Origin of the sequence: Micromonospora sp. M61, assembly GCF_018070245.1 — a bacterium.
Classification (GTDB): Bacteria; Actinomycetota; Actinomycetes; order Mycobacteriales; family Micromonosporaceae; genus Micromonospora; species Micromonospora zamorensis.
Genome location: NZ_JAGPYA010000019.1, coordinates 57,672 through 113,254, shown reverse-complemented (window position 1 = coordinate 113,254; position 55,583 = coordinate 57,672). Strand labels below are relative to the sequence as shown.

55 protein-coding genes, 1 tRNA gene and 4 pseudogenes (1 of these 60 only partly in view) are annotated in these 55,583 nt (G+C 70.7%); 32 read left to right on the top strand and 28 right to left on the bottom strand.

Annotated features, from left to right (window positions below; translation table 11 throughout):
- Positions 1 to 101: pseudogene (locus tag KBX34_RS34260) on the bottom strand (DNA ligase); the annotation flags it as partial.
- An 85-nt stretch (positions 102 to 186) separates the two neighbouring features.
- Between KBX34_RS34260 and KBX34_RS13765 the strand changes: the two are divergent.
- The 6 genes from KBX34_RS13765 to KBX34_RS13740 all read left to right on the top strand — a co-directional run bounded on the left by KBX34_RS13765 (position 187) and on the right by KBX34_RS13740 (position 5,539).
- Positions 187 to 1,215, top strand: coding sequence for a Ku protein (locus KBX34_RS13765; protein WP_210925256.1), 1,029 nt, complete (start codon positions 187 to 189; stop codon positions 1,213 to 1,215).
- A gap of 73 nt (positions 1,216 to 1,288) precedes the next feature.
- Entirely contained in the window at positions 1,289 to 1,927 is a 639-nt protein-coding gene (locus tag KBX34_RS13760; RefSeq protein WP_141907664.1) for a DUF4241 domain-containing protein, read from the top strand.
- A gap of 111 nt (positions 1,928 to 2,038) precedes the next feature.
- Entirely contained in the window at positions 2,039 to 2,755 is a 717-nt protein-coding gene (locus KBX34_RS13755) for an FKBP-type peptidyl-prolyl cis-trans isomerase (protein ID WP_088951209.1), read from the top strand.
- Positions 2,756 to 2,944: 189 nt separating this feature from the next.
- On the top strand, positions 2,945 to 3,772 hold the full coding sequence (locus KBX34_RS13750) for a hypothetical protein (protein WP_210925265.1): 828 nt from the start codon (positions 2,945 to 2,947) through the stop codon (positions 3,770 to 3,772).
- A gap of 32 nt (positions 3,773 to 3,804) precedes the next feature.
- Positions 3,805 to 4,458, top strand: coding sequence for an HAD family phosphatase (locus KBX34_RS13745; RefSeq protein WP_210925253.1), 654 nt, complete (start codon positions 3,805 to 3,807; stop codon positions 4,456 to 4,458).
- A gap of 70 nt (positions 4,459 to 4,528) precedes the next feature.
- Entirely contained in the window at positions 4,529 to 5,539 is a 1,011-nt protein-coding gene (locus KBX34_RS13740; protein ID WP_210925251.1) for an NADPH:quinone reductase, read from the top strand.
- 191 nt (positions 5,540 to 5,730) lie between these two features.
- Here KBX34_RS13740 and KBX34_RS13735 read toward each other — a convergent pair whose 3' ends face one another.
- Positions 5,731 to 7,380: a fatty acid--CoA ligase gene (locus KBX34_RS13735; RefSeq protein WP_247671781.1), complete on the bottom strand. Its 1,650-nt coding sequence runs from the start codon at positions 7,378 to 7,380 to the stop codon at positions 5,731 to 5,733.
- Between the two features lie 56 nt (positions 7,381 to 7,436).
- On the opposite strand from KBX34_RS13735, the gene KBX34_RS13730 reads away from it, so the two are divergent.
- A complete protein-coding gene (locus KBX34_RS13730; protein ID WP_099850027.1) occupies positions 7,437 to 7,928 on the top strand; it encodes an NUDIX domain-containing protein in 492 nt (163 codons plus the stop codon).
- Positions 7,929 to 7,964: 36 nt separating this feature from the next.
- Here the strand turns inward: KBX34_RS13730 and KBX34_RS13725 are convergent, their stop codons facing one another.
- The gene (locus KBX34_RS13725) at positions 7,965 to 8,999 is read right to left on the bottom strand and encodes an aldo/keto reductase (RefSeq protein ID WP_210925249.1); all 1,035 of its coding nucleotides are present in this window, start codon (positions 8,997 to 8,999) and stop codon (positions 7,965 to 7,967) included.
- A gap of 127 nt (positions 9,000 to 9,126) precedes the next feature.
- On the opposite strand from KBX34_RS13725, the gene KBX34_RS13720 reads away from it, so the two are divergent.
- Positions 9,127 to 9,759, top strand: a complete 633-nt coding sequence (locus KBX34_RS13720) for a TetR/AcrR family transcriptional regulator (RefSeq protein WP_210925247.1) — start codon at positions 9,127 to 9,129, stop codon at positions 9,757 to 9,759.
- Positions 9,760 to 9,785: 26 nt separating this feature from the next.
- Here KBX34_RS13720 and KBX34_RS13715 read toward each other — a convergent pair whose 3' ends face one another.
- Positions 9,786 to 11,462 (bottom strand): MDR family MFS transporter, encoded by a 1,677-nt coding sequence (locus KBX34_RS13715; RefSeq protein WP_210925245.1) that lies wholly within the window; start codon positions 11,460 to 11,462, stop codon positions 9,786 to 9,788.
- Positions 11,463 to 11,645: 183 nt separating this feature from the next.
- Positions 11,646 to 12,185: a type 1 glutamine amidotransferase domain-containing protein gene (locus KBX34_RS13710; RefSeq protein ID WP_210925243.1), complete on the bottom strand. Its 540-nt coding sequence runs from the start codon at positions 12,183 to 12,185 to the stop codon at positions 11,646 to 11,648.
- A 155-nt stretch (positions 12,186 to 12,340) separates the two neighbouring features.
- Here KBX34_RS13710 and rfaE2 point away from each other — a divergent pair, with 155 nt between their 5' ends.
- Complete coding sequence (gene rfaE2 / locus KBX34_RS13705; RefSeq protein WP_210925241.1) at positions 12,341 to 14,188, top strand: D-glycero-beta-D-manno-heptose 1-phosphate adenylyltransferase; 1,848 nt, start codon at positions 12,341 to 12,343, stop codon at positions 14,186 to 14,188.
- Positions 14,185 to 15,063: a glycosyltransferase family 2 protein gene (locus KBX34_RS13700; protein WP_099850018.1), complete on the top strand. Its 879-nt coding sequence runs from the start codon at positions 14,185 to 14,187 to the stop codon at positions 15,061 to 15,063. The genes rfaE2 and KBX34_RS13700 overlap by 4 nt, the downstream gene beginning before the upstream one ends.
- Before the next feature lies 1 nt (position 15,064).
- Here KBX34_RS13700 and KBX34_RS13695 read toward each other — a convergent pair whose 3' ends face one another.
- From KBX34_RS13695 to KBX34_RS13685, 3 genes are read right to left on the bottom strand one after another with little or no spacing between them, the layout of a single operon-like run.
- Positions 15,065 to 16,171 carry a glycosyltransferase family 9 protein gene (locus KBX34_RS13695; protein WP_210925239.1) on the bottom strand — a complete coding sequence of 369 codons (1,107 nt, stop codon included), beginning with the start codon at positions 16,169 to 16,171 and terminating at the stop codon, positions 15,065 to 15,067.
- 8 nt (positions 16,172 to 16,179) lie between these two features.
- Positions 16,180 to 16,725 carry an Hsp20/alpha crystallin family protein gene (locus KBX34_RS13690; RefSeq protein WP_210792528.1) on the bottom strand — a complete coding sequence of 182 codons (546 nt, stop codon included), beginning with the start codon at positions 16,723 to 16,725 and terminating at the stop codon, positions 16,180 to 16,182.
- Positions 16,725 to 17,228 (bottom strand): DUF2231 domain-containing protein, encoded by a 504-nt coding sequence (locus KBX34_RS13685; protein WP_088951196.1) that lies wholly within the window; start codon positions 17,226 to 17,228, stop codon positions 16,725 to 16,727. The genes KBX34_RS13690 and KBX34_RS13685 overlap by 1 nt, the downstream gene beginning before the upstream one ends.
- 166 nt (positions 17,229 to 17,394) lie before the next feature.
- On the opposite strand from KBX34_RS13685, the gene KBX34_RS13680 reads away from it, so the two are divergent.
- On the top strand, positions 17,395 to 18,012 hold the full coding sequence (locus KBX34_RS13680) for a pyridoxamine 5'-phosphate oxidase family protein (protein ID WP_210925237.1): 618 nt from the start codon (positions 17,395 to 17,397) through the stop codon (positions 18,010 to 18,012).
- Between the two features lie 17 nt (positions 18,013 to 18,029).
- On the opposite strand, the gene KBX34_RS13675 is transcribed toward KBX34_RS13680, so the two are convergent.
- The 7 genes from KBX34_RS13675 to KBX34_RS13645 form a co-directional block, all read right to left on the bottom strand.
- The gene (locus KBX34_RS13675) at positions 18,030 to 18,386 is read right to left on the bottom strand and encodes a VOC family protein (RefSeq protein ID WP_088951194.1); all 357 of its coding nucleotides are present in this window, start codon (positions 18,384 to 18,386) and stop codon (positions 18,030 to 18,032) included.
- Between the two features lie 50 nt (positions 18,387 to 18,436).
- The gene (locus KBX34_RS13670) at positions 18,437 to 19,081 is read right to left on the bottom strand and encodes a response regulator transcription factor (protein ID WP_210925235.1); all 645 of its coding nucleotides are present in this window, start codon (positions 19,079 to 19,081) and stop codon (positions 18,437 to 18,439) included.
- A complete protein-coding gene (locus KBX34_RS13665; protein WP_210925233.1) occupies positions 19,081 to 20,298 on the bottom strand; it encodes a sensor histidine kinase in 1,218 nt (405 codons plus the stop codon). The genes KBX34_RS13670 and KBX34_RS13665 overlap by 1 nt, the downstream gene beginning before the upstream one ends.
- Positions 20,299 to 20,419: 121 nt before the next feature.
- On the bottom strand, positions 20,420 to 22,966 hold the full coding sequence (locus KBX34_RS13660) for an ABC transporter permease (RefSeq protein WP_210925231.1): 2,547 nt from the start codon (positions 22,964 to 22,966) through the stop codon (positions 20,420 to 20,422).
- Entirely contained in the window at positions 22,963 to 23,715 is a 753-nt protein-coding gene (locus KBX34_RS13655) for an ABC transporter ATP-binding protein (RefSeq protein WP_210925229.1), read from the bottom strand. The genes KBX34_RS13660 and KBX34_RS13655 overlap by 4 nt, the downstream gene beginning before the upstream one ends.
- Before the next feature lie 132 nt (positions 23,716 to 23,847).
- Positions 23,848 to 24,195 (bottom strand): DUF4240 domain-containing protein, encoded by a 348-nt coding sequence (locus KBX34_RS33570; protein ID WP_282102633.1) that lies wholly within the window; start codon positions 24,193 to 24,195, stop codon positions 23,848 to 23,850.
- Between the two features lie 252 nt (positions 24,196 to 24,447).
- The gene (locus KBX34_RS13645) at positions 24,448 to 24,852 is read right to left on the bottom strand and encodes a VOC family protein (protein ID WP_210925227.1); all 405 of its coding nucleotides are present in this window, start codon (positions 24,850 to 24,852) and stop codon (positions 24,448 to 24,450) included.
- A 160-nt stretch (positions 24,853 to 25,012) separates the two neighbouring features.
- On the opposite strand from KBX34_RS13645, the gene KBX34_RS33565 reads away from it, so the two are divergent.
- The 15 genes and pseudogenes from KBX34_RS33565 to KBX34_RS13570 all read left to right on the top strand — a co-directional run bounded on the left by KBX34_RS33565 (position 25,013) and on the right by KBX34_RS13570 (position 37,140).
- A complete protein-coding gene (locus KBX34_RS33565) occupies positions 25,013 to 25,363 on the top strand; it encodes a hypothetical protein (protein ID WP_247671779.1) in 351 nt (116 codons plus the stop codon).
- 3 nt (positions 25,364 to 25,366) lie between these two features.
- Positions 25,367 to 25,591 (top strand): DUF5565 family protein, encoded by a 225-nt coding sequence (locus KBX34_RS33560; protein WP_247671794.1) that lies wholly within the window; start codon positions 25,367 to 25,369, stop codon positions 25,589 to 25,591.
- A 15-nt stretch (positions 25,592 to 25,606) separates the two neighbouring features.
- Positions 25,607 to 26,251: a class I SAM-dependent methyltransferase gene (locus tag KBX34_RS13635; protein WP_210792532.1), complete on the top strand. Its 645-nt coding sequence runs from the start codon at positions 25,607 to 25,609 to the stop codon at positions 26,249 to 26,251.
- 84 nt (positions 26,252 to 26,335) lie between these two features.
- Positions 26,336 to 27,193: a patatin-like phospholipase family protein gene (locus KBX34_RS13630; protein WP_210925225.1), complete on the top strand. Its 858-nt coding sequence runs from the start codon at positions 26,336 to 26,338 to the stop codon at positions 27,191 to 27,193.
- A 67-nt stretch (positions 27,194 to 27,260) separates the two neighbouring features.
- Complete coding sequence (locus KBX34_RS13625) at positions 27,261 to 28,166, top strand: aminopeptidase (protein ID WP_210925224.1); 906 nt, start codon at positions 27,261 to 27,263, stop codon at positions 28,164 to 28,166.
- A 45-nt stretch (positions 28,167 to 28,211) separates the two neighbouring features.
- Positions 28,212 to 28,355, top strand: a pseudogene (locus KBX34_RS13620) (LPXTG cell wall anchor domain-containing protein); the annotation flags it as partial.
- A 205-nt stretch (positions 28,356 to 28,560) separates the two neighbouring features.
- The gene (locus KBX34_RS13615) at positions 28,561 to 29,265 is read left to right on the top strand and encodes a hypothetical protein (RefSeq protein ID WP_210792535.1); all 705 of its coding nucleotides are present in this window, start codon (positions 28,561 to 28,563) and stop codon (positions 29,263 to 29,265) included.
- Between the two features lie 132 nt (positions 29,266 to 29,397).
- Positions 29,398 to 29,931 carry an AAA family ATPase gene (locus KBX34_RS13610; protein ID WP_210925222.1) on the top strand — a complete coding sequence of 178 codons (534 nt, stop codon included), beginning with the start codon at positions 29,398 to 29,400 and terminating at the stop codon, positions 29,929 to 29,931.
- A gap of 160 nt (positions 29,932 to 30,091) precedes the next feature.
- A complete protein-coding gene (locus KBX34_RS13605) occupies positions 30,092 to 30,448 on the top strand; it encodes a hypothetical protein (RefSeq protein WP_210792537.1) in 357 nt (118 codons plus the stop codon).
- Between the two features lie 137 nt (positions 30,449 to 30,585).
- Positions 30,586 to 30,786 (top strand): annotated as a pseudogene (locus KBX34_RS13600) (tyrosine-type recombinase/integrase); the annotation flags it as partial.
- A gap of 839 nt (positions 30,787 to 31,625) precedes the next feature.
- On the top strand, positions 31,626 to 32,354 hold the full coding sequence (locus tag KBX34_RS13595) for an LPXTG cell wall anchor domain-containing protein (RefSeq protein ID WP_210792538.1): 729 nt from the start codon (positions 31,626 to 31,628) through the stop codon (positions 32,352 to 32,354).
- A 216-nt stretch (positions 32,355 to 32,570) separates the two neighbouring features.
- Entirely contained in the window at positions 32,571 to 33,095 is a 525-nt protein-coding gene (locus KBX34_RS13590; RefSeq protein WP_210792539.1) for a nucleotidyltransferase domain-containing protein, read from the top strand.
- A 394-nt stretch (positions 33,096 to 33,489) separates the two neighbouring features.
- The gene (locus tag KBX34_RS13585) at positions 33,490 to 34,014 is read left to right on the top strand and encodes a hypothetical protein (RefSeq protein WP_210792540.1); all 525 of its coding nucleotides are present in this window, start codon (positions 33,490 to 33,492) and stop codon (positions 34,012 to 34,014) included.
- 968 nt (positions 34,015 to 34,982) lie between these two features.
- Positions 34,983 to 35,894 (top strand): annotated as a pseudogene (locus KBX34_RS13580) (IS481 family transposase); the annotation flags it as partial.
- A 904-nt stretch (positions 35,895 to 36,798) separates the two neighbouring features.
- Positions 36,799 to 37,140, top strand: coding sequence for a hypothetical protein (locus tag KBX34_RS13570; protein ID WP_210925216.1), 342 nt, complete (start codon positions 36,799 to 36,801; stop codon positions 37,138 to 37,140).
- A gap of 61 nt (positions 37,141 to 37,201) precedes the next feature.
- Here KBX34_RS13570 and KBX34_RS13565 read toward each other — a convergent pair whose 3' ends face one another.
- Complete coding sequence (locus KBX34_RS13565; protein WP_210925214.1) at positions 37,202 to 38,050, bottom strand: protein phosphatase 2C domain-containing protein; 849 nt, start codon at positions 38,048 to 38,050, stop codon at positions 37,202 to 37,204.
- 145 nt (positions 38,051 to 38,195) lie between these two features.
- Here KBX34_RS13565 and KBX34_RS13560 point away from each other — a divergent pair, with 145 nt between their 5' ends.
- From KBX34_RS13560 to KBX34_RS33555, 3 genes are read left to right on the top strand one after another with little or no spacing between them, the layout of a single operon-like run.
- Complete coding sequence (locus KBX34_RS13560; protein ID WP_210925212.1) at positions 38,196 to 38,759, top strand: hypothetical protein; 564 nt, start codon at positions 38,196 to 38,198, stop codon at positions 38,757 to 38,759.
- A gap of 6 nt (positions 38,760 to 38,765) precedes the next feature.
- Entirely contained in the window at positions 38,766 to 39,185 is a 420-nt protein-coding gene (locus KBX34_RS34255; protein WP_307871393.1) for a hypothetical protein, read from the top strand.
- Positions 39,122 to 39,343, top strand: a complete 222-nt coding sequence (locus KBX34_RS33555; protein WP_307871392.1) for a hypothetical protein — start codon at positions 39,122 to 39,124, stop codon at positions 39,341 to 39,343. Before KBX34_RS34255 ends, KBX34_RS33555 begins: the two co-directional genes overlap by 64 nt.
- A 17-nt stretch (positions 39,344 to 39,360) precedes the next feature.
- Here KBX34_RS33555 and KBX34_RS13550 read toward each other — a convergent pair.
- A tRNA-Thr gene (locus KBX34_RS13550) sits at positions 39,361 to 39,434 on the bottom strand.
- A 144-nt stretch (positions 39,435 to 39,578) separates the two neighbouring features.
- Here KBX34_RS13550 and KBX34_RS13545 point away from each other — a divergent pair.
- Entirely contained in the window at positions 39,579 to 41,321 is a 1,743-nt protein-coding gene (locus KBX34_RS13545; RefSeq protein ID WP_210925210.1) for a metallophosphoesterase, read from the top strand.
- 117 nt (positions 41,322 to 41,438) lie between these two features.
- Here the strand turns inward: KBX34_RS13545 and KBX34_RS13540 are convergent, their stop codons facing one another.
- From KBX34_RS13540 to tmk, 6 genes are all read right to left on the bottom strand, one after another.
- Positions 41,439 to 42,278, bottom strand: coding sequence for a regulatory iron-sulfur-containing complex subunit RicT (locus KBX34_RS13540; protein ID WP_088951182.1), 840 nt, complete (start codon positions 42,276 to 42,278; stop codon positions 41,439 to 41,441).
- A 313-nt stretch (positions 42,279 to 42,591) separates the two neighbouring features.
- Positions 42,592 to 43,272, bottom strand: coding sequence for a hypothetical protein (locus KBX34_RS13535; RefSeq protein ID WP_210925208.1), 681 nt, complete (start codon positions 43,270 to 43,272; stop codon positions 42,592 to 42,594).
- Entirely contained in the window at positions 43,272 to 43,577 is a 306-nt protein-coding gene (locus tag KBX34_RS13530) for a type VII secretion target (protein WP_088951180.1), read from the bottom strand. Before KBX34_RS13530 ends, KBX34_RS13535 begins: the two co-directional genes overlap by 1 nt.
- 1 nt (position 43,578) lies before the next feature.
- Complete coding sequence (locus tag KBX34_RS13525; RefSeq protein WP_007454690.1) at positions 43,579 to 43,908, bottom strand: YbaB/EbfC family nucleoid-associated protein; 330 nt, start codon at positions 43,906 to 43,908, stop codon at positions 43,579 to 43,581.
- Positions 43,909 to 44,053: 145 nt separating this feature from the next.
- Positions 44,054 to 45,319 carry a DNA polymerase III subunit delta' gene (locus KBX34_RS13520; RefSeq protein WP_099849981.1) on the bottom strand — a complete coding sequence of 422 codons (1,266 nt, stop codon included), beginning with the start codon at positions 45,317 to 45,319 and terminating at the stop codon, positions 44,054 to 44,056.
- Positions 45,319 to 47,418: a dTMP kinase gene (gene tmk / locus KBX34_RS13515; protein WP_088952150.1), complete on the bottom strand. Its 2,100-nt coding sequence runs from the start codon at positions 47,416 to 47,418 to the stop codon at positions 45,319 to 45,321. The genes KBX34_RS13520 and tmk overlap by 1 nt, the downstream gene beginning before the upstream one ends.
- A 308-nt stretch (positions 47,419 to 47,726) precedes the next feature.
- On the opposite strand from tmk, the gene KBX34_RS13510 reads away from it, so the two are divergent.
- Positions 47,727 to 48,935, top strand: a complete 1,209-nt coding sequence (locus KBX34_RS13510; protein ID WP_210925206.1) for an amino acid deaminase/aldolase — start codon at positions 47,727 to 47,729, stop codon at positions 48,933 to 48,935.
- A gap of 32 nt (positions 48,936 to 48,967) precedes the next feature.
- On the opposite strand, the gene KBX34_RS13505 is transcribed toward KBX34_RS13510, so the two are convergent.
- Positions 48,968 to 49,573 carry a TetR/AcrR family transcriptional regulator gene (locus tag KBX34_RS13505; protein WP_088951177.1) on the bottom strand — a complete coding sequence of 202 codons (606 nt, stop codon included), beginning with the start codon at positions 49,571 to 49,573 and terminating at the stop codon, positions 48,968 to 48,970.
- A gap of 226 nt (positions 49,574 to 49,799) precedes the next feature.
- Here KBX34_RS13505 and KBX34_RS13500 point away from each other — a divergent pair, with 226 nt between their 5' ends.
- Entirely contained in the window at positions 49,800 to 51,116 is a 1,317-nt protein-coding gene (locus KBX34_RS13500; RefSeq protein WP_210925204.1) for a D-arabinono-1,4-lactone oxidase, read from the top strand.
- A 15-nt stretch (positions 51,117 to 51,131) separates the two neighbouring features.
- Here KBX34_RS13500 and KBX34_RS13495 read toward each other — a convergent pair whose 3' ends face one another.
- The 4 genes from KBX34_RS13495 to topA all read right to left on the bottom strand — a co-directional run.
- A complete protein-coding gene (locus tag KBX34_RS13495; RefSeq protein WP_210925202.1) occupies positions 51,132 to 52,232 on the bottom strand; it encodes an SGNH/GDSL hydrolase family protein in 1,101 nt (366 codons plus the stop codon).
- Positions 52,233 to 52,263: 31 nt separating this feature from the next.
- A complete protein-coding gene (locus tag KBX34_RS13490; protein WP_210925199.1) occupies positions 52,264 to 52,563 on the bottom strand; it encodes an antibiotic biosynthesis monooxygenase in 300 nt (99 codons plus the stop codon).
- 6 nt (positions 52,564 to 52,569) lie between these two features.
- The gene (locus tag KBX34_RS13485; RefSeq protein ID WP_210925197.1) at positions 52,570 to 53,199 is read right to left on the bottom strand and encodes a TetR/AcrR family transcriptional regulator; all 630 of its coding nucleotides are present in this window, start codon (positions 53,197 to 53,199) and stop codon (positions 52,570 to 52,572) included.
- Positions 53,200 to 53,455: 256 nt separating this feature from the next.
- Positions 53,456 to 55,583: the 3' portion of a type I DNA topoisomerase gene (topA, locus tag KBX34_RS13480; RefSeq protein WP_210925195.1), read on the bottom strand. 716 nt of this gene lie beyond the right edge of the window; the window shows 2,128 of its 2,844 coding nt (coding positions 717–2,844); its start codon lies beyond the right edge, outside the window; the stop codon is at positions 53,456 to 53,458.

The following is a 55,583-nucleotide window of genomic DNA, read 5'->3' as shown; positions in this document are numbered from 1 at the left end:
AGCGCGCGGACCCCGTCCCACTTGAACTCGTACGCCCAGCCGTCACCGGCCGGGAGCGGCCCGGTCATCGCGAGCATCGGCTTGAGCGGCGCGCCAGGCACGACCCGACTGTAGTAGCAGGCCGAACAGCTCGCGTCCGGTTCTTTCGGATGCGAGCATGGTCGATACCGGGGAAGGGAGCGCAGGATGCGTGCCATCTGGAAGGGAGCCGTGTCGTTCGGGCTCGTCTCGATCGGGGTGAGGCTCTACTCCGCGACCGAGGAGAAGGACATTCGGTTCCACCAGGTGCACCGCGAGGATGGCGGTCGGATCCGCTACAAGCGCACCTGCTCGGTCTGCGGCGAGGAAGTCACCTACGACGACATCGCCAAGGGCTACGACATCGGCGGTGGCGAGATGGTGATCCTCACCGACGAGGACTTCGCCGACCTGCCGCTGACCAGCTCACGGGCCATCGACGTGTTGGAGTTCGTGCCGGCGGAGCAGGTCGACCCGATCCTCTACAACAAGGCGTACTTTCTGGAGCCGGAAGGCGCGGCGACCAAGCCGTACGTGCTGCTGCGCGACGCGCTGATCGACTCGGAGCGGGTGGCCATCGTCAAGGTGGCGCTGCGTCAGCGGGAGCAGCTCGCCACGCTGCGGGTCCGTGAGGGCGTGCTGCTGCTCAACACCATGCTCTGGCCGGACGAGATCCGTACCCCCGATTTCGGTTTCCTCGACGAGGACCTCAAGGTGCGCCCGCCGGAGCTGGCGATGGCCAGTTCCCTGATCGACTCGATGACCGGTGAGTTCGAGCCGGACGTCTTCACCGACGACTACCGCGCGGCGTTGCAGGAGGTCATCGACGCCAAGGTGGAGGGTCGGGAGGTCGTGCAGCCGGAGGAGGTCGAGGAGGCGCCGGCCGCCGCTGTGGACCTGATGGCCGCACTGAAGGCGTCCGTGGAACGGGCCAAGGCCGCTCGCGGCGAGCAACCCGCGCGTGGCGGTGGCGGCGGCGGCGAGCCGACGCCCATCTCGTCGGCCCGGTCGGCGCAGAAGGCGGCCGAGAAGAAGGCGGCCAAGGCACCGGCGAAGAAGACCACCGCGAAGAAGACCGGCGAGAAGAAGGCGGCCGAGCCGGCGAAGAAGGCCGCCGCCAAGAAGACCGCCGCGAAGAAGGCGGAGCCGGCGAAGAAGACCGCCGCGAAGAAGGCCGCACCCCGCAAGAGCGCCTGACCGTACGGCAGCGACGGCGGTGTCCGCCGGGCCGGGTACGCTCCGCCGGCCGCTGGCCACCGGAGGAGCCCCCATGCCGTACACCCCTGATCTGGACCGGTTGCTGACGCCCGGTGCCCGCTTCACCGACCAGCACGGCGGATACCTGATCGAGGTCCACCCGGTGGGCGACGTCGTGTTGCCGACGGGTCAGGTGGTCGGGTGTGACCCGCTGGTCTGCCCGGAGGCCGAACCGTTCACGGTGACCGTGCCGCCCGGTCGGCATCCCGCCCGCGCCTGGGTGGCGGTGGTGCTGCGGGAGGACGCCGAGGTGGACCGGCGGGTGGCCGCCCTGGAGCTGGTCGTCTCGGACGAGCCGACCACCCGTTGGGAACTGGCCGTCGCGGGCGACCAGGACGTCGCGACGCTCGGCGCGGACGACTACTTCGGGTACGGGGTCGACGCCGGCGCGGGCACCCTCGCCGACCCGACGGCGCTGGCCGTTCTGGAGGAGTGGGACGAGGACCGGGTCGAGGAGGTCTTCATCCCGACCGAGCTGCCCGCGTCGCCGGTCCCGGGGCTGATCACCGCCGTTCTGGACGAGGCCACCGGCGCCAACGTCGTCACCGTGGCCACCGGTTGGGGAGACGGTTGCTACGGCACCTGGATCGGTCGCGCCGCCGATGGTCGCGTGACATCGTTCGTGACCGACTTCATGGTCGTCCCGGAATAACCGCCCGCGAAGGCCCCGCAACTGCCTCGCTGGGCGATCCGAGGCGTCCGCGGCGGGCACGGTGGGCCGCGATGCGGGTACCGTGTGCGTCGGCTTTCCCCCCGGCACTGGGTGCCGGCCACACCTTCGCAGCAGGGAGTCGACGACGTGAGCGAGCGGACGCAGCAGAACCGGTCGGCGGGCGACCAGAGCCCGGCGACCAAGTCGGGCCGCCGGCTGGCGGCCCAGCTGGCGGCGAAGAAGGCTGCCGACGCGAAGCGCCGCCGCCAGGCGTGGGCGGGCGGGCTCGCCGGCGTCGCGGTGATGGCGCTGCTGATCGGCGGTTTCGTGTGGATCGACCGGAACCGGAGCGACGACAAGCCCGCCAACCAGGCCGGCGCGACCCCGTCCGCCTCGGCCCCGGCCCCCGACGCCGCAGCACCTCCCGCCCCGCAGCTGCCCGAGGGCTCCGACCCGGCGCTGGGCAGCAAGCCGACGGTGGCAAAGGGCACCGGCGACCTCAAGAAGCTCGCCGTCACCCCGCTGATCAAGGGCAAGGGCGCTGCCGTGCAGAAGGGTCAGACGATCACCACCAACTACGTGGGGGTGTTCTTCAAGGACGGCAAGGAGTTCGACTCCTCCTGGAAGGCCGGGCAGCCGGCCACCTTCCCGATCGGCGTCGGCCAGGTCATCCCCGGCTGGGACCAGGGCCTGGTCGGCGTGACCGTGGGCAGCCGGGTGCAGCTCGACATTCCGGGCGAGCTGGCGTACGGCAACGACGAGGCTGCCGCAGGTGGACGCCCGACCGGCCCGCTGCGCTTCGTGGTGGACGTGCTCGCCGCCCAGTGACCTGCCCGAATCGCCCCGGTTGTCCCCCGGTCGCGATGCAGTTGTTCACATGGGGCTTCCGACCCGTTACCCAACGGCAGTAGGTTCGGCGTCACCCCGGGCGGTCCGCCGCCCGGGGTGAGCATCGGGGACCGGGACGCGGAGGTGCACGTGACAGCGCTGGACGATCCTGGACGGACCGCTCGGTTGATGTGGACGCACTTCGAGCCGGTGCACGCGGTCACCTACTTCCACCCCCGGGCTCGTGCCGCGTACGAGGCGGTCGGGCTACGCGGCTACTGGCGGGGTTACTTCGCCAGCCGGGCCGCGCCGCTGGGCGCCACCGAGGCGGCCCCGGTGATCGCCGCGTTCTTCAGCTTCGCACCACCGATGGTTGCCCGGGCGCTGCCGGCGGTATGGCGGTTGGCCACCCCGCAGGAGGCGCTGCGTGCCCGCCTCACCGGTGCGGTGCAGGCCCTCGCCGAGCTGACGTACGAGCTGCCGGAGACACACCTGGCGGAGGCCGCCGACCTGCTGGAGCGGGCCGCCTCGGCGACGCAGACCGCCGGCCGGGTGCTCGGCGCGGTCAACGCCGCGCTGCCGGTCGGGGAGTACCCGCTGGCCCGGCTCTGGCAGGCCGCCACCACGCTGCGGGAGCACCGCGGCGACGGGCACGTGGCGGCGCTGGTGGCCGCCGGGCTGGACCCGGTGGAGACGCTGGCGTGGCGGATCGCGATGGACGGCTCGTCGCCACTGAATCTCCTGGGCCGGGGCTGGTCCGAGGAGCAGTGGCACGCCGCCCGCGAGCGGTTGGCGCAGCGGGGCTGGCTGACCGGGGACGGCACGGCCACCGACCACGGCCGGGCCGAGTTCCAGGCGGTCGAGGACGCCACCGACCGGGCCGCCGCGCACCCGTGGCAGGCACTGGGCCGAGACGACACGGATCGGCTCCGGGAGCTGCTGGAGCCGACGGCCCGGTCCTGCCATGCGTTGATCCCGGCCGGCAGCCCGATCGGCCTGCCCGCACTGCCCGGCTGACCGGGCGCCCGCCCGTCGGGCAGGATGGGGCCGTGGCTGATGCGGTGGTCTTCGACCTGGACGGCGTGATCGTGGATTCCGAGCCGGTGTGGGAGGAGGTCCGCCGGGCGTACGTGGCGGCGCACGGCGGGACGTGGCAACCGGACACGCAACGTCGCCTGATGGGCATGAGCACCGGCGAGTGGGCCCACTACCTCAGCGGCGAGTTGGGCGTCGACCGCACGGCCGAGCAGGTCGCCAGCGAGGTCGTCGAGGAGATGACCCGGCGCTACCGGGACCACGTACCCCTCATCGACGGCGCCGATCAGGTCGTGCGCCGGCTCGCCTCGCGCTGGCCGCTGGGGCTGGCCAGCTCGTCGCCGACCCGGCTGATCGAGGCGGCGCTGGCCGCCACCGGTCTGACCGACGCGTTCGGCGCGACCCTCTCCACCGAGCAGACCGAGCGGGGCAAGCCCGCACCGGACGTGTATCTGAGCGTCGCGCAGCGCCTCGGCGTCGACCCGGCCCATTGCGTCGCGGTGGAGGACTCGTCCAACGGGGTGCGCTCAGCGGCCGCGGCGGGTATGCGGGTGGTGGCGGTGCCGCACGGTTCGTACCCGCTGGACCCGGACGCCGCCCGGCTGGCCGTGGTGACGCTGGGAGCGATCGGTGAGCTGACCCCGGCGCTGGTGGACGACCTGGGTTGATCGAGGCTGAGCGGGGTACCGCAGCCGGCGGTGCTCGGCGCGGATGCCGCGCATGGTGAGGAGATCACGGATGAAAGCCATCGTGTACGAGCGCACCGGCGACCCTTCGGTGCTGGAGCTGGTCGACCGGCCGGTGCCGGAGCCGACTGCGGGCGAGGTTCTGGTGCGGATGGCGGTCGCGGGGGTGAACCCGACGGACTGGAAGTCCCGCCGCAGCTCCCCGCCGAACGGGTGGCAGATTCCCGGGCAGGACGGCGCGGGAGTGGTGGAGGCGGTCGGCGAGGGGGTCGACCCGGACCTGATCGGTGAGCGCGTCTGGATCTGGGAGGCCGCCTGGCAGCGGCCGTGGGGCACGTCGGCGGAGTACACGCTGGTGCCGGTCCGGCAGGCGGTACGCCTCGGTGACGCCCCGTTCGAGCTGGGAGCTGCCCTGGGCATTCCGTTCCTCACCGCGCACCGCTGTCTGACGGCCGGCGAGTTCATGCCGGACACGCTGCGCGCCGGTGCGCTGGCGGACCACACCGTGCTGGTGCAGGGCGGGGCCGGCGCGGTGGGCAACGCCGCGATCCAGCTTGCCCGTTGGGCCGACGCCACGGTGATCGCCACGGTGAGCAGTGCGGAGAAGGCGCAGCTCGCGGCGGCGGCCGGCGCCTCCTACGTCATCAACTACCGGGAACAGGACGTGGTCGAGGAGGTCCACAAGATCGCCCCCGACGGGGTCCACACGATCGTGGAGGTCTCCCCCACCCGCAACGCCTCGGTCGACGTGCAGGTGCTGCGGCACGGCGGCGCGGTCTGTATGTACGCCGACAACGGCGGCGACGAGGTGAGCATCCCGATCCGGGCGATGATGGTGCCGAACGCCCGGTGGCAGTTCGTGCTGGTCTACACGGAGCCGAAGGCGGCCAAGGCGCAGGGCGTGAAGGACGTGGCGGCGGCGGCCAGCCAGGGTGGAATCCGGGTCGGTGCGGACGCCGGCCTGCCTCTGCACTCCTACGCCCTGGCCGAGACGGCTGCGGCGCACCAGGCGGTGGAGGACTCGGCGGTGGGCAAGGTGCTCATCACCACCAGCGACGCCTGATCGGGTCGCTGACCACCCGATTTCCCCGTCATCAGGACAGAGGCGAACAAGTTTCGCAACAATGACGGTGCGGGGGTAACCCCGCGTGGAACGGGCGGCCCCGGCGCGGTGCGAACGCCGGGGCCGCCCCCTGGGGAGGGATCTTCCAGGAGTTACCCCTGCCCCAACAGGCGACAGTGCCTGGGAAAACGTTACGGGGCTGTCAGCTCCCGGACAGTCAGCTCACCCCCGGCGTACTGCGAACGGACGACCTTCTTGTCGAACTTGCCCACGCTGGTCTTCGGCACTGCGTCGATGAACGCCCAGCGCTCGGGCAGTTGCCAGCGCGCCACCGAGCCGGCCAGGAAGTCCCGCAGTTCCTCGGCGGTCACCGAGGCGCCCTCCCGGACCACCACGGTGGCCAGCGGTCGTTCGTCCCACCGCTCGTCCGGCACACCCACCACGCATGCCTCCAGCACCGCCGGGTGGCCCATCAGCGCGTTTTCCAGCTCGACCGAGGAAATCCACTCACCGCCGGACTTGATCACATCCTTGGCGCGGTCGGTCAGCGTGATGTAGCCGTCCGGCGAGAGGGTGCCCACGTCGCCGGTGCGTAGCCAGCCGTCGCGGAACTTCTCCTCGTCCGGGGCGTCGTCACCGACGTACCGAGCGGTCACCCACGGCCCACGGACCTCCAGCTCGCCCACGGCCCTGCCGTCGGCGGGCAACGGCTCGGCCGACGGGCCGACGATCCGCGCCTGCACACCCGCCGGCACCCGCCCCTGGGTGTAGCGGTAACGCCACGCCTGCTCCCCGGTCGCACCGGCGGGCGGGCGTGAGACCGACCCCAGCGGGGACATCTCGGTCATCCCCCAGGCGTGGATCACGTCGATTCCGAAGCGCTCGTCGAACGCGTGCATCAGCGCCGGCGGGCAGGCCGATCCACCGACGATCACCTCGGTGAGCGAGGACGTGTCGACGTCGTGGCTGTCCAGGTAGGCGAGCAGATCGGTCCATATGGTCGGCACCGCCCCGGCCAGGGTGGGCCGCTCGGCCGCGATCATCTCGGCGATCGGCGCGGCCTGGAGGAACCGGTCCGGCATGATCAGCGACGCGCCGGAGAGGAAGGCCGCGTACGGCAGACCCCAGGACATCGCGTGGAACATCGGCACGATGGCCAGCTCCCGGTCGGTCGGCGCGAGACCGAAGCCCTCCGGCATGCAGACCTGCAACGAGTGCAGGTAGATGGACCGGTGCGAGTAGGCCACGCCCTTCGGGTTGCCGGTGGTGCCCGAGGTGTAGCAGAGGGCCGCGGCGTCACGCTCGTCCACCTCGGGCCAGTCGTACACCTCGGGCCGGTCGGCGAGCAGCGCGTCCCAGTGGTGCACGGTGATCCGGTCGCCGGCCGCCGCCACCAGGGGCGCCGGGTCGCCACCGCCGACCACCACCACGTGCCGCACAGTGCTCAGCTCGCCGATCACCCGGGCCAGCAGCGGGATGAGCGTGCTGTCGACCAGCACCACCCGGTCCTCGGCGTGGTTGGCGATGTAGACGACCTGGTCGGGAAAGAGCCGGATGTTGAGCGTGTGCAGCACCGCACCCATGCTCGGCACCGCGAAGTACGCGACCAGATGCTCGTTGTTGTTCCACATGAAGGTGGCGACCCGCTCGTCACCGGTCACCCCGCACTCGTCGCGCAGCGCGTGTGCCAGCCGGGCGGCGGTGCGACCCACCTCGGCGTACGTCATTCGGCGGGGCTCGGCGCCGGTCCAGGTCACCACCTCGGCCGTGCCGTGTACGCCTGCGCCGTGGTCGAGGATCCGGGAGACCTGAAGGGGGGCGTCCATCATCGTGCTACGCATGGGTAACAAGCTAGTGTCGGCGGTCACACGTTGGGAACCCCCGTATGTTGTCGCAGGTGAGCATCTCCTGGGCCGACTCATACGTAGGGCAGTTACGCGCGATCGCCGGGGACCGGACGCTGATGTTCGTCGGCGCTCGTGCCGTGGTCAGCGACAACGCCGGGCGGATCCTGCTGATCCAGCGCTCGGACAACGGGCAGTGGGCCATGCCGGCCGGTGCGATGGAATTGGGCGAGTCGATCGCCGACTGCGCGGTCCGCGAGGTCCGCGAGGAGACCGGGTTACGCGCGCTGCGGGTCTGCGCGTTCGCCCTCTACACCGGCCCGGACCGGACGAGCACCAACATGTACGGGCACACGTACCAGGTCTTCACGACGGCGTTCAAGGTGGAGGAGTGGGACGGGCAGCTCGCCCGGGTCACCGACGAGACCACCGACGCCGGCTTCTTCCCCCGGGACCGGTTCCCCGCCCCGCTCTCCGCCTCGGTCACCGAGACGCTGGCAGATCTGGACGTCTTCGAGCAGACCAACCGGCTCATCCTGAAGTAGGGCGGCCCCGGAGCCACCGACTCCGGGGCCGTGGCCTCACCGCGGGTGGCGGAGCCCCGCGAAGAACCCCTCCTGGATCCAGTTCGGGTACGCGACCGGCAGCTTGGTGGCCTCGTCCAGCTCGGTGAGGTCCTGCTCGGTCAGGGCGAGATCCGAGGCGGCGATGTTGTCCACCAACTGCTCCTGCTTGCGCGCACCGACGATCACGCTGGTCACGGCCGGTCGGGACAACAGCCAGGCGACCGCCACCCGGGCCGGGCTCACCTCGTGCCGCTCGGCGACACCCTTGAGCACGTCGACCACGGCGAAGGCGTGCTCCGGGTCGAACGGGGTGAAGCTGGCGTAACCGGGCTGGGCGCTGCGCGCGCCGCTGTCGGCGACGGCGCCGTCCCGGCTGACCTTGCCGGAGAGGAAACCACCGGCGAGCGGGCTCCACACGGTCAGCCCGACGCCCGCGTCGAGCGCCATCGGCACCACGTCGCGCTCCACGTCGCGGCCCAGCAGGGAGTAGTACTCCTGCACCGAGACGAACCCGGCCAGCTTCTCGCGGGCGGAGATGCCCAGCGCCTTGGACATCTGCCAGGCGGCGAAGTTGGCGGCGCCGATGTAGCGGACCTTGCCCTGCCGGACCGCGTCGTCCAGCGCCCGCAGCATCTCCTCCATCGGGGTGACCTGGTCGAAGTTGTGGATCTGGTACAGGTCGATGTGATCGGTGCCCAGCCGGCGCAGGCTGTCCTCCAGGTTCTGCATGATGTGCAGTCGGGAGGTGCCGACGTCGTTCGGGCCGGGGCCGGTCCGGGAGTGCACCTTGGTGGCCAGCACCACGTCGCGGCGCCGCTTGCCGAGCGCCTGGCCGAGCAGCTCCTCGCTCTCGCCGTCGCTGTAGCCGTCTGCGGTGTCGATGAAGTTGACCCCGGCGTCCAGCGCGGTGTCCACCATCCGCTGGACGTCGGGCAGCGCCAGCCCGCCGAGGGTGCCCCAGAGGGGGTGTCCGCTGCCACCGAAGGTCATCGCGCCGAGCGAGATCTCCGAGACGTACACCCCGGTGGTGCCCAACAGTCGGTACTTCACGTGTCGCTCCTCGCGGTGCGGGGGTCGGAGGCCACGGTCGGGCGCTCCTTGGTCAGAGTGTCGGACAGTGTGTCCGGCAACGAGCGTACGTCGCCCACCCCGCACCCGCCCACCTAGGATTCCGGCTATGCCTTCGATCACCCGCCGTCGCCCACGCAACCCCGATGGGCGGGCCGCCGTCGAAGCGCGGGTGCTGGCGGCCACCGAGCGACTCCTCCAGGAGGGGATCCGCTTCACCGACCTCGGCGTGCAGCGCATCGCCGCCGAGGCCGGGGTGGCGCGGTCGACCTTCTACACCCACTTCCGGGACAAGAGCGAACTGCTCATGCGTCTCGCCGGCACCATGCGGGAGAGCTCCTTCGGCCGCACCGGCGAGTGGAACCCCGCCGGGCCGGGCGATCCGCTGGCGGCGCTGACCGAGATCTTCGCCGACGTGATCCGGATATACCGGACGTACGCCCCGGTGCTGGCGGCGGTCAGCGAGGTCGCCGCGTACGACGAGGTGGTCCGGGAGTACTGGGCGGCAGGCCTGGAACAGTTCGTGGCGCGCACCGTGCAGGTGCTCCGCGCCGAACAGGAGGCCGGGCGCACCCCCGCGGGCATCGACCCGGTGACCGCGAGCCGGCTGATCGTGATTGGCGGCGACCGCTTCCTCGCCGATCACGTCAGCGCCACCTCGGCCGACCCCGACACCGACGCGTCGGCTGCGAGAGAGTTGGCCGCGACCTGGTGGTACGGCGTCTACCGCCGCCCCGCCTGACCGACCCGGACCGACACCGACCTCGCTCAGATCATCGTCTGGGACTTGGCCTCCATGTCGGCGGCGGCCTCTTCCTTGGACTCGCGGGTCAGCGGCTTGCCGCCCGGTGCCGGGGCCTCACCGCCGAGCGGGTCCGCGCCGCCGGTCGCGCCCTGCGGGCCGGCGCCCCGCAGTTGCGTGTTGGGCAGCGTCAGGGTGACCACCACCGCCACGATGGCGATCAGACCGGCGGTCAGGAAGACCATGTCCAGCGCGTCGACGAAGGCGCCCTGGATGGCCGCGCGGACCGGCCCCGGCAGGGCCAGGATGGTCGCCGGGTCGTTGATCGAGATGTTGGTGCCACCACTCGCCGCCACTGCGGCCTGCTCCTGCGGCGGGAGCTGCGCGATGGCACCGGGCAGCCGGTCGGAGAGCCCGCTGGCCAGCCGGGACGACAGCACCGTGCCGAGGATCGCCACCCCGAACGAACCGCCCAGAGACCGGAAGAAGGTCGCCGAGGAGGTGCCGGCCCCCAGGTCGCGTACGGAGACCGCGTTCTGCACCGCCAGGATCAGCGACTGCATACACAGACCCAGCCCGACGCCGATCACCACCATGAACCCGAACGCCACCCAGAGGGAGGTGGCCACCTCCAGCTGGGTGAACAGGAACATGCCGACCAGCAGGGTCACCGAGCCGGCCACCGGGAACCACTTGTACCGGCCGATCCGGGTCATCGCCCGGCCGGTCAGGATCGAGGTGATGATGATGCCGGCCATCATCGGCAGCATCAGCAGACCGCTGCGGGTCGGCGAGGCGCCCTTGACGATCTGCAGGTACAGCGGGATGAAGATGATCGAACCGAACATCACCAGACCGATGATGAGCAGTGCCGAGTTGGCCAGCGCGAAGGTGGCGCTCCGGAACAGCCGCAGCGGCAGGATCGGCTCGGCGACCCGGGCCTCCTGGATGACGAAGAGCACCCCCAGCACCGCACCGACGACGAAGAGCCCGATGATCACGCCGGAGCCCCAGGCGTACTCGTTGCCGCCCCAACTCAGCGCGAGCAGCAGCGAACTCACCCCGGCGACCAGCAGACCGGCGCCGAGCCAGTCGATCGAGTGGTCCCGGCGCTCGAAGGGGATCAACCGCATCACGTGGTAACAGACCACGATGGCCAGGATCGCCAGCGGCACGTTGATGTAGAAGATCCACCGCCAGTCGGTCTCCGCGAAGTAACCACCGACCAGCGGCCCCGCCACCGACGAGATCCCGAAGACGGCGCCGAACAGACCCTGGTAGCGACCACGCTCCCGGGGTGACACCACGTCCGAGATGATGGTGAACGCGAGGGTCAGCAGACCACCGGCTCCGAGGCCCTGGATGCCCCGGGTGACGATCAGCTGGGTCATGTTCTGGGACAGCCCGGCCAGCAGCGACCCGACCAGGAACGTGCCGATCGAGAAGAGGAAGACCGGTCTGCGCCCGTACAGGTCGGCCATCTTGCCGTACAGCGGCGTGGACGCGGTCGAGGCGAGCAGGTACGCGGTGACCACCCACGAGTAGTGGTTGATCCCGCCCAGCTCGCCGACGATGGTCGGCAGGGCCGTACCCACGATGGTCTGGTCGAGCGCGGCCAACAGCATGCCGGTCATCAGACCGAACATGAGCAGCCGAATCTGCTGACGATTCAGCACCGGCGCGCCGGAGGCTTCGGTGGTCATGTGGCCTTCTATCCCGGACAGCGCGGAACATGCGCCCAACCACAAAAAACCCACCCCACCCGGACCCCATCCGGACCGTTGATCATGAAGTTAGCGCCACGACACGCCGAGTCGGAGGACGCTAACTTCATGATCAACGCGGACGAGACGGGGTTGGGGGGTGGGGTGGGTGGGGTGGGTTCGTCAGGCGGCGAAGACTTCGGTGATCTTCTGGCAGAAGGCCGGGAGGTCGTCGGGCTTTCGGCTGCTGGTCAGGTTGCCGTCGGTTACGCACTCCTCGTCGACCCAGCTCGCGCCGGCGTTGGTCAGGTCGGTACGCAGGGTGGGCCAGGAGGTGATCCGCCTGCCCCGCACCACGTCCGCCTCGATCAGCGTCCACGGGCCGTGGCAGATCACCCCGACGGGCTTGCCCGCGTCGAAGAACGCCTTCACGAACCGCACCGCGTCCGGGTCGCCACGCAGGAAGTCCGGGTTCGCCACCCCACCGGGCAGCACCAGAGCGTCGTAGCCGGCGGCGTCCGCCTTGTCCGCGGTCACGTCCACGTCGTACGTCTTCGACTGGTCCAGATGGTTGAAGGACTGGATGGAGCCGGGCTTGAGCGAGACCAGCTCGACCGTCGCGCCGGCGTTCTCGACCGCCTCGCGCGGCTGGACGTACTCGACCTCCTCGACGCCGTCGGCGGCCAGGAAGGCGATCCGCTTGCCCTGCAGTTGCGCTGCCATCTCGGTACATCTCCTTTCCGGGGTTACCTCAATTCCCTTCCCGCCTCCGGACGTCCGAAACGGCCCAGCCGGGCGGTAAGGGCACGGTGGTGACATGACCGCAGGTCAGGCGCGGGTCAGGTTTGGCCCGGAGGGCGGTGGGGACCCGGGGAGGCATGGCAGGAGCAGCAGCGGAACAGCGCCGGCTCGCCACCGTCGTGGAGAGCTGGCTCGGGCGCCCAGTCCTGATCGTCGGTGACGCCATGTTGGACGAGTGGCGCTTCGCCGACTCCGACCGGCTCTGCCGAGAGGCACCAGCTCCGGTCCTCACCCTGCGCAGGCGGATCTCCGCCGCAGGTGGCGCCGCGAACACCGCGGTCAACGTCGCCGCCCTGGGTGGCCGGGCGGTGCTGGTGGCACCGGTCGGCGCCGACGTGGCCGGCGACGAACTGCACGACTGCCTGGACCGCGCGGGCGTCTGGGACCGGACGGTCAACCAGCCGGGACGGCCCACCCCGGTGAAGCGGCGGATGCTCGCCGGCAACCAGATCCTGCTGCGCGAGGACTCCGGCGACCCGGACGACGCACTCGACCCGGAGGGCGTGACCCGGCTGCTCACCGCCCTGAGCTGCGCCACCGAGGAGTTGCGCGCCGCCGCCGGTGGGGAGGCGCCGACCCTGGTGGTCTGCGACTACGGCCTGGGTGCGCTGCCCGCGCAGGTCCGCGCGTGGCTGGTCGAGCAACGCGAGCGGTACGCCACTGTCGCGCTGGACGCCCACGACCTCGCCGACTGGCGGGGGCTCGCGCCGACCGTCGTCACCCCCAGCTTCGCCGAGGCGACCCGCCTGCTGGCCCGGGCCGGCGGCACCAGCCGGACGACCACGGGGACCGAACTGCACCTGGAACACCCCGACGGCGACCCGGCCGACGGACCGTCCGAACTGACCGTCGGTGCCGCACCCGGTGGGGTACGCGCCGACGACAGCACCGTCGACCCGACCCCGGAGCCGTCGCCGTCCGATCGCCCCGGGCCGGTAGGTGAACCCGTCCGGGGTGAGGGTCGGGTGGCCCTCACCGGCGACGGACTCAGCGTCACCGGCACCGGCGTCACCGTGAACGCCCAGGCCGGGGAGGGCGTCGACCGGGCCGTCCTGGCCGAGTCGCGGCTGGCCGAGTTGCGCGCGCACACCGGTGCCGACGTGGTCGCGGTGACCCTGGACACCGAGGGCGCGGTGGTCGGTGGCGCCGACGGGGCGCCGCGACGCAGCCACAGCACGCCGGTCCCGGCGAGCCACGCCGTGGGCGCCGGCGACGCGTACCTGGCGGCGATGACGTTGGCCCTGGCCGCCGACGCGCCGCTGCCCACCGCCGCCCAGCTCGCCCAGTTGGCGGCCACCATCACCGTCTCCGACACCGGCACCTGCGTGTGCCGGCGGGAGGACCTGCTCACCGCGCTCGACCAGCCGACCGAGACCACGGGCCATGCCGCGCTCGTCGACACCGACGAGTTGGACGCGATCGTCGCCGAGTACCGCGAGGCGGGACGGTCGGTGGTGTTCACCAACGGCTGCTTCGACGTGCTGCACCGAGGGCACGTGCGCTACCTGGAGCAGGCCCGCGCGCTGGGCGACCTGCTCATCGTGGCGGTCAACTCGGACGGCAGCGTACGCCGGCTGAAGGGCGCCGACCGTCCGGTCAACCCGGTCGAGGACCGGGCTGCCCTGCTCGCCGCGCTCGCCTGCGTGGACCACGTCGTGGTCTTCGAGGAGGACTCGCCCGCCACGCTGATCGAGGCGGTCCGGCCGGACGTGTACGTCAAGGGCGGGGACTACCCACCGGAGCTGGTCCCGGAGGCACCGCTGGTGCGCCGGCTGGGCGGCCAGGTGCGCACCCTGGGGTACGTGCCGGACCGGTCCACCTCCGCAATCATCGAGCGGATCCGGTCACACAGCCAGGACCCGTCGGCGCACCCCGTCGACCGGGAACCCGACCCGTCGCTGAGCACCCGCACCCAGACGTCGTGAACCGCCCCCTCGTCCTCGGCACGCCGGAGGAGTTCCGCGCCGACCGGCTGCTCGACGTGCTGATTCCGACCCGGAACCGGCCCGCCGAGCTGGCGGTCACCCTGGGCGGGCTCGCCGCCCAGGACGGCGTACCCGGTTTCGGGGTGGTGGTCAGCGACCAGTCCGACGGAGATCCGGCGTACGCGCATCCCGCTGCCGCCACCATGGTCCGGGCGCTGCGTCACCGGGGTCACCCGGTGCTGCTGACCCGTCGGCTGCCCCGACGGGGGTTGGCCGAACACCGGGCGTACCTGCTCGCCGCCTCGGCCGCCCGTTACGTCCTCAGCCTCGACGACGACATCTGGTTGGAACCGGGGGCGGTGCACCGGCTGGTGACGGCGATCGGCGAGCTGGGCTGCGGGTTCGTGGGCAACGGCGTGCACGGGCTCTCGTACGCCGACGACGTGCGGCCGGAGTCGCACGGGCACTACGAGGAGTGGATCGGCCCCCCGACGCCGGAGCGGATCCGCCCGGACACCCCGGAGTGGAACCGCGCCCGGATCCACTCGGCGGCCAACCTGCTGCACATCACCCAGCACCTGGCGCTGCCGCCGGGGGCGTGGCGGGCATACAAGGTCTCCTGGATCGGCGGGTGCGTGCTCTACGACCGGGCCAAGCTCGTTGACGCCGGTGGCTTCGACTTCTGGCGTCGGGTGCAGGAGAAGCACCAGGGTGAGGACGTGGCCGCGCAGCTCTCGGTGCTGGCCCGATACGGCGGGGCGGGCATCCTGCCCAGCGGCGCGTACCACCTGGAGTCTCCCACCACTGTCACCGACCGGGACGTGGAGGCGTGGGAGGTCGTCCTGGCCGACGAGGACAGCCCGCAGCCGGCCTGAACTACGGGTTGAGCAGCTCCCGGGCGGCTTCCAGCACCTCGATCACCGGGACGTCCGCCACGAAGGAATCCTGGTGCGGGCACTCGCCGTCGCCGGGCCGGTGCGGGTAGATGCCCGGTGTGCAGTCCACCCCGCAGACCGGGCAGTGCACCATCCAGGAGCAGATCGGCCGGTGCCGGCCGCGCAACGGATTCGCCGTGTTGATCAGGTTGCCGACCCAGAAGATGCCCACCGTGGGCGCGCCCACCGCGGCGGCCACGTGCAGCGGACCGGTGTCGTTGGAGACGACCAACGCGCAGTCGGCGTAGCAACCCAGCAGCCCGCCGAGGCTGAGCGTGCCCACCTGCGGCCGCACCGGCACCCCGGCCGCGGCGACGACGCGGTCCACCACCTCCTGCTCGGAGGGTGTGCCGGTGACCAGCACCTCGTAGCCGTCGCCGTGCAGCTCACGGGCCACCTCGGCGAAGCGTTCGGCGGGCCAGCGACGGCGGGTGTCGCTGGCCCCCGGGTGCAGCGCCACCCGGGGTCGGCTCACCGGGCCGAGCACCTGGGCCGCCTCGGCCCGGTCGGCGTCGGTCACCGCCAACGTCGGCACGATGGTGGTCGCCGGTGCTCCCACCAGCGCCACCACCTCCAGGTAGCGGATCACCTCGTGCTGGTAGTAGACGTAACGCAGCCACCGGTCCAGCGGCGGCGCGTCGTCGGCGCGCAGGCCGACCGTCACCCGGGCGCCGAGGCGACCAATCATCGGGTTGGAGTTCGCGCCGCCACCGTGGATCTGCACCGCCAGGTCGAAACCCTCACCCGTCGCAGCGGCCAGGAAGTCGTCCATCGACGACTCCGCCTCGCCCGGGTCGGGCGCACGAATGCCGGGTGCCGGCGGCACGACCAGCACGCGGTCCACCGGGCCGGGCCGGTCGCGCCAGAGCTTCGCGTGCCACGGCGCGCCGAGCAGCACGATCTCCGCCGACGGGTACGCGGCACGCAACGCCTCCAGCGCCGGCAACGCGAACACGAAGTCGCCAAGTGCGTTGGCGCGCAGCACGGCGATCCGCCGCACGTCGGGAAGGCGCTCGGCGGTCGGGCCGAGCAGAGCCGGGGTGACCACGCAGGCCGCTACGGCCGGTCGATCTCGGTGTCCGGGCGGTGCAACTCCCGGTCCGCTGCGGGATCGGCCGGCATCGGCGTACCAGTGGAAAAGTCGCCGGAGCGCGGCCCGGTGCGACCGACGGTGATGGTGCGCGGCGCGGGCCGGGTCGCCCGGGGCAGGCGGACCCGGAGCAGGCCATGGTCCATGACCGCGTCGATGGCGTCCGGGTCGACCCGCGACGGCAGGTTGATGCGGTATTCGAAGCCCCGGGTCTCGAAACCGCCGGGGATGCCCTGGTCGGCGTTGACCTCCGCCTCGGAGCGGGCGCGCACGCACAATTCGAGGTCGTCCAACTCGACCGCCACCTCCTCCGGTGCCACACCGGGCAGCCGGACGACGACCTCCCAGCCGTCGGCGGTCTCGGCCAACTCGACGTCGGACGCGCCGGCCCGGCCGCCGACCAGGCGACTCAGCTCGGCGCGCAGCGACTGAAGCTCACCCATCGGGTCCCAGCCCTGCTGCCGGCCACCCCGCCAACCCCGGCCGAAGCCCCCGGACTGCTGCTCGCTCATCACACATCTCCGATCCGCTGAGCGGCCGCCGGCGGCCGTAGGGAGCTGGGCGCGTCGAGGCCGGCATCGCGGTCGACGCCCACACCGAGCCGGTCGACCAACTCACCGCCGAGCCAGGCACTGATGCCGAGGATCGCCAACGCGACAATCTCGACGACGAGCAACGCGCCGCCAGCGGCGCGGGAGTCGGCGTTGAGCCGGACCACCCAGATCGCGGCGAAGAGCAGGATCACCGCGAGGTTGGCCCCGGCGTGCAGCAGGCCCACCCGCTTGGCGCGGGTGCCCGTCGGGATCGCCAGCAGGTCGAACGAGCCCGCCACTGCGGCCAGGAGGCCGCCGATCAGGCCGACAGTGATGTTCCAGTAAGCGACCTCGCCGAGCAGGTCCGGCCCGCCGACGGTGTCCACCACGTCGAACAGCACCGCCGTGGCCAGCAGCGCGACCGGGAACATGACCAGCATCGGGTGGACTGGGTGCCCCAGCACCTTGAGTCGGCTCTCCATCTCCCGGCCTCCACTGGTCGGCGTCCTGCGAACGGTCTCGTTGCGGCGGGCGCGTCGGATGAGGCCCTACCCCCGGCAACCGGGCACAAACCTCGCGCTGGTCACGGCGGCCTAGGCTGACAATGGTGGTGCCCGCCAACGGGTCAACGCCTGAGGGAGGATCAACGTGACGGTGGAGATCACTTCACACGAGGAGTTACGCGAGCTGCTCGGTGTGCCGACCGCGCGGGCCGCCAACAAGGAACGCAACCGCCTGCACGAGCGGGACCGCGAATGGCTCGCCGCCTCGCCGTTCTGCCTGGTGGCCACGGCCGGCGCGGACGGCAGTTGCGACGTCTCCCCCAAGGGCGACCCGGCCGGATTCGCCCTGGTGCTGGACGACACGACAGTCGCGCTGCCCGAACGGCCGGGCAACAAGCGGGCGGACGGCTACCGCAACATCCTCGACAACCCGCACGTCGGGTTGCTCTTCCTCATCCCGGGGCGGACCGACACCCTGCGGATCAACGGGCGCGCACGCCTGGTGAGCGACGCGCCCTGGTTCGACGACATGGTGGTCAAGGGGCACCGGCCGGTGCTCGCCGTGGTGGTGGAGATCGAGCAGATCTTCTACCACTGCGCGAAGGCGTTCCTGCGGTCCGCGCTGTGGAAGCCGGAGACCTGGCAGCCCGACGCGCTGCCGTCGCGAGCACGCCTGATCAAGGAGGTCGAGGCGCCGGTGGAGAGCCTCGAAGACCTGGAACGGCACTACGGCCCGGAGTACGCCACCAAGATCTACGCCTGACCCCAGCCGGCGGGCGGTCAGGCCGCTGGCGTCACCAAGCAGATGACATGGCCGTCCGGATCGGTGAGCACCGACTGTCGTTCACCCCAGGGCTGATCAGCTGGCGCGTCAACGACCTGGGCACCGGCCTTCACCGCCGCAGCGGTCGCCGCGTCGACATCCGACACGAGGAAGCTCACCGCGACGCCGGCCAACCCGGGCGTGGGCGGGCGTTCGTGCAGCAGAAGCTCGACCCCGGAATCCGGAACGGCCAGGGCCACCATCTCGCCGGCACTGTATTTCTCGGTCAGCCCCAACGCATCCCGGTAGAGCGCCAGCGCGCGCTCCCGATCCGCCACCGACACGATGATCCGCCGCAGCCCTCGTACCGTCACGAGGTGACCTTAACGCCGGAGGATCGATCCGGCGTTCCCGCAGGCTGTGATCAGTGGTTGAGGTAGGCGAGGACCGCACGCACCCGCCGGTTGGCGTCCTCGGCGGGTGGCAGGTCGAGCTTGGCGAAGATGTTGGTGATGTGCTTCTCCACCGACACCGGCGCAAGGACGAGCGCCGCGCAGATGGCCGCGTTTGACAGGCCCTGCGCCATGAGGCCGAGCACCTCCCCTTCCCGGGCGGTGAGCCCGTCGACTCCGTGGTTGTGGCTGTTGCGGGTGAAGAGCTGCCGAACCACCTCCGGGTCCAGGGCGGTCCCACCCTTGGCGACCCGCTCCACGGCGTCGAGGAAATCATCGAGGGCGATCACGCGGTCCTTGAGGAGGTAACCGACACCACCCCGACCGTCGGCGAGCAGTTCCACGGCGTAGGCCCGCTCGACGTACTGGGAGACGATGAGCACCTTGGTGTCGGGGTCGGTGGCCCGAAGCGTCAGCGCGGCGCGGAGTCCCTCATCGCGGAAGCCGGGTGGCAGGCGAACGTCGATGATGGACAGGTCGGGTCGGTGCTCGGCAACGGCCGCCAGCAGGGCGGGTGCGGTGTCGACGGCGGCGACGACGGTGTGGCCGGTGTCGGTCAGCAGCCGCACCATGCCGTCCCGGAGCAGCAACAGGTCCTCGGCGATCACGATGCGCATCAGTGGGGCAGCTCCGCGGACAGGACGGTGGGACCGCCGGGTGGACTGGTGATGAAGAGCTGGCCGTCGAGCGCCTCGACACGACGGCGCAGACCGTCGAGCCCGGAACCGGACGGGTCGGCGCCGCCCTGCCCGTCGTCGGTGAGCGTGACGGTGACCGTGCCGGTGGTCCGGGAGAGGGTGACGACGCAGGTGCGGGCGTCGGCGTGCTTGCCCGCGTTGGCAAGACCCTCGGCGATGACGAAGTAGGCCGCCGACTCGACCGCCGCCGGGTAACGGTCGTTCGGATCGCCCCGGATCTCGACGGCCAGCGGACTGTCGCCGGCCAGGGCGGCGACAGCAGCGTGCAGCCCTCGATCGGTGAGGATCGGCGGGTGGATGCCGCGTACGAGCCGGCGCAGCTCGGTGAGGGCATCGTCGAGCTGCTGGCGGGCCAGGTCGACGTCGGATCCGGCGGCCGCACCGATGCGCAGCTTGCGGGCGGCCAGCGCCAGCGTCATGCCGGCGGCCACGATCCGGGCCTGGGCGCCGTCGTGCAGGTCCCGCTCGATCCGGCGCAGCTCCGCGGCCTGCGCATCGACGACCCGGCGGCGCGTCTGCGCGAGGCGGGCGGCCTCCTCGACCAGGTGCCGGTGCGCGCCGGGAGCCAGGAGAGCCCGGGCCACCCGGGCCTGGGCCAGTCCGGCGGTTCGCAGGAACCATGCGGTGACCGGGAGCAGCAGCACGCCGAGGACGGTCAGGCCGAACCGACCCGGCACGGTCGTCATGAGCGGACGCATCGGGAACGGCGCGTGCGGGTTCGGCACCGCCCACGCCCACAGCGGCGCCACGACGGCGGCGAGGTCGACGACGGTGACCACGATGGCGGCGACCCCGCCAGCCAGGCCCAGCGGGAACAACGCGACCAGCCAGGCCAGGTCACGCCAGGTGGCCGGCTGCACCGCGACCCGGCTGACCCGCTGCCGGACGGTGCCGCCCTCGATCGACAGGTACGGCACGGCGATTGCGGTGCCGAGTATCCAACGAGCCCGCTGCCGCTCCAGGTCCGCGAGGCGCCGGGTCACCCAGGTGGCACCAAGGAACGCCGGCCCACCGAGCTGCGTGATCGCCAGCAGACCGACGCCGAGGGTGGACACCACGGCCCAGGCGAGGCCGACGACACCGGCGACGAGGCTGCTGACCAGGTACGTCAGCGCCGACACCGTTGTGCGGATCATCGCGGCGATCGTACCTGCGATGTGCCGGCACGGACCGGGCCGACGACCGCCGACCGGCCCCGACCCCGACCCCCGACGATCCAGGAGACGGGTCCGAGCGGCAATCCGGTCGGGACGACGGTCAGCGTCCATCGCTCAGGGCCGGCAGGCTGCGCCGCCGCAGCAGGACCCGGGCCGGTACGGCACCCGCGACCAGTCCGAGTGCCGCGACAGCACCGAGCATTCCCGCGTACGTGCCGGCGTCGACGAACACCCGTAACGTGCCGTCCTGGGCAGTGCTGAACGCGCCGACCACGATCGCGGTGACCGCGATGCCCAGCGTCAGCCCGGCGCTGACCGTGATCATCGCCTCGCGTCCGGCGAGCCGGTGGAGCTGCTCGGTCGTCGCCCCGGCCAGCCGCAGATCGGCGAATTCGCGGCGACGCGCGGCGGTGGCGATGGCGATGGCGAAGGTGTTGATGACGGCGATCGCCGTGAAGCCGAGGGAGATGACCACCATGAGTTCCCAGGCGCCCTGCTGGTTCTGCGCGTCCCCGGCCGGTGCCGCGCCGAGCGTGGGAGTCAGCAGCAGCTCGGGCCACGAGGCGGCGACCCGATCCGGTACGTCGCCGCGATAGCGCAGCCCGACCGTGCTGACCAGCCCACGCGGGTCGTGCGCCGCCACCAGGCTCGCGGGCAGCGCCAGGTCACCGAAGCCACGGGCTCGGGCGTACACCCCGGCGAGGCGCAGGTTGACCTGGTGACCGTCGGCGAGCCAGATCCGCACCTCGTCGCCCACCCGCCAGCCGTACTGGCCGGTGATGTATTCGCTGGCGGCGAACGTGCCCGTGCCCGGCAGTGTCCCGGCGCGCAGGTCGAGGTCGAGGGCCTTCTCGGTGCCGGCCACCAGCAGACCCTGCGTCACGTAGTCCTCGGGCTTGCCGCCCTGCTCCACGATGGCCCGGGTCGGCAACGTCGCCGCCGCCCCGGTCACGCCGTCGAGAGCGACGAGCCGTTCGACGGTGCTGAGCGGAAGCCCGCCCGCCGCGGTGACCTGCGCCGTCGCGGATGCCGTCCGGTCCACCTGCTCCCGCGCGGTCAGCTCCTCCAGCAGAGCGCTGTTGAGCAGCATGGTGGCGTTGATCGCGAACATGAGCACGAGCGGGACGGCGACCGCCGCGACCCGTCGCGGCTCGGCTCGGGTGACCAGGCCGGCCAGCCAACCGGTCGCGCCGCCGGCACCGACGAGGCGGGACAGCGGCGCCGTCAACACCCGGATCAGCAGCGGACCGAGGGCCGCGACCGCGCACAGCAGCAGGGCGGACGACACGAAGCTCATGCCCATTCCGAGGGGCCCGTCGAGCGGAACGAAGACGAGCAGGGCGATCGCGCCAGCACTGGTCACCACCGCGAGGGCGGCCCGCGGCGCGAGGCCGCCGGTCGGCGCGTTTGCGGTTTCGGCGAGTGCCTGCGTCGGCGCGATCCGCACCGCTCGGCGGGCGGCGATCCGGGCACCGACGAAAGTCACCAGCATTCCCGCCACCGTGGCGGCGACGAGGACGATCACGTCGGTCCGCACGGTGAACTGAGCTGGCACCGCCCCCAGGTCCCGGAACCGGGCGGCCACCAGGTGGGCGAACACCACGCCCAACGGCGCACCCGGCAGTGCGGCGACCCCGGCGAGCAGGACGCTTTCCACGCCGAGGAGACGGCGTAACTGACCGGGGGTCGCGCCGCAGGTGCGCAGCAGAGCCAGCTCGCGCAGGCGCTGACGTACGCCGAGCGTGACCGTGCCCGTGAGGACGAAGACGGCCGAGAAAGCGGTGATGCCGATGACGAAGCCGAACATCGAGATGGGACCGATGTAGTCCGGCAGGGCGCCGGGCAGGTCGGCGTGGACCCGGTCCGCGCCGGTCAGCACGGGCGCTTTCCCGGCGACCCCCTCGACGGCATGACGGAGCGCTACCGGGTCGGCGCCGGGGCTGGCCAGGACGGCCACCGCGGTAGGGCCGGGCAGCCCGGACACTGACGCCACCTCGTCGTCGGCGACGAACAGCGCCGCCTGGGCGGGCAGACCGTCCCGCCCGGCCGGCGCGGCCACGCCGGACACGGTCATGTCGCGGACGCCGGTCTTCGTGGTGACGATGAGACGTCCGCCCACTGTGGTAGCCGAGCGGCTGGCAAGGTCGGCGTCGATGACGATCTGGCCGGGGCCGGGTGCCTCGCCGGTGCGCAGCGAGTACGGCGTCAGCGGCGCCGAAGCCCACCCGTGTCCGATCACCGGAGCGTCGTCGGCGCCGCGCAGCGGACGTCCTTCCGGCGTACGCACCTGCACCGGGAAGGCGACGTCCGCGACCGCGGTCGCGACGCCCGGAAGGCCGTCCATCCGGCCGGCGAGGTCCGCTGGCAGCGAGCCGGCGCCGGTGAGCCGCTCCGACTTGACCTTGCGCTTGACCTTGACCTTGTCCTTCTTCTCCTTAATGGTGACCTTCTCAAGGGTGACGTCGCGGTCGCCCGACACGACGACCGCCGCCGCCGCGAACCGATCTGCCGGCGGCTTTGCGGTGAGCACGGAGGCGAGCAGCAGACCGCCGCCAGCGAGCAGGGCCACGGCCAGCATCGCGGCGAAGAACGTGCCGGCGTACGCGCCGCGGTGCTGGCGAAGGCTGCCGAGAGCGAGCCGGATCATCGGGCGGTCACCGCCATCATCTGCGCCGCGACCTTCTCGGCGGTCGGGTCGGCGAGTTCCGTGACGATCCGACCGTCCGCAAGGAACACCGCGCGGTCGGCCCACGCTGCGGCGGCCGGGTCGTGGGTCACCATGACGATCGTCGTGCCGGTGGTGTCCACCGCCTCGCGCAGCAGTCCGAGCACCTCACGGCCGGTCGACAGGTCCAGCGCCCCGGTCGGCTCGTCGGCGAAGATGACCTCCGGCCGACTGGCCAGGGCGCGGCCGAGCGCGACCCGCTGCCGCTGACCGCCGGACAGTTGGCCGGGCCGGTCGTTCTCCCGCCCGGTGAGCCCGACGCGGCGTATCACCTCCCGCGCCCAGTCCCGGTCCGGTCGCGTCCCGGCCAGCCGCTGCGGCAGCAGGATGTTGTGCCAGACCGACAGAGCGTCCAGCAGGTTGTACGACTGGAAGACGAACCCGACCCGCCGCCGCGCCTGGGTGAGCTGCGGCTCACGGAGCCCGCCGATGTCCTGACCGGTGAGGAGCACGCGGCCGCTGTCCGGTCGGTCCAGGCCCGCCGCGCAATGCAGGAGTGTGGATTTGCCCGAGCCCGACGGGCCCATCACCGCGCAGAACGAACCGGCCTCGAAGGCGACCGACACGCCATCCAACGCCCGGACACCACCGCCGCCGGGGTAGGTCTTCGTCACGTCGATCACCTCGACGACCGGCCTACGGCCCGCGGAGGTCGTACCACTGTTTCGCATGGTGGAAAGCCTGATCGAGATGGCCTTGCCGAAACACACGGCGACCCATGATCTTGTGGTGGGGAAATCCCTACCGTCGGCTGATCAACCTCGGTCCGGGTCGTGCCAGATGATGGTCGACACGCCGCTCGGTCAGGCCGACCAACCGGCGGGGTTGCCGAACGACTCCCGGGAGATGCCGGAGCCGGTCTCCGGCCATGAACCGAACCGGTCGTTGTGCAGATGGGCGAAGAAGTAACACAGGCTCTCGCACTCGGCGTCCGGCAGGGCCATGGCGGGATCGGCGCGAACCGCCTCGTAGAACCCCCGGCCGAGCGCGACGATGAAGCCCCGGCAGTAGAGGAAGCCATCGTCTGACCCGTCGGTCACCTCGTGGACGTCCTCCCGATCGATGTCGTGCAGCTTGCGCTCCACCACCCGGTCGAGATCCGTCAACTCCTGCCCGGTCAGCTCGGCACTCAGGTGACCGAGCCGGTCCAGGAAACGGTCCAGCCAGTCGCCGATCGCGTAGGACGGGCCGTCGTCGCCGTCATCGTCGGCGGGGTCGCGCTCGACGAGGGCCCGCCGCAGCGCCAGGGGCTCGGGGCCCAGCTCGGCCTACGCCGACTCGATGAGCGCCCACAGTCGGGCCTCGTCGGCGGAGGTGGGCATGGTCGGCGGGGCATCGGTGGTCACGGTCACCGCCGGACCGTATCGACCACCACCGACACTTCCGGTCGCCTGGCGGCATGCTCACTCCGGGGCGGTCGACACCATCCACAGGTGACCGTCGGGATCGGCGAACACAGCCGCGTACCCCCAGGGTTGGGCTTGCGGCTCGGTGACCACCTCGCCGCCCGCGGAGCGCGCCCGCTCGACGATCGCATCCGCGTCGGAGGACGAGGCGACGCCGAGGCTGAGCACGCACTCGCTCTGCCCCCGCGCGGCGACCTCGTGCCGGCCGATCACCCAACCGAAGCCCCCGGTCGGGACCAGCATCAGCCGCAGACCGTCGTTGACCACGAACTGCAACGGCTCCGGGAGGCCGTCGTCGGCCAGCTCGCCGACGGGGTCGAGGCCGAGACCGTCGCGATAGAAGTGGTACGAGGTGGCGCGGTCGGCGATGGGCAGGCTGACGGTCATCGGTACGAAGGTCATGGGTGGACGCCTCCAGATCGTCGGACGGGCACCGTCGCAGCATGACCGCTCCGGACCCGGTTCGCGAAGCCACGATAAGACGTGGCGGCCGATATCGCCGCTCCTTCATGCTGTGCGGAGCCGGCGACCAACGACTGCCGGACAGGAGAGGACGCCGAGCGTGCGCAAGATCCCGACCCTGTTCCTCCGCGACCCGGACGACATGCGCCGGGTGACGTCGGATGTCCACCCGGACTGCCAGTGGGTGCTCGACGGCGAGGGGACCGCCACCCGGAAGTACGACGGCACCTGCGTGATGTACGACGGCGAGCGCTGGTGGGCCCGGCGCGAGGTGAAGCCGGGCAGGGCCACACCAGCGGGGTACCAGCCGGTCATGACCGATGAGGTGACCGGCAAGACCGTCGGCTGGGAGCCGGTCGAGCAGTCGTCCTTCGCCACGTTCCACGCCGAGGCTCTGGACGCGATCGTCGACGCGGATCAGTTCGCCGGCCCACAGCTCGGCGCGACCTAGGAGCTGGTCGGGCCAAAGGTGAACGGCAATCCGGAGCAGGTCGCGGGCCACCAGCTCATCCGCCACGGCTTCTGCACGTCTGGCGACGACGACGAGTTGGAGAAGGCACCGCTGGACCACGACGGGCTGCGCGCATGGCTCCTGGCTCACCCGGACTGGGAGGGTGTCGTGTGGCATCACCCGGACGGCCGGATGGCGAAGCTCAAGCGTCGCGACTTTCCCCTCTGATCTAGCGTCTCCGAGGTGGACGTTGACGGTTGGTTGGCAGACACCCGCACCTCCTACGACACTGTCGCGGTCAGCTACGCACACCTGGTGAGCGGCCTGCTGTCGGAGGCACCGCACGAACGGGCGGCGCTGAGGCTGTTCGCCGAGCTCGTGGATGGCGTCGGTGGCGGGCCGGTCGCGGATGTGGGCTGCGGGACGGGACGCATCACCGCCCATCTGCGCACGCTCGGCGTCGACGCCTTCGGGATCGACCTCTCACCCGGGATGATCGCCGTGGCCCGCCGCGATCATCCCGGCCTGAGGTTCGAGGTGGGCTCGATGACGGATCTCGACCTGGCCGACGGGTCGGTCGCCGGCCTGATCGCCTGGTACTCGCTCATCCACATCCCCGATGACCAGCTCGGCGCGGTGTTCGCGCACTTCCGTCGGGTGGTGCGTCCCGGTGGTCCGCTGCTGCTCGGCTTCCACGTGGGCGACGAGACGACCCTCAAGACGGAGGGGTACGGCGGCCATCCGATGAAGGTGCACGTCCATCGTCGCCAGCCGGCCCAGGTGGCGGCCTGGCTGCACGACAGCGGATTCCGGGTCGAGTCGCAGACGACTCTCACCTCACCGGAGAGCAGGCTCGGCGGCATCATCTTCGGACGACGAGAGCCCTGATCATCGTTGCCAGCCCTCCGGAACCCCTGTTAGACTGAAACTGCGAACACTGTTAGCGGTTTGACCGACCTGAATGAGGAACTGATGACGGACGACACGCGGCCCGTCTGGGTGCTCGGTGGCGGCGGAGTGACCGGCATCGCCTGGGAGGTGGGCGTCCTCGCCGGACTCGCGGACGAGGGCGTGACAGTGACCCCGGAGGCAGTGCTCATCGGCACGAGTTCCGGCGCCGTCGTGGGAGCACAGATCGTCAGCGGAACACCGCTGGCCGAGCTCTACGAACGTCAACGCCAAGGCGTGGCCCACGAGACCTCCACCGCACTGGGCCTCCTCGACCTCCTGCGCCTCGCCCGAGCGCAACTGTTCGCCCGGACCCCCGAGCACGCCGCTCGCCGCCTCGGTCGCCTCGCCCTCGCCACGCCCACCCCCGACCCGTCACGACAACGCCGGACAGCCGAAGCCCGCCTGCCGGATCACACCTGGAAGGACGCCGACCTGCGCATCGTCGTCGTCGACGCGGAGTCGGGCAGCAGCCGCACCATCACCCGGAACGATGGTGTCTCCCTCGTGGACGCCGTCGCCGCGAGTTGCGCCATGCCGCTCTCCAGCGCGCCGGTGACGATCGACGGCCACCGGTACATGGACGGGGGCATGCGCTCGACTCTCAACCTCGACCTCGCTCCCGGGGTCGGCCCGGTGGTCGCCCTCGCGCCCAGCACCGCCGCCATCGGCCCGTGGGCGCGCATCGCCAAGCAGCGGGCCGCACTGGGCGAAACCCGCCGGGTGGAACTGCTCCTGCGGGATCCAGCGTCCAGACGAGCGCAGGGAAGGAACGTGATGGACAGGTCCGTCGTGCCCGCGCTTGTCGCCGCCGCCCGCGAGCAGGGTCGGCGTGAGGCGTCACGTGTGGCTGCCGCACTTGCCACCACCAGCCACTCGTAGGCCGGCCCGGGGTCAAGTGCCGATGCTAGGGCTACGCACTTCCGACTCACGTGTCACGATCTCCGCCATGCGTCTTCCGATCGGCCTCCTCGTCGCGTCCGTCGCGGGCGGTCTGCTCTCGGCTGCGGCGGCGGTGCTCGCCATGCCAGGCGCGTCGATGCAGTTCGGCCTGGTCATGCTGCTCGCACTGCTCGCCTACGTCCTGCTGGATCGCAGTGCGCGCCGCGTACGGTGGGCCGTCGCCGGCGGTATCGGGCTCCTCGCCGTGGTGGAGGTAATGGGACTGCTCTGGTATCAGGAGCAGGTCCTCGAAGTGGGCTGGGTGTCATACGGACCAGCAGCGGAGGCGTCCATATTGGGGCCATGGCGGGACTCGATCGACCGGCAACGGCTCGCCGCGCTGGGTCTGGCGCTCGGCGTTGCCTGTCTCGTGGCGGGCGTGTTGTCACTACCGTCCCGCGGCAGGCGGCGGGGTGCGGCGACGACAGCCCTCGCGCTGCTGCTGCTCGCCTGGTTCGGGCTGGACTCCACCCGGGAATTCGTCCGCTATCCGCTGTCGGACCTGCTCGGGACGGTGTGGCCAACGCTGCTCGCTGCCCTGGTGGCCATGGGGGCACTCGCGCTCTCCGGGTGGCGGGCCGACCGGCGTTGGCTGCTGCCGGTGGGGCTGTTCCTACTGTCACTCGGAGCAGCCAACGCGTACTCGGATCTCGCTGCGATGTGGTCGGGCTGGTGGGAGATGGCCAATCCTGACCAGGACGCCTTCCTGGAATTGGGAATGGCGGTGAGCACGGCGACGGAAGACTCCCTTCAGGTGTCGTCGGCCGTGGAGACGATGATCCCGCTCGCCGGGACGGGGCTGACGGCCGTCGGCGCACTGCACAGCTCTCGCGAGGCCACGGACCGGATGGGCCTGCTGCTGATGGGCGACGAAGGCCGCGATGCCGCTGAGGATGACGGCCCTTCGGCTTAATACACCCAGATCAACACCGTTGATCGCAAAGGCATGGGCGCCCCGGGCGGCGAGAACGGTGAGGGCGGTGGGCTGCCCGTGACCGGTGCCAACACCGCGACCGTGGCCGGCATTGGCGGCGCGCTTCTGCTCCTCGGCGGCGCGGGCTACCTGATCGGACGCCGTCGCCGTTCCAGCTTCGTGGCATAACCACCCGATCGCGCCCGGCTCGATGCTTCATCGGGCCGGGCGCCATCGGCGCTGTTCCGGCGAGGTTCGTCCGACCCGAAGGCGTAGGAGGATCGCGCATCCGCCGACACCCGGCTGGCCTCCCTGCCAGCTCGTGGTGGGCGCTTGTCTGATGGCGGCTTGTTGGCGGCGCGCTGGGGTCTGAGATCTCTGCCAGAATCGGCCGATGCCCAAGATCCCAGGCTATGAAGACGACCCCTTGGTCAATGGGGCGTACCTGGTAGACGAGCCACTGTTCTGGGCGAGCCACCTGTTGCAATGCACCAACGGCGTCGAAGAGCCGTTGTGTGCGGGATTCGGAGTCAGCGAGGCCGACCTGTTGCAGCTTTTTGAACGGGTCAGCGATGAGCGCCAGTGGCCAGTGCTGTCAGTCCCACTCTCGGCAGGGCACCTGCTCCATGTCGTCTACCGCAACCTTCCCGGAGAACACGGGTTCGACTACCTGCTGCACCATCCTGCATGGAAGGCGACGGTGCCCTTGGCAACTGTCGAAGGTTGCTTCAGGGGACCTGGGCTGTGCTGGCCGGAGTTGCTCGCTGTCGCGCATTCGGCGGCCGAAGCCGGATCGGCTCCGCGCCTTGACCCCCACACCTTCCTCCTGTTGCTGCCGATCATGAGCGACGCGGAACTCCCCTCAGACGCGGACGACGTCCTCGCTGCGATGTTGACCGCCTGCGGCGCCACTGGAGAGACCGGGGCGCTGGCCCGCATACTCCTTGATGAGCAGGGCTGCTGGGGTCCGCAGCACTGGACTCTGACCCCGGACGGGCGGATCAGCGAGACCAGGCACGCGTTCCGGCGCCCTGGGGTTATGTCGCCAGGCACGTTGGCTCAGGTCAGCTTGCTACTCGGGTCTGGTGGCAACGCTTGACAACCGCGCTGCCGCAGTTCCTCCGCGATCGTCCGCTCATGCTCGCCGGTTTGGCTGCTCGGCAGGGCCCTGACGCCTCGCTTACAAGTCCTGTACAGGTCGTCCGGTTGCCCACGCGCGTTAATGTGTCCCGTGATCGTATGGCTCAACGGCACCCACGGCGCGGGCAAGACGACGACCAGCGCGCTCGTGCAGCAACTGATTCCCGATTCACGGGTATTCGACGCCGAGAAGGTCGGCGAGACGCTCATGGACATCACGCCGGGGCTGCCCAAGACTGACAACTTCCAGCACTGGCCGCCGTGGCGGCAGCTCGTCGTCGAGACCGCCCGCCACGTGCTCGACTACACCGGCGGCACTCTGGTGATGCCCATGACTGTCCTGGTCGAGCAGTACTGGCGCGAAATCAGTACGGGTCTCGGCGAACATGCGATCCCAGTAAGGCACTTCGTCCTCCACGCTGACGAAGACACCCTCCGCAGGCGTATCGAGGGGGAACACACCGTCCCGTCGCCGTTCCGTCTCAAGTACCTCGAGCCCTACGCAGAGGCGGCCCGCACGTGGCTGCATGCCGAGGCCGAGGTCGTCGACACCACGCACCTGACTCCCGCGCAAGCCGCCGTGCAGATCGTCCTCCGAGCTACCGCAGGAAGCTCAGGTGCTTAACCTCAACGTGGAAACTAGGTTGATCTCCACGGACAGCGACCGACATCAACGGGGGACAGCGCAGAGCGTTGATACCGCGTGCAGCGCGGCTACTGCTGATACCTGGTGTTGACCGTTGCGCCGGGCAGAGGAACGGGCACGAAGAACGTTGGGAGGGAACATGGAAATCACTTCTGGCGGCATCCCCGGGCCGCGTCTTGCCGACCGTCTAGCCGTTCGCGGCAACAACGTCTATGGCCGTCTCCCCCATGCCCCGAGGGTGAAAGTCTTGGCCGAGATGTTCGTGCGTGCAGGCTGGCGTGCCCGTGCAAGCTCGTGGACCGAGTATGAGGTCGAGCACGAGTGGGTGTGCATCGAACTGGTCGAGCCGTCACCTGATGAACGCCTTTTCAGCGGCGTCGTTGATCCGTCCCGCGTCGACGAACTCAGTGCCGTCCTCGCGGGTTTGGGCCTGCGCTACTCGATCGAACTGTGGAGCGACGACGGAACAAGCCTCCTGCGAGAACTCGCCGGATGACTCGTTCGGTGTGAACGAATGACCGGCGGGCGGTGAGCTGCCTCTGCCCCCTGCTGACCTGCTGACCTGCTGCGCCAACCCGCCCTCGTCCGAGTCCGTCCGTCGGCGCGCGTACCGATCGTCACTCAGTTGGTGCCGGCCTACGGCAGGTTCGTCTTCACGACCTGCGGCACACGGCGGCCAGCGTCCTTCTCGCCCAGGGCGTACCCGACCGTGTGGTGATGGAGATCCTCGGTCACTCACAGATCAGCGTCACTCTCAACATCTACGCACACGTGGCCCCTGAGGCCACGCGGGAAGCTGCGGGCACGGCTGGAATGGGCGCTGTGGTCCGGTGAGTAGGGTGCTGCTCGCTTGGCTGCTCGGCCCAACGAAGGCAAGCGAAAGGCCCAGATCATGTTCGGCGATCAAGCCGGCGACGTGGGCACATGGGGTGTCCAGCAGCGGAAGTACCTCTCGACATCTCGCACCACTCTCCCGCCGTCCGTCGACCTCTTGCGGCCTGGATGCGGACCGTTTACCTCGGGCTCGTGGCGTGTGTGCGGGGGGCGGGTTGCGGTGTCCAATATTCAGTCCCGGGATCACTCCGGGGACCTACCAGTGCCCGCCCCCCGTAGCCGCGCTGTCCCACGTGGGGTTGCTCTGACCGGCCAACTGCGGCGCACCGTAGCAGGCGGTTACGACATGGAAGGTCCTAAGCCGGGGATTAGAAGAAGATCGCGGCCGCCTGATGGAAGGCCATTACCCCTGTTCAGATGGCCTGCCGCCGTCTGGGGATGCCGGACCGGATCGGGTGGCTTGGCTGCACCGCTGGCTATACAGCCATTGGCGTCCGCATCGTGCGCTTCGGCGCTGGTCGCAGCACCTCAGCGATACAGCTTGCCGGGGCATGAGTCCAGCTGTCCGCTGACCCTCGACGCCCGCCCGCCCGCCCGCCCGACCAGGGCAGGGCGAGCCGCGCGGCGCCTCGAGCCATCCAAGTCCGCCCAGCTCGCTGAGAGCTTCTTAGCAGAATGATCTCAGTGGCGGGTCTTTCATCCCTTGTGGAGGGGTTCGGGCGGCGATTTTACGCAGTGGGTTGCTCGTTGCGCGGTTCAGGCCGCCGATCTCTTCTTGCCTATCCATCCAGTGACGGTAATATCCCCGTGTTTTGACGTGTAACGGGGAGGAAGACCACATGCGATGGAAGACCCCGGCTGGCGCCCTCATAGCGCTGGCCTTTCTGATTCCGGCCGCGCCGGCGATGGCTCAGACCCCATCGACCGGGCTGAACGCAGCCTGCCAAACGGTCAAGCGCGACGTGTACCAGGACATCCGCAAGCTTACCTCCGACCTGGACACCGCCGATGATGCGCAGTTGCGGCTGGTGGCCTACCGGATCCTCGACGAGGCGCAAGCCAACAAGTTTCCCGTCCTGCCTGGTGCCCTGGAGAAGCCGCTGGCGGGCACCCCGGACGATCTCCGCGCCTACCTCAAGGCGGACGTGCAGAAGGCCTGGTTGACGGATCTGCGGGTCTCGGTGGGCCGAACGATGGTCGACGCTGGTGACAACGTGGACGCTGCCGCGCAGAAGGTGCTCGACGAGGCGGCCGTCGACGCCTACCTGGCTTACCTGAACGACGGCGTGTACGTCGCACGTGCGCTTGACTGCGCGCCTAAGCCCACACCGACGCCGAGCGCCAGTGCCACGCCGAGCGCCTCCCCCAGCGCCACGACGACCGTTGTACCGACCCCCACTTCCTCCGCCAGCCTGGGCGCTCCCGGCGGCGAGAACGGTGAGGGCGGTGGGCTGCCCGTGACCGGTGCCAACACCGCGACCGTGGCCGGCATTGGCGGCGCGCTTCTGCTCCTCGGCGGCGCGGGCTACCTGATCGGACGCCGTCGCCGTTCCAGCTTCGTGGCATAACCACCCGATCGCGCCCGGCTCGATGCTTCATCGGGCCGGGCGCCAACGGCGCTGTTCTGAAGAGGTTTGTCCGGCCCGAAGGCGTGTGCCAGCTTCGGGAGCAAGCCGCAATGCATGTCCGACGAGCCGGCGGCAATCCGTGCCGTTGAAGGCATCCTGACCTGCATTGCGGAAGATCTTCTCGGCTGACCCTGGCTTGCCAGCCGCGTTGGAAAGATGGACATGATCGACACTGCTGACATGAATGCCGGCGAGGTCCAGACGGTTCTGGACACTCTCGCTGCCGCCGGCTGCAACGCATGGATCAGCGGCGGGTGGGGTGTGGACGCGTTGTTCGGAAAGCAGACTCGTCCGCACCGCGACTTGGACCTGGCAATCGCCGCAGAGCACGAAGCAGCGGCCCTGCTGGCTCTCGGCCGGCTGGGCTATGTCATCGAGACTGACTGGCGCCCGGTACGCGTTGAGGTCGTGGCCGAAGGACGAGGCCGAGTAGACCTTCACCCGCTCAAGTTCGACGAGGCCGGCCACGGCCACCAGGCCAGCCTCGATGGCGGCAACTTCCGCTGGCCGAAGGAGTGCTTCACCACCGGAACCATCGCCGGCCGCCCGGTCAACTGCATCTCGGTGGAGCAGCAACTGCTGTTCCACAGCGGGTACGAGCCGCGCGACATCGACCGCGCCGACCTGACCCTTCTGCAGACACTCGCAACGGAGACCCGGCGAGCAGACGAAATCGTCTGATAATGCCCGCCACTCTCACACGACATGGACGCCGTCGCCAACCGCCTGGGCGAGGCGGTCACTGCGGACAAGGACCACCTGCGGACCGGCACCACAGACGGCGGCGTGACAGACCTCGGAAAACGGCGAAGCCCGGCTGCGCGCCCGACCACCCGATCCGTAGCCTCGGCGAGTCTGTCCGGGGCGATGTGCCGGTGTTGGCAGCGCCTGGTGCGCTGTAGCGTGCGCGTCATGACGTTGACGCTCCGGCCCGCCGTGCCGGTCCGTCGCCGATCCTCCAGCCGCCAGTGCGGGCACTACCAGAAGGGAGCGCAGACGCCGACCTGCCGTGCCCGATGCTCGTCCCTCGCGGACGCCCCCTGTGAGGCGCCGTTGGCGGCTACTGGTCGCCGCGATGCTGGCTGTCCCACTGTGCGCAGGCTATCTGTCCGCCACCATCGGCCATCGCCTCGATCACGGCAGCTCGTGGTGGCACGGGGCTGACGCCGAGTCCCGCACGGACGGGCCGAGGACGGAGGTGCGATTCGCCTTCAATCCGGGAAGACAGGTCACGTTCGGCGCGACCATCCGCAATCCCGGTCCGTGGCCGGTGACGATCACCAGCATCAATGACGATGCTGCCGATCAGCAGGCTTTCAAGATCGCCCGCTTGGCGGTGAACCACGCCGATGAGGGCACTGCCGTCGTGTTCGACCCGGCTGCGGCGGCACCGTTTCGCTCGACCACGGTAGCCGCGGGCATGGAGCTGCCGGTCTTCGTCACGATCACGATGCCGGACGTGGAGATGGCTTCCGGAGGAGGAATCTTCTTCGATGACCTCGCGGTCGACTACAGGGTGCTCGGCCTGCCTCGTCACCAGCGGGTGCCAATGGGCTTCCGCTTGTTCGTGCACTCTGCGAACGGCTACATCCCAGGCTGACCGTCGAGGGTCGGGAGCGGCCTTGGGATTAGAAGAAGATCGCGGATGACTGGTCAGGCCATCGCGCCCCCGCTCAGCCTGTCCTTGGGTGTCGGGTGTCGTCGTCGGCCACTGCCGCTCTCCTTGGCTGTATGGATGGCTGTACGACCGGCCGGCGCTCACCGTCTGATCCGTAGATTCCCAAGACCATTTCCAGGCCGTCCGGGTCAGTCCGCCTAGTCCTGGTCCTCGGGCGCTCGGCAACTCGATCCGTCCGGTCCCGTCCGGTCCCGTCCGCCCCGGTGGCTCCCATGGGTGGCTCCCAGACTGTCAGCTTGGGAATCGCTCAAGATCGGTTTAGGGCACGGCATTTCCCCTTGCCGACCTGGCCGGCTGTGGCCTCGTTTGGCCTCCCGCGACACCACCATGTGGCCCGTGCCCGTCGCCGGGTCGCCTCCGTCGTGGAATTCCCCGTAGTCATGAGAACGGATGCTATTGCACAGGCCCGTCGATTCGGTGAAAGCGGATCTCCTCGTCGGGCAGTCGTAGGACCGTCCAGCCTCCCCGGACGGGGACAAGGTGGAGCGCCTCACTAGCCGAACGACCTTGGCCCCGTCCGGGGAGGCTGGTAGCCCTTGCGGTGCCCGGCGAGGTGATCCGCGGCGGCATCTCTGAGGAGGGCCGGGGTTCGGGGCGGAGCCCCGAGATCTTCAAAGTCCTGCGTCCGTCAGCGTGGCCGGCCGGTCCGGCCGATGCCGGCCGGAGGTCGCCAGCAGGCCGGGGCCGGGCCGGCGCGGCCCGCTTGCGGGCCGCCTTGATTCTTAAGAGGTCAATTCGGCAGTGGACTCGGCTCTCCAAGTGTCGTGTCCCGGCTGATGCTTTACATCGGCGTCCCACCTGATGCTTGACAGTGGCCACGTTCGGCTTCTTGATCGCGTGATGTCTGCGGGCATCACGAGATCAGGGGGCCGAGATTGGCGCTGGTGCACATGTCGGTGGTGGAACAGCGGTATCGCGCGGTTCTCGCGGTGAAGGCCGGGGACCGCATGGGCGAGGTCGCCGCACAGCTGGGGGTGACGCGGCAGAGCGTTCACGCGTGGCTGCGTCGGTATGAGGAGGCTGGTCTGGCCGGGTTGCAGGACCGGTCGCATCGGCCGGACTCGTGTCCGCATCAGGCGTCGCCGGAGGTGGAGGCAGCGGTGTGTGAGCTGCGGCGGGAACACCCGCGGTGGGGTGCCCGGCGGATCGCGTTCGAGCTGGGTCGCAACGGCTGCCCGGGTCCGGTGCCGTCGCGGATGACGGTCTATCGGATCCTGGCCCGGCACGGGCTGCACGTGGCGGTCAAACGCCGCCGTGGCCGGGGCGACTATGTGCGGTGGGAACGGGCCCGGCCGATGGAGTTGTGGCAGATGGACATCGTCGGCGGGATCCTGCTCGCTGACGGCACCGAGGCCAAGGTGGTCACCGGGGTGGACGACCATTCCCGGTTCGCGGTGATCGCGAAGGTGGTCCGCCGGGCGACCGGCCGTGCGGTGTGTCTTGCCCTGGCCGAGGGGCTGGCCCGGTTCGGGGTGCCCGAGGAGCTGTTGACGGACAACGGCAAGTAGTTCACCGACCGGTTCGGCAAGGGCGGGGAGGTGCTGTTCGACCGGATCTGCCGGGAGAACGGGATCGTGCACCGGCTCACCCAGCCCGCTTCCCCGACCACCACGGGGAAGGTGGAACGCTTCCACCAGACCCTGCGGCGGGAGCTGCTGGACGACGCCGGGGTGTTCGCCGACCTGGCGGCGGCGCAGGCGGCGGTGGATGCGTTCCGGCACGAATACAACACCGGCCGGCCGCACCAGTCCCTGGACATGGCGTTCCCGGCCGACCGGTTCCGGCCGGCGACCGGCCCGGATCAGCGGCTGATGCCGGTGAAGCTGCCCGGCTTCCTCACCGACGCCGTCGGCGATCCCGCCCCGATCGCCTCGCCCGTCGACCTGGGTGCGATGGCGGCTGTCGACGATGCCGAACCGCCGCAGCCAGTTGGCGACTACTGCGGTGGGCCGGTGGAGTTCGACCGGGTCGTGCCGCCCTCGGGCAACCTGCAAGTCGCCGGCAAACAGTTCTGGCTCGGCCCAGCCCGCTCCGGCGTGACCGTGACGTTCTGGGCCGACACCGACGTCATCCACCTGCTCATCGCCGGCGCCCGGATCAAATCCGTGCGCTCACACCTGTCGGTGACCGACCTGGCCATGTTGGCCCGCACCGGTGGCCGTCCGGCCGGGCCGTCGCCGCTGCCCATCGACACGGCGGGCCGTCCGGGTGTGGTGGAGGTCGAACGGACCGTCAGCCGCAGCGTCTCTCTTGGCCAGCACATCATCCTCGCTGCCGAGATCCTCGGCGGCCGTCGCGTCGGCATCCGCGTCGACGCCACCACCCTGACGTTTTTCCATTTGGAAAGTCGCGAACTCCTGCGCACCCGCCCCAACCCGCTCACCCCCGACGAAGTGATCCGGCTGCGCGGTGCCCGCCCGGCAGGTCCCCCGCCCCAACCCGCCACCGGACCCACCCGGGTGCAGCGGCGGGCCTCCAACAGCGGAGTCGTCATGGTCGTCGGCCAGAAGGTCGCCCTCGGCCGGGTCCACGCTGGCAAGACGGTCACCATCGACGTCACGGACACCACCCTCACCGTCGAATGCGACGATGGCCCCCGCACATTCCGGCGGACCAACGACCAGCCGGTCCGCAGCATCAAAGCCCACCGACCACGCAAGACCGACCATCTTCCGGCCGGGGTTTGATCTTTAAAGAGGTGACGGCATGGACCGCTTCGAGGGCCGCTGCTGGCTGGACTGGTGGGCCAACACCTCGACCCTTCTCGGCAGTGTCGAAGTGGCCGTCGTGATCACCGCCAGCGACGCCGGCTGGGACGCCCACGGCCGCCTAGTCAGCGACACCGACGAGGACCGCGACGGCTTCGCGTTCCTCTGCGACCAAGACCCCGTCTTCACGCTGCGCTTCGAAGACGGAAGCACCGTCGCCGTCACCGTCCACCCCACCGACGACCACCGCCGGTTCACCCTCACCGAATACACCGGGCCGACACATCGCCCAGTCGAGCATCACATCGATTTAACCCAACCCCAAACCCGTCTACGATGAGCCCACCGAATCTTCCCTAGGCCACTCCGTCAACCATCAGCTGGGACGGAAACGTCAAGCCTCAGGTGGGACTCGACAACCTCGGCTCTCCAAGCTGAGTGCACTGGGCCAGGGTGGCGTCGTCGTGGGTCTTCCCACGTGGCCACTTCCGGCCGTGCGGATCGCTGGCTTCCGCTGCTCGGACTTGGCGGATGACTTCGGCTGGTCCCGCCTTGGTGATGAGGGCGAGAACTTCCGGCCAGTCGGTGAGTGCGAAGCGGTCCGCGATGCGGCTTGCACCGTCACTGAGCAGGACGGCGCTAGTGAAATCCTGGATTGGTCGGCTTGCGATGAGGGCTTCGGATGCTGCCTGAGCGTCGTTCGCTGCGACCCAGAAGCCACCGGGCTGGTTGCGGTGGGCGCGCAGAGCTTCGATGTACTCGCGTCGGGCTTGATCGTGTTCCGGGGTTCCGTTGACGGCGGCGTCCATGGCGGCGCGGTAGTGGCTGCCGACGATTGCCTCTCGGTCGTCGGTGATGACCACGGGGGCGTCTCCGGCTTGGTCGAGTACGAGCACGGAGTCAGCAAGGACGAGGTAGTCCGCGCGGTCGTTGTTGACGCGGAAGATGATGACGGTTGCGGAGGGACTGCTCGGGTCGCTGATGTCGCAGGTGCCTCGGTGCGCGTTGGCCACTTGGCCGATGGCCTGGCCGAGAACGGTGGTGAGGTCCTGGCCGTCGTCGGCCGCCAGTTGGGCGAGCAGCGCCGCGCCGAGCCTGCGGGTGTACCAAGCGACACCATGAGCGCACGTCGACTTTGCGCCGGACAGGCCAGCGCCGTCGAGCAGAACAACGGCGTTCGGGATGGCGCCGGTGAAGTCCTCGTTGGGCTGGTCGAGTTTCGCAGGGCTGGTTGCCATGGCGACCTGCATCAGGCTTCCTCCAACTGGCAGAGCGGGGTTAGTAGCTCGACCTGGCGCGGCTCATTGGTACCCGGCTCGTACTGCGGGTGGGCCGACACCTGCGCTACGACCCGGCCGACGTGCGGGCGTGGCTCGCCAAGCAGGCGGCGTAGTCGTGAGCATTGAGAAGCGGCCGAATTGGAAGTGGCGGGCACGGGTCCGGGATGCCTCCGGTAAGGAGATCGCTCGGCACTTCGATCGGAAGTCGGATGCGGAGCGGTGGGAGGCGTCGGCCAAGGCTTCCATCACCCGGGGCGACTGGATCGACCCCGCTCGGGCGAGGGTGACCGTGGGCGCCTGGGCAGCGCAGTGGATGGCGGCTCAGGTGCAGCTCAAGCCGACGACGCGTGCCAGGTACGAGGTAGCGCTACGGCGGCAGGTGTTCCCGACGTGGGAGGACTTGCCGCTGTCGGCAGTCTCGTACGCAGAGGTAGCGGCATGGGTGCAGCGGCTCACCGCGTCCGGCCTCGCTCCGGCAACGGTCCGGTACGCGCACCGGGTGCTGTCGCTGGTCCTGGCTCACGCTGTCCGGGACGGCCGCATGACTCGGAATCCGGCAGAAGGCGTGCGGCTGCCTCGGGTGGTGAAGGAGGAACCGGTGTTCCTCGACCACGACCAGGTGGCGATGCTCGGGGACGCGTCCGGGCGGTACGGCCTGCTGGTGCGATTCCTGGCCTAGACCGGCCTGCGCTGGGGTGAGGCGTCGGCGCTGCGGGCGTCGCGGCTGGATCTACTGCGGCGTCGGGTAACTCTGGCGCTGGCGTTCGCGGAGGTCGGCGGCGAGCTGGTGGAAGGCACGCCGAAGAACCATCAGCGGCGGTCGGTGCCGATTCCGCGGTTCCTCGTTGACGAGCTGGCCGGGCACGTCGCGGGGAGGCGGCGCGAGGATCTGGTGTTCACCGCCCCGAACGGTGGGCCGCTGCGTAACACCAACTTCCGGCCTCGGATCTTCGCCCCGGCTGCGGCGTCGGTCGGGTTGGCGGGGCTGACTCCGCACGACCTGCGGCACGCGGCACGCGGCACGCGGCGGCGAGTCTGGCTGTGGCGGCGGGCGCCAACGTCAAGGCGGTGCAGCGGATGCTCGGGCACGCCTCGGCGTCGATGACCCTGGACGTGTACGCGGGCCTGTTCGGTGACGACCTGGACGCGGTCGCCAACCGGCTGGACGAGGCGGTCGCGGCGCGGGATGCGGACTATTTGCGGACTGGCACGGCCGGTGGCGGTGTCGTCGACCTCGGGAAACGGCGAAGCCCAGGCCGATGACCTGGGCTTCTGTACCGAGCCGCCTGACGGAATCGAACCGTCGACCTACGCATTACGAGTGCGTCGCTCTAGCCGACTGAGCTAAGGCGGCAACGATCAGCAAGTGTACGGCACCACCCGCCCTCCGCTCGAACGGGATACCCCTGGCAGTCCCCCCGTCGCCAACCGGACATCGGCCGCCATCTAGCCGTTTACCGGACAGCGGGTGATCGAATGCGGGACTACGCTGCGGCGGGTGAGCGACGAACGCGACGATTCCCCCCACCAGGAGCGTCCTGCCCGCCCCCCGGGTGGCGAACGTGCCGCCCACCGTCCGCGTAGCACCGACCCGCTGGAGCTGGGCTTCACACCGCGCAAACCGGTGCCGTGGCTGGCGCCGTTCCTGCTGATCAGCACCGGCATCCGTACGCTGCTGGCCGTGCTCTTCGGGGCGTACCTGGACAAACGCGAGTTGCAGAACGCGTTCGGCGACGACGTCTTTCGCCAGGTCGGGCCGGACGGCGGGCTGTGGCTGGACTATGTGGCCGACCTGGGCGACGGCTTCAACGCCACGTACTCGGTGGCGTACCTGCTGGCGCAGCCGGAGCTGACGGTGGACGGGCACCGGCTGGCCCGGGCGCAGACCCTGGTGATGGGTGGCGACCAGGTGTACCCGTCGGCGGCCTACGCCTCGTACGAGGACCGATGCAAGGGCCCGTACCAGGCCGCGCTGCCGGTGGCACCGCCCGAGAAGCCCACGCTCTTCGCGGTGCCGGGCAACCACGACTGGTACGACGGACTGACCGCTTTCCTGCGCCTGTTCGTCCGCTCCCGGGACCGGAACTTCGCCGGGTGGCGCACCGGGCAGTCACGGTCGTACTTCGCGGTGGAGTTGCCCGCCGGCTGGTGGCTTCTCGGCGTGGACGACCAGTCCGGCTCGTACCTCGACGACCCGCAGTTGGCCTACTTCGACGAGGTCGCCCGGCAGCTCGGCCCGGAGTCGAAGGTGGTCATCGCGGCGCCGGCGCCGACCTGGGTCAAGGCGGCCGACAACCCCACGGCGTACGACTCGATCGACTACTTCATCCGGACGATCATCGACCCGACCGGGGCACGGGTGCGGCTGCTGCTCTCCGGCGACCTGCACCACTACGCCCGCTATTCCGGGCCGGACCGGCAACTGATCACGTGCGGCGGCGGCGGGGCGTATCTCTACCCCACGCACAAGCTGCCCGAGCGCATCGAGGTCCCACCGCGGGACACGCTGGCCCGCCGGGCCAGCTCTGCCCAGCCGTACGACCTGGTGGCCCGCTACCCGGACGCGGCCCGCTCCCGGCGCTACGGCTGGGGCATCTTCACCCGGTTGCCGTTCCGCAATCCCGGCTTCACTACTCTGCTCGGGACCCTGCACACCCTGCTCATGCTGGCCATGGCGGGTGCCACCGCGAACTGGGCCGACAGCACCAATCAGCGGCTGTTCAGCGTTCCGCTGGTGTTGATGGTGCTCGTGACGGTGCTGGCGGCGATTCTGTTCGCCAAGCCGCCCAGCGCGAGCGGCAAACGCCACGCACGGCACGGCATCCTCGGTGTCAGTCACGGCGTGGCGCATGTGGCCCTGGCGGCGGCCGGCACCTGGGCGTGGTTGGCGCTGCCGTTCTACGACTGGCCGTGGCCGCTGCCGGCGGTCGCCGCGGCAGTTCTCTACGGCCCGGTGATCGGCCTGGTGGCCAGTCAGCTGGTGGCGGCGTACCTGTTGGTGGCTGGGTCGTTCGGGGTGAACGTCAACGAACTCTTCGCCGGGCAGGGCATCGAGGACTCCAAGGTGTTCCTGCGGATGCGCATCGACCCGGACGGCACGCTGACGATCTATCCGATCGCGGTGGACCGGGTCTCCCGTGACTGGCAGGTGAACCCCGACCAGTCCCCCACCCAGAGCTGGCTGACCCCGAAAACCCGCCTGATCCCCCGCCTACCGGAACCCCCCACAGTCCTGCACTAACCGCACCCCACCCCCTCCCCTCTCCTTCCGTTGACCATGAAGTTGTTGCCCCGACACGCCGGTCTGGTTGGCAATAACTTCATGATCAACGGGGACAGGGGTGGGGTGGGGACAGGGTCAGGGGGTGTAGTGCTGGTCGTGGGCCTGGCGAGAGCCGCAGACGGAGGCGCGGGAGCACATGGAGCGGGAGCCGTCGGCGTCCAGCCGGACCGTCACCGCGTCGCGCGGAACGCTGTGGCCGACCACCCGGCCGTCGCCCTCGGGTGTGGAGACCCGGCTGCCGACCGCCGGGGCGGTCTCCTGAAAACGCTGGTAGAGCGGATGTTCGTACTTCAGGCAGCACATCAACCGGCCGCACGCCCCGGAGATGCGCAGCGGGTTCAGCGGCAGGTCCTGGTCCTTCGCCATCCGGATGGTCACCGGCTCGAAGTCGGTGAGGAACGTGGCGCAGCACAGGTCCCGACCGCAGGAGCCGATGCCGCCCTGCACCCGCGCCGAGTCGCGGGCGGAGAGCTGACGCAGCTCGACCCGACAGTGCAGGGTGGCGCCGAGGTCACGGACCAGGGAGCGGAAGTCCACCCGGTGCGGCGCGGTGAAGTAGACGGTGCTGCGCTCGCCGCCACCCTCGGCGGAGCCGAGCACGTGGTCGACGGCCACCACCTTCATCGGCAGGCCGTGCGAGCGGATCAGCCGTTTCGCGGCGACCTTGGCCTCGGCCTTGCGGCGACGCAGCGCCTCGTCCCGGCGCAGGTCGTCGTCGACGGCCAGGCCCACCAGGCGGGGGAAGCCGTCGGTCTCCTCGGTGACCCACTGGGCGGCCCACACGCACTCCGCCACCTCGGGCCCGTCGTCGGTGGGCACCAGCACCTTGTCGCCCACCTGTGGGCGCAACTCGCCCGGGTCGAGGTAGTAGAGGCGCCCGTACCGGTTGAAACTGACCGCGCAGAGCATGCCCATACCCCCACCCTACGACGGCCCCGGGCCGAGGGGCACGTCGGCCGTCGCCGGACGACTACGCCCCGCTGCCATTCACGACCGTCGACTTGACCTATTGCCGGGCGGCCCGTCGTGCCGTTGCTCCTCGACCGGACGGTTGATTCCGGGCCCGGGCACGAGACAAGACGCACCCCGGAGGCGTTGAGTGGAGGCATACCTGCGGGGGGTGCAGGGGGAAGACCACGGCGTCGCCGTGGGGCCGGCTCAGGTCAGGCGCCCACGAGCGACGCCGTGGCCTGTCCGGGACCTGGTGACCCCCCGCCGGGGGATCTGGCTACCAGCCGACCCGGGTGGGCTGGTCGTAACGGGGTCGCCCGTCCACCGGCGGCCGCCACGCCGCCTCGGCGAGACTCGGCGCCCACTGACGCAGCAGCGTCTCCGCCCCGTCGTACGCGACGCACAGCACCGCCAGCACCCGCGCGCCGATCTCGGCAGCGTCGGCCACACCGGGCCCGATCGGCCCGGGGCGCGTCGACACACCGGCGGCGGTGGCGGAGACCACGGCGACCGCCTCGGCCGAGCGGAGCACGTCGGCCAGCGTCCGGGCCAGCGCGAGACGGCTCCCCTCCACCCAGTCGGCTAGCGCGTCGGCGTAGCCGGCCGTGGACTCGAGTCGCCCGACCAGGCTGTCCGGCCCCTCGTCGAGGTGACGCAGCAGCGCCGCCCGCTGCTGCCCGTACGCGGTGGCGGCCGGACCGGACCAGAGCAGCCCGTCGGTGAGCGCGGCGGAGACGTCGTCGTACCCCCGGACCAGCCGGCGCACCGCGTGCCCGGCGCCGGCGAGCGGCGCGGGGTGAAGGTCGAGGAAGCCGCGGACGGCGTCGCCCGGCAGCACCTGCATCCGGCGCAGCAGCGGCCAGACCCGGTGCCCCTCGGGGACACCCGCGGCGATCAGCGCGTCCACCCGGCGCAGCAGGTCGAGGCCGGGCTCGGCGAGCCGGTCCAGCGCGTCCATCAGGGCTCCCCGACGAGCCGGCGGCGGGCCGCCCGGTCGACTTCGGCATAGCGGTCGGCCGCCTCCCGCACCGCCGCGGCGGCGGCGGACAGTCGACCGGCGGCGGCGCGGGCCTCGCGGGCCCGGTCGTCGGTGGCGGTGGTCCACTGCCGGTGCAGCGCACGACCGATCTCGCCGGGGCGACCCGGGGCGTCGGTGCCGAACGCGGCCTGGGCCGGGTCGGTGGCGGTGACGGTGTGCGAAACAGCGGTGAGCGTGGCGCTCGCCTCGTCCAGCCGGGCGGAGAGCGCGCGCAGTGTGTCCATCTCAGGCTCCCGCGAGCGGTCGGTAGGCGGCGAACGTCTCGTTGTGCAGCTTTTCCCGGGCCCACTCGGCGGCATCGGCCGCCGCGGTGACCGCGGCCTGCACGGAGCCGGCCACATCCCGAGGGCTGCGGGTGTGCAGCGGCCCGAGGAAGCGGACGTCGGTGATCCGCCCACCGGCGGTGACCACCACCTCGACCAGACCGTCCGGCGACCGGACGGTCACCTCGACGGTGGACACCGCCTGGTCGAACTCGGCCTGGAGCGACTCGATCCGGCGGTAGCGCCGCACCGCCTCCTCGATCCAGGCTTCGTCGATCTCCCCCCGCGGCATCGGCCGACTCCTCCCGGTGATCCCTCACTCAGCGTGCTGCCACCGTCACCACGGCACACCGGACCGTACCGCACAGCAATTGCGTGTGTCGATGCCTGTGGATGACCAGTCCGGCGAGCGGGACCAGGGCCTCCGAGGGTGCGGGTCAGCCCTTCCAGAGGGCGAGCATCATCGCCTCGACCGCGATCCGCGGTTTGACGTTCGCCTCGATCGCCGCTCGGCAGGCGAGCACGGCCTCCAACCGCCGCAGCGACCCCTCGGCGTCCCACTTCTGAGCGCCAGCGCCGGCCAGCGCGGCGGTGTCGGTGTGCACCGGGGCGACGGGCGCGCGCAGCGCCATGGTGAGCGCGTCCCGATAGAAGCCCGCCAGGTCGACCAGCGCCCGGTCCAGGGCGTCCCGCTGGGCCCGGGTGGCCCGCGACTTCTGCCGCTTCTCCAGCTCCTTGAGCTGGCCGGCGGCACCCCGGATCGCGCCGGACGCGCCCCGCCCGGTGCCGCCCGCGCCGAGCGCGGTCTCCAGCGCCGCCCGTTCGGTCGTGTCGGATTCGGTGACCGAGGCCTCGGCCTCCGCCTCGGCTGCCTCGATCAGCGCGGACGCCGCGTCGAACGCCGCGCCGACACCGGTCAGCCGGCGCGGCACCGCGAGCACCGCCTCGCGCCGCTTGCGGGCCTCCGGGTCGCGGGCCAGGCGGCGGGCCCGGCCCACGTGCCCCTGCGCGGCCGCCGCTGCCCACTGCGCCACGTCGGGCGCGATGCCGTCCCGACGGACCAGCACCTCGGCCACCGCGGTGGCCGGCGGCTGCCGCAGGGGTACGACCCGACAGCGCGACCGGATGGTCACCGAGATGTCGTCCGGGTGGGTGGACGGGGCGCAGAGCAGGAAGACCGTACGCGGCGGAGGCTCCTCGATCGCCTTGAGCAGCGCGTTGCCGGCGGCCTCGGTGAGCCGGTCGGCGTCCTCGATGACCACCACCTGCCAGCGCCCGCCGGACGGGGTGCTGGCCGCGCGGAGCACCAGCGCGCGCATCTCACCGACGCCGATGGAGAGCCCCTCCGGCACCACCAGTCGAACGTCGGCGTGCGTGCCGCCCATCGTGGTGCGGCAGCCGGGGCACTCGCCGCAGCCGGTGCCGTGCACGCACTGGAGTGCGGCGGCGAACGCCCGGGCGGCGACCGAGCGACCGGAGCCCGGCGGGCCGGTGAAGATCCAGGCGTGCGTCATCCCGGTGGACGGGTCCACCCCGGCGGGCGCGCTCGCGGGCTCGGCAGCGCTGGCCGGGCCTGCGGCGACCAGCGCCGGTGCCCGGTCGACCGCACCCGCGCGCAGCACGGCGGCCGCCGCGGCGGCGGCCCGGCGCAGCTCGGTGACCGCCTCGTCCTGGCCAACCAGGTCGGCGAAGACGTCCGGCATCAGGTCTTGTGCTCCATCGTCACCAGCTCCGCGTCGGATAACTCAGGCTGCACCGACGTGTCCGGGCCCTGCGCCGGCCGGGGGTGCACGATGCCACCCGGCTTGCCGAGCATCTCCTCGACACGGCGGACCACCTGCCGGTTGATCTCCTCGACCGACCGGGACGCGTCGAGCACCAGGTAGCGCTTCGGGTCGGCGGCGGCGAGGTCCAGGAACGCGTACCGGACCCGCTCGTGGAAGGCGACCGACTCGGCCTCCAGCCGGTCGGTGCCGGTGTTGCGTGAGGCCACCCGGGACAGGCCGGTCTTCGGCTCGACGTCCAGCAGCACCACCAGGTCGGGCTTGAGCCCACCGGTGGCCCACGAGGAAAGCCAGGACACCTCGTCGACCGGGAGTGTCCGCCCCGCGCCCTGGTACGCCAGGGACGAGTCGACGTACCGGTCGCTGATCACCACGCCACCCCGGACCAGGGCGGGCCGGACGACGGTGGCCACGTGGTGTGCCCGGTCGGCGGCGTAGAGCAGCGCCTCGGCGCGCGGTGACGGCGCGTCGTCGCCCGAGGTGTCCAGCACGAGAGACCGGATCCGTCGGCCGACGCCGGTCGCACCCGGCTCGCGGGTGACCACGACCTCGCGTCCGTGGCCGCGCAGCCGCTCGGCGAGCGCGGTGAGCTGGGTGGACTTGCCCGCGCCCTCGCCACCCTCGAAGACCACGAAGAGCCCGGCGGAGACGAACGGCTCGGCCGGCATCAGCGGACGGCCCCGGATGGATCCCCAGAGGTCGGCGAGGACCGGCACGCCCTTCTTGTCGTCCATCTGGCCGAAGGCGCTGATCCCGGCGAAGATGCCGGCGGCACCGGCGGCGAGCAGCAGCAGTCGGGTGGAGGACACGGAGATGCCGAGGTCGGCGATGGTCAGCTTGCGGGAGCCGCCGACGCCGACCAGCACGCTGCTCAGCCCGATGGCCAGGATCAGCACCAGCCGGGTGCCAATCTGCACCACCGCGAAGACCCGGCCGCGCACCTCGTCGGCCACCTCGCCGCCCAGCAGCGTGGTGCCGGCCAGGAAGGCCATGCCGGCGCCGGCGCCGACCAGCACCGCGCCGACGATCGCCATGGACAGGTGGATGGCGAAGGCGAGGGTCATCACCGCGGCGCTGGCCAGCACGATGCTCATGCCGAACCAGCGGCGCCGGGACATCTCCTTGACGACCATCGGGCCGAGCCCGATGCCGAGCGCCAGACCGAAGAAGATAGCGCCGAAGAGCAGCGAGAACGCGGCGTCGCCAGCGCCCAGCGAGTTGGCGAAGAACTTGGCCGTGCCGACCACGATGCCGCCACCGGCGAACGCGCCGAAGATGCCCAGCACCAGGCCACGGACGAGCGGGGTCTCGCCGATGTACTTCCAGCCCTCGGAGAACTGCCGGAACATGCTCTGCTCGGAACGCTCGGCCTCACCGCGCTGAGCCTCGCTGATCTCCTTGATCCCGAATGCCACCACCAGTGCGGTGGCGAGCCGGGAGAAGGAGTTGATCCAGAGCGCGAGCTGGGCCGGCTCGGCCCAGGAGGGCAGGTCGCCGCCGACGGCACCACGGACGCCACGGTCGAGCACGGCCAGGCCGATGGCGGCGGCGATCGGGGTGAGGCCGTACGTGGTGATCAGGGTGAGCTGGTTGGCCGCCTCCAGCCGGGACCGCGGGATCAGGTTGGGGACCGCGGCCTCCTTGGCCGGAATCCAGAGCAGGGTGAGCGACTCGATCAGGAAGGTGGCGATCAGCGCCCAGCCGACCACCAGGCCGCCCGGGGCGCCGGAGAGGGCGTAGAGCGGAATGGAGGCGAAGAGCACGAAGCGCAGCAGGTCACAGATGACCATCGTCCAGCGCCGGTCGAACCGGTCGGCGAAGACGCCGGCCACCGGGCCGAGCACCAGCGCGGGCAGCAGCCGGATCGCGGTGACCCCGCCGAACGCGGCGCCCTGGGCGGTGCTGCCCTGCACCTGCGAGGCGGCGAAGAGGGCGGTGGCCAGCAGGCCGAGCCAGTCACCGAAGGAGGCCGCGCCGAGCACGATCCAGAGCCGCCGGAACGGCCGGATGCGCAGCACGGAGCGGATCGCGGCATAACCGGACGGATCAACCTGACCGCCGTTGGGCTGTTTGGCGGCGTTGCCCGACTGGTCGCCCGAGCGCGACACGCCGGGCGACTCGCCGCTGTTCTGGCTTTCGATGGCCGTACCTCCACGTGCCGGCCCATCGCTGGGCACCTCCGGTGGAACACTCTAGACCCGGTGGGGGGCCACCCCACGGGCGACATTCTCCTGCTCGCTGAGCCTAGGCCGCCGGAGGTACCGGCCGCAGCCCGGACGTACGCGAGGGTATTTCGCATTCTTCGTCGGACAGTTAGCGTGCATACGTGGCCATCGAAAGCGACAAACTTCGCGAGCGCCTGGATCGGGCGACCGCACACCTCGACCCGCCGTACGCGGTGGTCGATCTCACTGCCTTCGACGCCAACTCGGCCGCCCTGGCCGACCGCGCCGCCGGCAAACCGGTCCGGCTGGCGAGCAAGTCGGTCCGCTCCCGAGAGTTGATCAACCGGGCGCTCGCCCGACCCGGCTGGCGGGGAGTGATGGCGTTCACCCTCCCCGAGGCGATCTGGCTGGTCCGTGCCGGTGTCAGCGACGACGTGCTGGTCGCGTACCCGAGCGTGGACCGGGCGGCACTCGCCGAGCTGGCCGCCGACCCGGCTCTGGCCGCCGCGATCACCCTGATGATCGACGGCACCGGGCAGCTCGACCTGATCGACGACGTGCGCGACCCCGGGCAGCGCGCCGAGCTGCGGCTCTGCCTGGATCTGGACGCCTCCTGGCGGCCGATGCGCGGGCGGGTGCACGTCGGCGTCCGCCGCTCACCGGTGCACAGCGCACGGGCGGCCGCCGCGCTCGCCGCCACCGTCGCCGGGCGCCCGGGCTTCCGGCTGGTCGGGCTCATGTCGTACGAGGCGCAGATCGCCGGCCTGGGTGACGCGCCGCCGGGGCAGACGCTGCTGGCGGGCGCGATCAGGCTGGCCCAGCGCGGGTCGTACCGCGAGTTGCTGGCCCGCCGGGGTGCGGCGGTGGCCGCGGTACGCGAGCACGCCGACCTGGAGTTCGTCAACGGCGGCGGCACCGGCAGCGTGGCGGCGACCAGCGCCGATCCCGCGGTCACCGAGGTCACCGCGGGATCGGGCCTGTACGGGCCGACGCTGTTCGACGCATACCGCGCCTGGCGGCCCACCCCGGCGGCGTTCTTCGCCTGCGCGGTGGTCCGCCGGCCGACGCCCGAGTTGGCGACGGTGCTCGGCGGCGGCTGGATCGCCTCCGGCCCGGCCGCCGACAGCCGGTTGCCCCGACCGTGGCTGCCGGCCGGGCTCAAGCTGGTCGGCAGCGAGGGCGCCGGCGAGGTGCAGACCCCGTTGTCCGGCGCGGCCGCGGCCACCCTCCAGGTCGGCGACCGGGTGTGGTTCCGGCACGCCAAGGCTGGTGAGCTGTGTGAACGGGTCAACGAGCTGCACCTGGTCGAGGGGGACGCGGTGGTGGCGACCGTCCCGACCTACCGGGGTGAGGGGCAGGCGTTCCTCTGACCTGCCGCCCGCCCCGGGCCGGCCGACACGAGTCAGGCGGGCTGAGCCACCTCGACTGGTTGCTCGGCGGCGACCCGACCGCTGTCCGGGCCGTCGACCTGGCGATGCAGGTACTCCCGGATCAGGGCCTTCGCCTCGAGCAGCACCCGCTCGTCGCCGTCGGACCTGCGCCGGAACGCGAGCTTGATCAGCGCGTCCGCGGCCTCGACCGCGATCTCCAGGACGAAGCGCAGCTTCGGTACGTCGGTGAGCCCGAAACGTTCGGTGAGCACCCGGGCCAACTGGTCGGCGATCACGCCGTTGTTGTCCCGCTGCTCGTCGAGCAGGTGCAGGTCGACCACGTCGCCGAAGTGCAGGGTACGGAAGCCGGGCACGGTGCGGTGCATCGAGATGTACTCGTCGATGCCCGCGTCGACGCCGTCCCACCAGTGGGTCATCTCGTCCGAGGCGAACCGCTCGTCGAGGCGCTGGAGGTAGGACTCCATGGTGCGCAGGGTCAACGCCTGCACGATCGCCCGTTTGTCCGGGAAGAACTGGTAAACCGACCCGATCGCCACTTCGGCTCGTTCGGCGAGCAGGGTCGTGGTCAGCCCCTCGTACCCCACCTCGTCGACGAGTTCGGCGCAGGCATCCAACATGCGCTGTACCCGCGCGACACTTCGACCCTGCACCGGTACGCGGCGCAGCGGCCCGGTCGTGGCGGCTGGTGTGGACACTCGGCGCCACCCCCCTTCGACGGATGAACATATCTCCACGTCACGAGTCCGTGACTACCGGTACAACGAGCGGATCGCAATTGCGGTATTTACCAGCTAGAACGTTCCTGATATGAAGTCAGTTCATATTCATGAATGAGGAGCGCGCATGGTAGGCACCGCATCGCTCACCGCCAAATGGTCCAACTGGGCCGGCAACCAGCGTGGCAGCGCCACCGCCATCCTGCGCCCAGGCTCGCCGACCGAGGTCGCGGAAGCTGTCCGATCGGTCGCGGCCGACGGCGGTCGGATCCGGGTCACCGGCAGCGGTCACTCGTTCACCGCGGTCGCGCTCGCCGACGACCGACGGATGGAACTGTCCGAGCTGGACAGCACCGTCAGCGTCGACGTCGCCCACCGACTGGTCACCGTACCGGCCGGAATGACTCTGCACGCGCTCAACGGCCTGCTCGCCCGGCACGGCCTCGCGCTGCCCAACCTCGGGGACATCGACGCCCAGACCGTTGCCGGGGCGATCTCCACGGGCACCCACGGCACCGGCGCCGGCTACGGGTGCCTGTCCACCTTCGTCGAGGCGATCACCCTGGTCACCGGCACCGGCGAGGTGCTGCGCTGCTCCGCCGACGAGAACCCCGACGTCCTCGCCGCCGCACGGGTGTCACTCGGCGCGCTCGGCGTCCTGGTCGAGGTCACCCTGCGCTGCGTGGACGCCTTCGTCCTGCACGCCCACGAACGCCCGGCCGAGATGGCCGACGTGCTCGGCGACCTGCCCACCCTGATCGGCGGGCACGACCACGTCGAGTTCTACTGGTTCCCCTACACCTCCCGGGTGCAGGTCAAGACCAACGACCGGGTCCCCGCCAACGACCGACCACTGCCCCGCTGGCGCGGCTGGTTGGACGACGACTTCCTGTCCAACACCGTCTTCGCGGGCGCCTGCCGGCTCGGCCGGGCCATGCCCGCGCTGGCACCGGGAATCAGCGCGGTCTCCGCCCGCGCCCTGACCGAACGCCACTACACCGGCCGCTCCGACCGGGTGTTCTGCACCCCGCGCCGGGTCCGCTTCGTGGAGATGGAATACAGCCTGCCCCGCGAGGCACTGCCCGAGGCGCTCGCCGCCCTCCGGCGGATCGTGGACGGGCTGCCGTTCAAGGTGCTCTTCCCGGTGGAGGTGCGATTCACCGCCGCCGACGACATCTGGCTCTCCCACGGCTACGGGCGGGACAACGCCTACATCGCCGTGCACCAGTACGTCGGCATGCCGTACGAGCCGTACTTCCAGGCCTTCGAGAAGGTGGCCGCCGAGCTGGGCGGTCGTCCGCACTGGGGCAAGCTGCACTACCGCGACGCCGCCTCGCTGGCCGACGCGTACCCCCGCTTCGCGGATTTCCAGGCCGTCCGCGACCGGCTGGACCCGCACCGGGTCTTCACCAACCCGCACCTGACCCACGTCCTCGGAGTCTGACGGACCCGGTGGACGCTAGAGCGCGAGGTCGTCCAGGTTGACGGCGGCGGCCATGGCCTCGGCGCCCTTGTCGTTCAGGTGCATGCCGTCGCCGCTGTCCAGCGCGGGGTGGATGTGGTCGGGGGCGTCCGGGTCCGCGACGGCAAGCGCCACGTCGAAGACGGCGTCGAAGGTGCCCGTCGTGCGGATCCACTCGTTCACCTCGCGTCGGACGGCGAGACCCTGCGGCGTGCTGATCTCGGGGCCGGCACCCGCGAACGGACCGATGGTGGCGGCGAGAATCCTCAGGCCGGCGCTGTGGGCACGGTCGGCCAGAGCGCGGAAGCCCTCGACCAGGTCGTCGGCGGTGACGGGAGGTTCGCCCAACATGCCGGGAAGACCCAGGTCGTTGATTCCGAAGTGGACCAGGACGTGGGTCAGCGCCGGTATCGAGAGGACGTCCCGGTCGAAGCGTGCCAGCGCGTGTTCGCCGACACCGTGACGCAGCAGGCGGTTCCCGGCGATGCCCTGGTTGACGACCCAGCCGCGCTTGAGCCGCCGGTTGAGAAAGTCGACAGAGCGATGGTTGGCGCTGGTCGTGGTGCCGACCCCCTCGAACCAGGAGTCGCCGAAGGCCACCGCGACAGTGGTGTCCGGTGCGGCGAGCACGTCGACACCGGTGACCGCGAACCTGGCCTCGACCTGCCCGGTCCAGGCGAGCCCGGGAGAGGTGACCCGGTTGCCGTCGGCGATGCGAGCGACTTCCGCTGGTTTGTGGGAGTGGGTGACCAGCCCGGTCTTCTCGGGGAAGTAGAGGCACAGGACCAGATCCGCACCGGCCGTGACGGGGAGGTCGACCGGGTCCGAGGCGACCTCTTCGCCCGCGGGGATGACGCAGCGCTCGGCGCCGCCGAAGGTGAGCGCGGCCTGCTGGTGACCGACGGCCACCGCCGCCGCTCCGACCGTCATCGGGGTGTGACCGAAGCGGTTCGTCAGCCGTACGCGGACCGCTGCTCCGCCGCCGGCCAGGTGCAGCACCTGACGAACGGTCTGGTCGGCGAAGCCACGGGGTTCGCTGAACTGGAGCTGTTCGTGAGGGCTGATCACCGCGGTACGGAAGCCGGCTGTCCAGATCATGGGCATTCCATCCACCGCTCGCACCGTTGCATCACCCGCCCACCGCGTCGGTCGTGGTGCCCTCCTCGGTGCTGATCACCGCGTCGATCAGCGCGAAGAACGCCTGGATGCCGGGCCGGTCCCCACCACGACGCCGAGACTCGGCGAAGTCCTGGGGCGATGCCCAGAAGACGATGTCCAGCCACTCGTCGTGCGTCAGCCGGATCAGTCGCGCGCCGAGGAAGCCGGCACGGTCGGTCTCGAAGTCGCGCAGCATCGCCGGCCGCGCGGCCAGCAGCGCGTCAGCGTGCTCTGCGGGCGCCCGGAAACGGGTGATCTCGACGGTGGTCATCGTTCCTCAATCCGTTCGACTGTGGGGCTCTGTGGAGGCCTGAACGCCCAGCATCAGCCCGAGCTGGGTCAGCAGGACGTCGCGGAATTCCGCGGGTGGCGGCGTGGGATCACGCTGGGCGCGAAAGATGATCAGACCGGCCAGGGCCGAGAGCAGGAGATCCGTCACCGCCTCGGCATCGTGGGTCGGCGTGAACGCACCCCGCTCGGCGCCCTCGCGCACGGCGGCAAGGAAAGGCGCCCGGTAACGCGCCTGCACTTTGGCGCTGTAGGCGCGGAGTTCGTCGTCGCGCATCGCGGATCGCCAGAATTCGACCAGAACCTGTCTGGTGCTCTCCGAGTTGTGCAGACTCCGGTCCACCAGCGCGACCAGCCGTCGCCACGGGTCGGCTTCGGCGGCGGACACCTCTTTCAGGGCATCCACCTCCCGGTCGGTGAACACCTGCATGGCCTCGATGACCATGTCCTCGCGCGAACCGAAGTAGGTCTGAAGGGTGCTGATCGCGACCCCGCCGGCCGCCGACACGTCCGCGAACCGCGTGTTCTCGTATCCACGGGCAGCGAGCACGGCTGCCACGGCGTCGAGAACGGCGGTCCGCTTCTCTCCGCCCGCGCGCCTCCTGCGGGTGATCGGCATGGTTATACGGTACGACGGTACCGGTTCAACGAGTAGCCGTTACCTCGGCTTGTGATGCGAAGCACCGCGCTGGTCGGGGTTGGCGATCAACTCCAGATCCCTGCAACCGGGCTGTCAGCGAGGGCGGGATGCCGCGAGTTCCCGGAAACCGTGACGATCACCGGGGCAGGGTTGCCCGGCGACCGTCGGCGTCGAGCGGAAAAGGAAAACGGCCCCCCTTCCGGGGAGCCGTTTCACCTGATCTCGTGGCGCGGGGTCACTCCGTGCTGGTGGCCGCCTTGCGCGGGGCGGCCTTCTTCGCCGGGGCCTTCTTGGCCGCCGCCTTGGTGGTCGTCGCCTTCGCCGTCGTGGTCTTCTTCGCGGCCGTCGACTTGCTGGCAGCAGCCGTCTTCTTCGTCGCCGTGGCCTTCTTGGCGGGGGCCTTCTTCGCCGCCGCCTTCTTCTTCGGCGCCGGGCCCTTCGCCCGCTTCTCGGCCAGCATCTCGGATGCTTCCTCGATGGTCAGCGCCTCGGGAGTCTGCCCGCGCCGCAGCGACGCGTTGAACTCCCCGTCGGTGACGTACGGGCCGAACCGACCGTCCTTGATCACCATCGGCTTCTCGGTCGCCGGGTCCACGCCCATCTCGCGCAGTGGCGGTGCCGCCGCCCGCCGTCCACGTGCCTTCGGGGCGGCCAGCAGAGCCAGCGCCTCGTCCAGCGTGACGGTGAACATCTTGTCCTCGGAGTCCAGCGAACGGAACTCCTCACCCTGCTTGACGTACGGGCCGTAGCGGCCGTTGTTGGCGAAGACCTCGACGCCGTCCGGCGCGACACCGATCAGCCGGGGAAGGCTGAGCAGCTTGAGCGCCTCCTCCAGGGTCAGCGAGTCCGGCGTCTGCGTCCGCAGGAGCGACGACTTCCGCTCACCGCTGGACACGTACGGGCCGAACCGGCCGGACTTGAGCACGATCGGCTCGCCGGTCGCCGGGTCGTCGCCGAGCTTGCGCTCGCCGCTGCCGCCGAGGAACAGCTCGTGCACCTTCTCCGGCGTCAGCTCGTCCGGGGCCAGGCCCTCCGGGATCGGCGCCCGGTCACCCTGGGAGCCGCCCTCCTCGCCCTCGCCAGCCGGTGCCGGCTGCTCGCCGCCGGGCAGTTCCCGTTGCAGGTACGGCCCGTACCGGCCGACGCGCACCACGACCTCGCGGCCGTCGTCGTCGGTGAAGAGCGGGATGGAGTTGACGCTGCGGGCGTCGATGTCGCTGAGGTTCTCGGTGACCAGCTTCTTGAGCCCACCGGAGCGGGCGATGTCCTGGTCGCCGGCACCGTTGGAGCTGCCGAAGTAGAACGCGGTGAGGAAGTCGACAGCGGCGTGGTCACCGCCGGCGATCTCGTCCAGCTCGTTTTCCATGGTGGCGGTGAAGTCGTAGTCGATGAGGCGGGGGTAGTGCCGCTCCATCAGCCCGATCACCGCGAAGGCCAGGAAGGTCGGGATCATCGCCTGGCCGCGCTTGGTGACGTACCCCCGGTCCTGGATCGTCTGCATGATCGACGCGTAGGTCGACGGGCGGCCGATGCCCAGCTCTTCCAGGGCCTTGACCAGCGACGCTTCGGTGTAGCGCGACGGCGGCTGGGTGTGGTGGCCCTGCGCGGCCAGCTCGTCGGCGGTCAGCGGCTGGTCCTTGACCAGGGTCGGCAGCCGGCGCTCGGCGTCCTCGGCCTCGGCGTTCTCGTCGTCGCTGGACTCGACGTACGCGCGCAGGAAGCCCGGGTCCGTGATCGTCTTGCCGGTCGCGCCGAAGTCGGCTTCCTCCTGGGAGGTGGAGACCGCCCGGATCCGCACCGAGACGCTGGAGCCGACCGCGTCGGTCATCTGCGAGGCGATCGTCCGCCGCCAGATCAGCTCGTAGAGCTTGAACTCCTCGGTCGACAGCTCCTTGGCCACCTCACCCGGGGTGCGGAAGTTGTCCCCCGCCGGGCGGATCGCCTCGTGTGCCTCCTGCGCGTTCTTCACCTTGCCGGTGTAGCGACGCGGCTCCGGCGGCACACTGCGCTCGCCGTACAGCTCGACGATCTGCCGGCGGGCCGCCGAGATGGCGGTCTCCGACAGGTTCACCGAGTCGGTACGCATATAGGTGATGTAGCCGTTCTCGTACAGCCGCTGCGCGGTGCGCATCGTCTGCTGCGAGGACAGGCGCAGCTTGCGGGCCGCCTCCTGCTGGAGGGTCGAGGTGATGAACGGCGCGTACGGGCGGCGACGGTAGGGCTTCTCCTCGACCCGGGTGACGGTGAACGGCCGTCCGTCGAGTCGGGCCGCGAGACCCCGGGCACCACTCTCGTCGAGGTGGACCACCCCGGCGCCGGCCCGGACCCGACCGGTGGTCGGCTCGAAGTCCTTACCGGTGGCG

Bases quoted from the DNA above. Each gene is read 5' to 3' on its own strand.
- KBX34_RS13765 (WP_210925256.1), top strand. From the start codon at position 187: ATGCGTGCCATCTGGAAGGGAGCCGTGTCGTTCGGGCTCGTCTCGATC.
- KBX34_RS13760 (WP_141907664.1), top strand. From the start codon at position 1,289: ATGCCGTACACCCCTGATCTGGACCGGTTGCTGACGCCCGGTGCCCGC.
- KBX34_RS13750 (WP_210925265.1), top strand. From the start codon at position 2,945: ATGTGGACGCACTTCGAGCCGGTGCACGCGGTCACCTACTTCCACCCC.
- KBX34_RS13740 (WP_210925251.1), top strand. From the start codon at position 4,529: ATGAAAGCCATCGTGTACGAGCGCACCGGCGACCCTTCGGTGCTGGAG.
- KBX34_RS13735 (WP_247671781.1), bottom strand. From the start codon at position 7,380: ATGCGTAGCACGATGATGGACGCCCCCCTTCAGGTCTCCCGGATCCTC.
- KBX34_RS13720 (WP_210925247.1), top strand. From the start codon at position 9,127: ATGCCTTCGATCACCCGCCGTCGCCCACGCAACCCCGATGGGCGGGCC.
- KBX34_RS13715 (WP_210925245.1), bottom strand. From the start codon at position 11,462: ATGACCACCGAAGCCTCCGGCGCGCCGGTGCTGAATCGTCAGCAGATT.
- KBX34_RS13710 (WP_210925243.1), bottom strand. From the start codon at position 12,185: ATGGCAGCGCAACTGCAGGGCAAGCGGATCGCCTTCCTGGCCGCCGAC.
- rfaE2 (WP_210925241.1), top strand. From the start codon at position 12,341: ATGGCAGGAGCAGCAGCGGAACAGCGCCGGCTCGCCACCGTCGTGGAG.
- KBX34_RS13690 (WP_210792528.1), bottom strand. From the start codon at position 16,725: ATGAGCGAGCAGCAGTCCGGGGGCTTCGGCCGGGGTTGGCGGGGTGGC.
- KBX34_RS13685 (WP_088951196.1), bottom strand. From the start codon at position 17,228: ATGGAGAGCCGACTCAAGGTGCTGGGGCACCCAGTCCACCCGATGCTG.
- KBX34_RS13670 (WP_210925235.1), bottom strand. From the start codon at position 19,081: ATGCGCATCGTGATCGCCGAGGACCTGTTGCTGCTCCGGGACGGCATG.
- KBX34_RS13665 (WP_210925233.1), bottom strand. From the start codon at position 20,298: ATGATCCGCACAACGGTGTCGGCGCTGACGTACCTGGTCAGCAGCCTC.
- KBX34_RS13660 (WP_210925231.1), bottom strand. From the start codon at position 22,966: ATGATCCGGCTCGCTCTCGGCAGCCTTCGCCAGCACCGCGGCGCGTAC.
- KBX34_RS13655 (WP_210925229.1), bottom strand. From the start codon at position 23,715: ATGCGAAACAGTGGTACGACCTCCGCGGGCCGTAGGCCGGTCGTCGAG.
- KBX34_RS13645 (WP_210925227.1), bottom strand. From the start codon at position 24,852: ATGACCTTCGTACCGATGACCGTCAGCCTGCCCATCGCCGACCGCGCC.
- KBX34_RS13630 (WP_210925225.1), top strand. From the start codon at position 26,336: ATGACGGACGACACGCGGCCCGTCTGGGTGCTCGGTGGCGGCGGAGTG.
- KBX34_RS13625 (WP_210925224.1), top strand. From the start codon at position 27,261: ATGCGTCTTCCGATCGGCCTCCTCGTCGCGTCCGTCGCGGGCGGTCTG.
- KBX34_RS13615 (WP_210792535.1), top strand. From the start codon at position 28,561: ATGCCCAAGATCCCAGGCTATGAAGACGACCCCTTGGTCAATGGGGCG.
- KBX34_RS13605 (WP_210792537.1), top strand. From the start codon at position 30,092: ATGGAAATCACTTCTGGCGGCATCCCCGGGCCGCGTCTTGCCGACCGT.
- KBX34_RS13595 (WP_210792538.1), top strand. From the start codon at position 31,626: ATGCGATGGAAGACCCCGGCTGGCGCCCTCATAGCGCTGGCCTTTCTG.
- KBX34_RS13590 (WP_210792539.1), top strand. From the start codon at position 32,571: ATGGACATGATCGACACTGCTGACATGAATGCCGGCGAGGTCCAGACG.
- KBX34_RS13585 (WP_210792540.1), top strand. From the start codon at position 33,490: ATGCTGGCTGTCCCACTGTGCGCAGGCTATCTGTCCGCCACCATCGGC.
- KBX34_RS13570 (WP_210925216.1), top strand. From the start codon at position 36,799: ATGGACCGCTTCGAGGGCCGCTGCTGGCTGGACTGGTGGGCCAACACC.
- KBX34_RS13565 (WP_210925214.1), bottom strand. From the start codon at position 38,050: ATGCAGGTCGCCATGGCAACCAGCCCTGCGAAACTCGACCAGCCCAAC.
- KBX34_RS13540 (WP_088951182.1), bottom strand. From the start codon at position 42,278: ATGGGCATGCTCTGCGCGGTCAGTTTCAACCGGTACGGGCGCCTCTAC.
- KBX34_RS13535 (WP_210925208.1), bottom strand. From the start codon at position 43,272: ATGGACGCGCTGGACCGGCTCGCCGAGCCCGGCCTCGACCTGCTGCGC.
- KBX34_RS13530 (WP_088951180.1), bottom strand. From the start codon at position 43,577: ATGGACACACTGCGCGCGCTCTCCGCCCGGCTGGACGAGGCGAGCGCC.
- KBX34_RS13525 (WP_007454690.1), bottom strand. From the start codon at position 43,908: ATGCCGCGGGGGGAGATCGACGAAGCCTGGATCGAGGAGGCGGTGCGG.
- KBX34_RS13520 (WP_099849981.1), bottom strand. From the start codon at position 45,319: ATGCCGGACGTCTTCGCCGACCTGGTTGGCCAGGACGAGGCGGTCACC.
- KBX34_RS13505 (WP_088951177.1), bottom strand. From the start codon at position 49,573: ATGTTGGATGCCTGCGCCGAACTCGTCGACGAGGTGGGGTACGAGGGG.
- KBX34_RS13500 (WP_210925204.1), top strand. From the start codon at position 49,800: ATGGTAGGCACCGCATCGCTCACCGCCAAATGGTCCAACTGGGCCGGC.
- KBX34_RS13495 (WP_210925202.1), bottom strand. From the start codon at position 52,232: ATGATCTGGACAGCCGGCTTCCGTACCGCGGTGATCAGCCCTCACGAA.
- KBX34_RS13490 (WP_210925199.1), bottom strand. From the start codon at position 52,563: ATGACCACCGTCGAGATCACCCGTTTCCGGGCGCCCGCAGAGCACGCT.
- KBX34_RS13485 (WP_210925197.1), bottom strand. From the start codon at position 53,199: ATGCCGATCACCCGCAGGAGGCGCGCGGGCGGAGAGAAGCGGACCGCC.